The following is a 45047-nucleotide window of genomic DNA, read 5'->3' on the forward strand; positions in this document are numbered from 1 at the left end:
ATTTAACCGTTAAGTTTTTTTAACTACATCGTTCTGTTTTGTTTTAAATCNTTAAAAAAAATGGAAATTTTAGTAAGTATGACGCTTTTCAAAAACAAGCATAAATAACTTACATTTAAATATTTACACTGCTCAAATCTGCATTATTTCTAAATTTCGCGGTGAGTTCTTTATTGATATACCCTTACGTAATCTATATAAAACTTTTGCGGAAAAATCGCATCGTCTACTTCTGGACCTCCAAAATTTCCACCAACTGCCAAATTCAAAATAATATAAAATGGTTTGTCAAAAGGCCAAGTATCTTCGTTTTTCACAGAAGGATTAAAGGTATAAACTAAAGTTTTGTCTACAAAAAATTCAATTTTATCTTTATCCCACTCAATAGCATACACATGATAACCTTCTTCAATATTTAAAAACTCAGTTCTTTTTGTGTTGATTGTATTCCCATGACTGTCTTGCGTATGAAGCGTCGTGTAAACCATGTGAGGATCTCTCCCTATATATTCCAGAATATCAATTTCACCGCTTTTTGGCCATTGCACCTCGTCAATATTAGCGCCAAGCATCCAGAAAGCAGGCCATATACCTTGTCCGACAGGTAATTTTGCCCTTGCTTCTATCCTGCCGTATTTAAACTCTTTCTTACCTTTAGTTGTAATTTTTGTCGAAGTATATTTATTTCCTTCTTTTCTCGCTTCTATTACCAAATTACCATCTTTTACTTCGTGATTAATTTTGGTATAAATCTGCCTTTCATTATTACCAAAACCACACGAATTCGGACAGCCGTCTCCAAGTTCAAAATTCCAAAACTTTTCATTTATCTCTTTCTTATTGAAGTTTTCTTCCCATACCAGTTTTCTCTTTACTTCTTGTGCGTATGAAAAACTACAAATGAGCATTAATAGAACTACTTTATTCATAACTATTACTTTAGAAATTATTAAAACTGTTCTAAAATAGAATATTTCCTAAACACTAGCCGCTTTTTAATCAAAAAATTTGGCATTCGAAATTGGAGCTAACAATGTGATTCTGTTAAAATTTGGAACAATATCCTTAACTAAACTCAATTCAAAATTGATTACTTTTGTAAAAATTGACATTTTTTATGCAAATCGATCTTTCTACACTCGACCCAAAACAAAATATTATAATAAAAGGAGCACAAGTACATAATTTAAAAAATGTAGATGTTGCTATTCCGCGAAATAAACTGGTTGTAATTACAGGTCTTTCGGGATCAGGAAAATCAAGTTTAGCATTTGATACTTTATATGCCGAAGGACAACGTCGTTATGTAGAAAGTTTATCTTCATACGCACGTCAGTTTTTGGGGCGTTTAGACAAACCTAAAGTAGAATATATTAAAGGTATTGCGCCGGCAATTGCAATTGAGCAAAAAGTGAATACTACAAATGCTCGTTCTACTGTAGGAACTTCTACAGAAATCTACGATTATATTAAACTTTTGTTTGCCAGAATCGGACGCACTTATTCTCCTGTTTCTGGTCAAGAAGTTAAAAAAAACACTGTTTCTGATGTGGTTTCTGATGTAAAAACATTGGAAATCGATAGTAAATGGCTGCTTCTTGCTCCTATTCATCTGGAAGAAGGGCGACAGCTCGAAGATAAACTTAAAGTATTATTACAACAAGGTTTTGCTCGTATTCTCGTCGAAAATGAAATGGTACGTTTAGATGAATTTTCAGCAGAAAACCTACATCAATTAGACAATAAAGATATTTTATTAATTATCGATCGTATTGTTGTAAAGGAAGAGGAAGAGTTTTTCAATCGTCTTGCTGATGCTGTTCAAACAGCTTTTTTTTGAAGGAAAAGGAATTTGTTATCTTCAGGAATTGGGCTCAGATAAACGATTTTCTTATTCTAATAATTTCGAATTAGACGGTATTACTTTTCTAGAACCAAATGTTCACTTATTCAGCTTTAATAATCCGTATGGCGCTTGTCCTGTTTGTGAAGGTTACGGAAATATAATTGGCATCGATGCTGATTTGGTTGTTCCTAATACATCACTCTCTATTTTTGAAAGTGCTATTTATCCTTGGCGAGGCGAAAGTATGAGCTGGTACAAAGATGAATTAGTAAAACATGCCTATAAATTTGATTTCCCAATTCACAAACCTTATTTCGAACTTTCTGACAGTCAAAAAGACTTAATTTGGACAGGAAATCAATATTTTCAAGGTCTAAACAGCTTTTTTAAAGAACTTGAAGAGAAAAACTATAAAATACAAAATCGTGTAATGCTGTCGCGTTACCGCGGAAAAACGAAATGTCACGCTTGTCGCGGAAAACGTCTTCGCGAGGAAGCTTCATATGTAAAAATCAACGAAAAAACAGTTTCAGATTTAGTTGATTTACCAATTAAGCATTTAGTTACTTTTTTCAAAAATATCGATTTAAATACTTACGAGCAGCAAATTGCGAAACGTTTGATGGTCGAAATCAATAATCGTTTATCGTTTTTAACCGAAGTTGGTTTGGATTATCTTACCTTAAACCGAAACTCTTCGACACTTTCGGGAGGAGAATCGCAGCGTATTAATCTAGCTACTTCGTTAGGAAGCAGCTTGGTTGGTTCGATGTACATTCTAGACGAACCTAGTATTGGACTTCACCCAAAAGATTCTGAAAGGCTAATTAAGGTTTTACTTTCGCTGCGTGATTTAGGCAACACTGTAATTGTGGTAGAACACGATGAAGATATTATGAAAGCGGCTGATATGATTATTGATATTGGTCCTGAAGCAGGAACTTTTGGTGGAAAACTAGTAGCACAGGGAACTTATGAAGAAATCCTAAAATCAGATTCGCTTACTTCTAAGTATTTGAATGGAGATTTAGAGATTTCAGTTCCACAGAGAAGAAGAAAATTCAAAAATCATATTGATATTATTGGTGCAAGAGAGAATAACTTAAAGAATATCAATGTTACTTTTCCTTTGGATATTTTAACTGTTGTAACTGGAGTTTCTGGAAGTGGAAAAAGTACTTTGATTAAGAAAATTCTATTTCCTGCTATGCAGAAAAAACTGGAAAATGCTGCTGAAAAAGCAGGACAGTTTAGTGAAATTAAAGGCTCTTTCTCGCAAATAAAACACATTGAATATGTAGATCAAAACCCGATTGGAAGAAGTTCCAGATCAAATCCTGTAACTTACATTAAGGCTTATGACGATATTCGTGATTTGTATGCTAAAGAAAAATTATCAAAAATAAGAGGTTATCAGGCGAAACATTTCTCTTTTAATGTTGACGGAGGACGCTGTGAAACGTGTAAAGGAGAAGGTTCTATAAATGTTGAAATGGTATTTATGGCTGATGTTTCTCTGCCTTGTGAAACCTGCGGCGGAAAACGATTCAAAAAAGAAATCTTAGAGATTAATTTTGACGATAAAAACATCAACGATATTCTTACGATGACTATTGATGATGCTATTGCTTTCTTTGAAAAAAACAAACAGACAAAAATCACGCAAAAATTACAGCCTTTACAAGATGTTGGTTTAGGCTATGTTCAATTAGGACAATCATCCTCTACTCTTTCGGGCGGTGAAGCACAACGTATTAAACTGGCTTCATTTTTAGTAAAAGGGGCAACAAAAGATAAAGCTCTATTTGTTTTTGATGAACCTACAACCGGGCTTCATTTTCATGACATTAAAAAGCTGATGGCTTCATTTGATGCTTTAATCGAAAAAGGACATTCGATAATTGTGATTGAACATAATCTTGATTTAATTAAATGTGCCGACTGGATTATCGATTTGGGACCTGAAGGCGGAGAAAACGGCGGTCATTTATTGGCTGCAGGAACTCCTGAAGAAATTGTTAAAGTAAAAGAATCTGTTACTGGAATTTATTTGAAAGATAAACTGTAGCTTCCTGCACTTCAAAAAAAAGCCATAAATTATATCAGCTTATGATATTAATTTATGGCTTTATTATTTTAAAATTAGGAATGTTTATGCCAATAAACATTTTTCTTCAAAAGGAAAACCATCTTCATCGATGGCAACTAGTACTTTTTTTTGTTTTGAAGCCTCAATTGTAAGATACAGCCATGCAAATGACCATAATCCGAGGGTTAAACAAAAAATAATAAAATTCAAACCGTGGTTAACTGCTTTACCGCCCTTTGAAAGAACTGCGAAAAGTAATTCATCATTTCTCTCTTCTAATACAAATCCGTTATGAACTTTGTTTGAAATCATATTCGAAAACACCTGTACACTTTGTTCCGGACTGAGCTGATTGTTTTTCATAATCCTTCATTTTGGTTTAGTCTGTATGCGAAATTTTCTAAATTCTCAACAATTCCCAATTAAGTACTGCATTCAAAAACAAACATCAGCAGAGCCTTTTTATATTCTATTAAACCATTTAGTTTTTTTTCAATAAAATGGAACGTTAAAAATTTAACCTAAAATTATATTTTAAAATTAAAACTACAAAATAAACAACTGTTAAAATTGACTCTTTAAAACAGTATATCAATACATTAACAATAACTTAATCTTTATTTCCAATGTTAAATGATGAAGGTTTATAATCACTTTTTAAATAATTTTCAGGTATAGTAGTCATATTGCCGTCTCTTAAAGCACTATAATGCGGCGACATAATTTCGATTCCGGCTTCATTAAAGGAATCTTGAATATTTTGATGCAATGAAGAATAAATTAAAGGCTGTTTTGTAGGTTGTTTTGTATAAACGTTTATTTGATACGATACATAAAAGTCGTCTAAACTAGTTTGCAAAACAAAAGGCGGCGGTGTCTGTTCGATCATTTGTGTCTTTAATGCTGCATCTATTAAAGCCTTATGAATGTCTTTCCACGGAACGTCATATCCAATAGTAACTGTAGTATGAATTAATAAACCATTATTAACCTGTTTCGTATTTGATGAATAATTGGTTGACGTACTTGATAAAACTGTTGAGTTGGGAATAGTTATATCTTCAAATTTAGGCGTTCTAATTCTGGTAACTAAAGCAGTTTTTTCGATTACTTCACCGCTTACATCTCCAATTTTTATAAAATCACCTATTTTAAACGGACGCATATACGTAATTACTAAACCTGCAACCATATTCGCAATTGCATTTGAAGAACCTAATGAGAATAAAACCCCGACAAATACAGACACTCCTTTGAAAATTGGTGATTCTGAACCAGGTAAATACGGAAAAATTATAACTACCATAAAGGCAAGCAATAGAAATCTAACAATATTAAATGTCGGCATTGCCCAATCGTTGTAGAAACCGTCAATTTTAATATTCTCTTTTTTAATTTCTTCAAAAAAGAACTTAATCACTTTTATGGTATATCTAAAAATAACAACGATAACTATAATGGTGACTAAACTTGGCAGAAAGTCGACAAACCCCATAACGGCAGATTTTGCCGGCGTAAGAATCCAACGCAGTAATGTTGTCGTGTAAGCTTCTGTAGCAGGAAAAATGCTGAACAAGAGCGGAAGTGAAAGGTAAACTATTAAAACTAGAATAATTCCTTTTACAAAACTATACAGCTGCATTGCGAGCGCCTGCTGCTTTTGAGGCGATAAAATTTTAATATTATTATAATTAAAGCCTTTAAAATACTTGTCGCTGTTTTTTAGAATATAGAGTTTTACTCTGTTAAAAAGTTTACCAACAAAATACAAGATACTGCCAATAATCAAAATCAACAAAGCTGTGTACCCAAGTCTTTTTGGCAGCATTGAATAGTTTTCATTTTGATAAACTATTGCTTTCTTTATTAAAGACAAATTGCGTTTTGCAATAAATTCTTGTGTCTGATTTTCAGCTTTTGCATCAACTTCAAGGATTGACATAATAATAAAATCATCTTTATAAACTATGTCTTGTGAAATATCTGAAGGACTAATTACAAGCGAATCTGAATCAAAAAGTGAATCCTCATAAAGTTTTCTAATTTTTTCGGTAATCGCTTTCGCCCTGTTTTCGGCAGAAAAAGACCCTACTTTGTTATAAACAAAGAATAATGTATCCTTAAAAGGATTTATAGGATATTTTACTTGTTTTAGTTCAACAGCGGCATTTTTTGATGAATGCAGGCTGTCTTTTTGAGTAAAAGCAAATGATGAAAATAAAACAATGAAAAGCGCTAAAAAACAAAGTAATTTCTTTTTCATATGATGTTAGCTGTAAATGGTCCTTTCTAACAAATATAAAAACAAAATAGCTTCAAATTTAAATTACTTTGTTGTTTCGCAATAAAATCGTATTAAATTTTAATTCCAATTTTCTTTAAAATGGTATCTATTACTTTATTAATATCTGGCGAAATATTAAATTTATAATTCAGATAAACATATAAAATGGTTACCAAAACTGATTTCAAAGCAATACTAATCAATTGATAAAATGGAAATTCCCAGAAATAAAACAATAGAAACAAAACAAAAGTTAATACCATTGATGAAATTGTCTCTTTTGTAAAAGGGTACAAATGAAGTTTTTTCACCACAAAAAGAAGTTTTGCTAAACTGTACAGGGTAATTGATAGTAAAGTTGCAAAAGCCGAACCGAAAATTCCGAAAATTGGAATAAAAATCATGTTTAAAATGACAGTAAGAACAACTAACATTAAACCAAGGTACAAAACCATTCGGTAGTATTTTGTGTTAAAAATAATGGCATTATTGTTTCCTAAAATCAAGTCAAAATATTTTGATAAACCAATCATAAATACAACCGAAATTCCGCCGCTGTATTCTTTAGGCACCAATTCGTAAAGCTGATTAATATTGACAAAAATACACAGCATTACAAATCCGCCTACCATTTGTAAATTGATAGAAGTCTTTTTGTAAAGTATATTCAATTCGTCATACTTATTTTCATGCATTAATTTTGCCGTTATCGGATAAACAATTTGATGCATCGCACGACTTGGCACAGAAATCACCAAAGCAATGTAAGTTGCCACAGAATAGAAAGCAATATTCTCAATCTGCATATATTGGTTCAGCATCATCTTATCACCATCTAAAAGCAAATTAGCAACGCTTCCAGATAAAATAATATAAAAGGTATATATTAATATTTCCTTTGTATTTGCTGGTATTGTAAACTGAAAAGTTGGTTTCTGAATACTGAATGCATATAACATTGTTATCAAGAATGCCAAAAAATATAAACCTGCTGTTGCGTACACAAAACCTTCTACGCTAAGCCAATCATAATAAACGCCTATTAATAGGAATAATGAAAATAATCGCAATCCAACTTCTTTTACAAAGTTTCCAAAAACGGAATGCATATTTACTCGCAGCCAGGCATAAAAAATTTCAAAATATGCCATACATAACCCTATAAATGGTATTAACCAAATATAACTTTTTACAATTGCATTCTTTTTTGATACGAAGAATAAAATTTCGTCATAAAACACAAGGCCAATCAATAAAATTGGAATTATTAACAACAGAGGAAATAAAACAGTAAAGGATAAAAAACGGGATTTTTCTTCTTCGGTTTTATACTGCGAATAAAATTTTACTAGTGTATTTTGCATTCCAATCGCAAACAAAGGCATGATAACATTTGCGCAAGATGTCACATAATTAGTTAAACCATAAAAGGTTGCCCCTAAAAAAACAGGATATAAATAAAGTGTATTAATGGCTCCAATTCCGAAACCTATATAGGTAATAATAGTATTTTTGAAAGACTGATTTAAGACAATACCCATTTGCGGATTTATGAATTTAGATTTTAAATTTAGCGTACTATGATTCTTTAATCAACTGTGCTAATTGTTTGGTAAGGTTTTTTCTTGAATATTGCTGTAAACCAACACCATAAGATTGTAATTTTCCTTCCAAAAATTGATTATAAAAGTTCAAAATTACACTTTTTAGTTTCACTTTTTCAGAATAATCAAAAAATACTCCTGTATTAGTTTCTGTAATAATATCGGCAAAATCAGAACCTTGTGGACCAATCGCAATTATTGGTCGATTGGAGACCATGTATTCAAACAATTTTCCTGGTATAATACTTTTAGTATCCTCTGAGTTTATTTCGATTAAAAGTAAAACCTGTGACTTTTTTTGATGCGAGATTGCTTCATTATGCGAAACATATCCCAAAAGATTCAAATAATCATTCAGTTTAAATTCTTCAATCGAATCTAAAACTTCCTGACTTACGGCACCAATTAATTTAATTTCTAAATGCTTTTTAAAATCTGGAATTTCGTTAAATAGTTCAACAAGACATTCCCATAAAAATTTTGGGTTTCTCTCTGATAAAAATGAACCAATGTGTGCTAGAGTAAACTTCGTGTCTAGTGGTTCTTTCTCTACTTTTTCAAGATCATAACCATTTGTAATTACCGATATTGGTTTATTGGTAATAGCCTGAAATTCTGTTTTTGTAGTTTTACTTGTTACAATAATAGTGTCTGCGGTATTAAGCACTTTATGTTCTAAATTTTTATGCTTTTTTGCTGCATAATTTGACAAACGAAGTGATTTGTGATAACCAATCGTTGTCCAAGGATCACGAAAATCTGCAAACCATTTTACATTTAGTTTTTCTTTTAATTCTAAACCAATTAAATGCAGACTATGCGGCGGTCCAGATGTTACGATCGTATCAATATTATTTTCTTTAATATATTTTTCCAGATAAGAAACTGAAGGTTTTACCCAAAAAACACGCGCATCAGGAATAAAAAGATTCCCACGAACCCAAAGAAAAGTCTTATCTAAAAATGTCTGCTTTTTTTTATGCGGAAAAATTCCCGAACTAATCTTCTTCGTTTTATTTTTTGAAAAAATAGAAGCCAATTGATAAGGTTCCCAAATTTTATTTTTTAGTACAATGACTTTATCAGATATTTCACTTACCAAACCTTCATCTACAATTGGATAAGTAGGGTTCTCTGGAACATAAACAATAGGTTGAACATCAAATTCTGGAAGATATTTTACAAATTTCAACCAACGCTGTACTCCCGGTCCTCCTGCTGGTGGAAAATAGTACGTGATAATTAAGAGCTTCTTTTGTTCCAAGGAAAATTGTTTATTGTTTAAAAGTGTAAATATTTAGACGTTATTTCAAAGCTAATTTCTTAAATACTCTATAAATGATATAAAGGAAAAGCAAACAATTTAAAACGATCCAAAAGTTATAAAATGTCCAGACAATTTTATATTCCGTTTTCATACTTGAAATACTAAAATATTTCCCTTGACTTTCATCATAAAAGTCATCATAACCCATCATATAAATTCCGCAAAAAATATATATTACTAAATCAAAAATGAGAAAAAGAACAATTTTAAGAATTTTAGAGAGTTTCATTTTAAAACTAAAGCCTATTACTTAGACTGTTCACTAGATTTCTTACGTTCAAAATAAATCCCGCCAATTAAAAGCAACACCATTCCTATTGAACTAGCCAGATTAATCATTCCTCCAGTTTTTATAACTTGAGGTTCAAACTTAAACTCAATAGTATGTTTTCCTGCAGGAACTTCCATAGCTCTTAAAACATAATCAACAGGAAAATGATCTGTCAACTGACCATCAACATAAGCATTCCAGCCATTTTTATAATACATTTCAGAGAAAACAGCCAAAGCATCGCCTTTACTTTCTGATTGATATTTAATATAGTTTGGCTTATATTTTACCACTTTAATTGTTCCAGTTGTATCCCATTGTTTTTTTAATCGGGCGTTTCTAAATTTACCTTCATGCTCACGAACATTGAATACTGCAACTTTTTTAGTATCGATATAATTCAAAGCTTTCATTACATCATCTGGTTTATTTACAAGTTTTACTGAACTTACAAACCATGCGTTTCCATTTGCATCAGGGTTTTGAGTTGGAATATCTTTACCCTGCTTATCTGTTTGAATAACATACTTAACATTTAACATATTAAGTATTTCCAAATTCATGTTTTTATTTTTATTCGCTAATTGGTAATCAAATAACTGTTGTATTCTTCTTGGTTTTGCAGCATGGTAACCACCAATAGAATGATGAAAATAAGAAGCTCTTGCACTTGACATATTTCCGCTCATTTCAAAAACTCTATAATGTGTAGTATCCTTTAATATTTCAATATCTGAAGGTGTTTCCTGAAATGGAGCAGCAATCTGTACAGGGCTCACAAAATCTTTAGCTGAAACATATTTTTTATCGACAAAAAACAAATCAAAAATCATCAGCACAGCAACAATTATTAAAGCTGTAGTCTGAGAAAATTTATTTTTAATAAATAACCATAAAACTCCAAAAGTTACAACTATAAAAAATCCAGATCGAAGTAAATCTGCAGAGTATAATGACATTCTATCTTCCTTCAAAGCATCAACAAAAGCTGGTCCGTAACTTTCTAAAAAGTACTGATCATTCATTCCTGTAAAGTGAAAAGAACTTTTTGCAATTACTAAAATAGCTATGATTCCCAAACCAAAAACACCTGTCTGAATTAAAGCTTTTTGTTGCAGTTTTGGTTCTTCTTTAGCTTTAAAGAACGATTGTAATCCCATTACTGCAAGTACAGGGAAACATAATTCTAAAATTACCTGAATAGAAGATACTGCTCTAAACTTATCATACATGGGAACATAATCTATAAAAAAGTCTGTCAGAAAAGAGACATTTTTTCCCCATGAAAGAACTAATGAAACCAATGCTCCTGAAAGAAATACGTATTTTATTTTTCTATCATCAATAAACAATGCTAAAACTGCCAAGAAAAAAACAACAACTCCAATATAAGCTGGCGCTGCAACAATAGGCTGGTCTCCCCAATATGCAGGCATACCCGATACAAAATCTTCAGCTTGGCTTGCCGGCACGCCCTGCTCTATCATAAACGAATACATACGACTGTCAACACCAACATTTTCATGGTTTGAACCTCCAAAAAGTCTCGGCGCAATTAAATTAAAACTTTCTGCAATTCCGTAACTATATTCGGTAATATATTCTCTACTTAAAGCATTTTCGTTTGTCTTTTTAGTTCCATCAGGATTAAAAGTTAATTCGCTGTTACTACGAGTACTAAATTTAGCATATTCGCTGGTAGCCATTAAATTAGCTGCATTGGCACCAATAGCAAAAATTCCCGCTACAGCCAGAGTACCTATCGCAGTTAAAAGCGGTTTGTATTCTTTATTCTTTATAAAAGTGAAAGCAAAATAACCTGAAAGTATCAATAAGAAAATCAATAAATAATAGGTCATTTGAAAGTGATTCGCATTAACTTCTAATGCAACCGCAAACATGGTGAGCAGACCTCCCCAAATATATTTTTTTTGAAAAACGAGTATAAATCCAGCAATAACAAGGGGCATATAGGCAATTGCATGCGCTTTTGCATTATGACCAACTCCAAGAATTATAATTAAATAGGTCGAAAACCCGAATGCAAGTGCACCGATAAAAGCTTTTAATGGATCTGTTTTTAAAACCAATAACAATCCATAAAACCCAAAGAAATATAGAAAAAGATAATCTGCAGGACGTGGTAAAAAACGTAAAAGATCGTCAATTTTACCAACAAAATCATTAGGATAATTTGCTCCTAACTGATAAGTAGGCATTCCGCCAAAAGCAGAATTTGTCCAATAAGGTTCTGTATGTTCAGCAGCCCTGAAGTCATTCTGCTCTTTTGCCATTCCGGTATATTGAGCAATATCTGACTGAAAAATCTGTTTTCCTTGCAGAACAGGATAAAAATAAACTAATGATACAAGAATAAAACCCAGAATTACAAGGGCATGCGGATAGAACTTATTTACTATTTTCAATTTTGGCAGGTTTGGTTAAATGATGAATCCTATTTTTTAGGATACAAACTTAATCTATTTCTTCGTAATCAACATAGTCCCCAACCTTTTTGGTTTCGCGAGGATTTTTTGCATTAGCGGTATCGATGATTATCTCATCTTTTGTAGTATTACGAGTTTGCTGCCAAGAATTATCTTGACTATATTGTTGTTGTCTCTGAAAATTTTCTCCTGCCTTTTCAACTGCTTTTTTTACCAATACCGGCAAAAAGATTCTAGCTAAAAATTTAAAAATATAATAAAATGCTATTATATAACATATAGCTTTTATTAAACCTGAAAAAGATGCTTCTTGCATAATTGTATAATTTTTGTCAAAATTAATAAATCCATTGTTTAAAATTAAAATATCAATCTTAAATAAATAATAAAATATAGTACATTTGAAATGCGTTATAGCTTTTTAATCAAAAAAATACATTTATGTTGAAAATTAAAAACTTACTTTCTACATCTCTTCTTTTAATACCACAATTTTTCTTTGCTCAATACACTGATGTAATAAACTCAAACAGACCTGGCGAAACTATGTCTGCTTATGCTGTTGGAAAATCTGTTATTCAAGCAGAAATTGGTGTTTATGGTATTCAAGAAAAACACGATTTATTAAACTACGACGCAAGTGGTTTTGGCACCGATTTTACACTAAGATATGGTGCTTTTTTAGAGCAATTAGAATTTATTGTTGATTTACAATATCAAATGGAAAACTTTGATACTCCTTATACCAGCTATAAAAAAAACAATTTCAGACAAACTGTTTTAGGGGCTAAATATTTAATTTACGATCCTTACAAAAATTATAAAGACGAAGTAAACATCTACAGCTATAAAGCCAATCGAAGTTTTAAATGGCGTGAGCTAATTCCTGCGGTTTCGATATTTGCAGGAGCAAATTTTGTTGGTGCCGACAATCCTTACTATTTCTCTCCTAATGGCGAGATTTCTCCAAAAGTTGCCTTGGTTACACAAAACTTATTTGGAGGCGGAAGATGGGTTTTTGTAACCAATATTATTGCTGATTATATTGGCACTGATTATCCAAGTTATGGTTACATATTAACTTTAACACACGGGTTTAATGCTAAATGGTCCGGGTTTGTTGAAAATCAAGGATACAAAAGTGATTTCTACAGCGATGCAATCGTTCGCGGCGGTGCTGCATATCTTTTATCACCAAATATGCAGATTGATGCTTCGATAAGCACTAATTTTAAAAATACTCCATCTGTTTTATATGGTGGTGTTGGTTTTTCTTGGCGTTACGACGGCTGGTATAAAGAAAAACAAATCGAGGTTAAAAACAATGAAAGAGCTAAAAAGAATCCAGAAAATGAAAAAGAGATAGATTATCAGGCAAGAGAAAGAAAACGCAAGGCTAAGTACGAGTAAATTTTAATAACCAAACTCTCTGCACTAAGAGATTTTTTATAATACCACCTTAATGATTACAATTAAAGAAGCTAAAACTAAAAAAGAACTAACCGAATATATCAAATTTCCGTTTTCGTTATACAAAGACAATCCATATTGGGTGCCGCCTATTATTGCTGATGAACTAGAGTCTTTTGATAAAACAAAAAATCCTGCATTTGATAATGCCGAAGCTTACTTTTATCTTGCTTATAAAGACAATGAAATTGTGGGAAGAATTACAGCAATTATCAATTGGGCTGAAGTAAACAATCAGCACAAAAGAAAAGTTCGTTTTGGATGGTTTGATGTAATTGATGATATTGAGGTTACAAAAGCGCTACTCGAAAAAGTATATGAATTAGGAAGAAAACATAACCTTGAACATGCCGAAGGCCCAATGGGTTTTTCTAATTTAGACAAAGTTGGTGTTCTAACTGAAGGTTTTGATCAAGTTGGAACTATGATTACTTGGTACAATAATCCGTATTATGTAACTCATTTTGAAAAACTAGGTTTTCAGGTTGAAAAAGAATACATCGAAAGCATATTTCCTTTTTCGAATGTAAAACCAGAATTTTTCCTTAAAGCACAGGCTTTAATCAAAAAACGTTATGAACTTAGGGCTTTAAATTTCACTAAAACAAAGGATATTATGCCGCATGTCGACAAAATGTTTGATTTGTTTAATGAAAGTTATGCCAAATTAGCTTCGTTTGTGGCAATTTCAGATGTTCAAAAAGAGTATTTCAAAAAGAAATATATCAGTTTTATCAATCCTGAATATATAAAATTCGTGGTTGATAAAGATGATAATTTAGTCGCATTTAGTATTGTTATGCCAAGTTTTACTGAAGCGCTGCAGAAGGCAAAAGGAAAACTTTTCCCATTTGGTTTTCTTCATCTTTTAAAAGCTAGAAAAAAGAGTAAAGACGTGGTTTTCTACCTTATTGGTGTTCACCCAGATTATCAAAACAAAGGAGTTACCGCAATTATTTTTGATGAATATTTTAAAACTTTCTCTGAAAAAGGAATTGTAAATTGTATCAGAACTCCAGAATTAGCAGAAAATACTGCCATTCATTTACTATGGAAAAACTTTGACCCAAAAATTCATTGTCAAAGAAAAACATATTTAAAATACCTTTAAAAGTATTTAGTTATAAAAATCAATATTTGATTTGAAAACATAAAAAAATCCATTCGCAATAAACGAATGGATTTTTTGTATCAATAACATTTTACTATTCTACTTTACAATCTGTCTTAGTCAATATGTTTTTTTGATCAAACTTCAATTTGGTTTTATCCTTAAAAGTTACTTTATCGTTAGCTTGAATAACATCTCCAAACCCTTCTATTAGCGCTCCGTCTTTTTGTAGAAATGCAACTTCTCTCACAGATGAAACTCCTTCTGAGGTAAAAGTATAATCAGCGATAAGCGTATCGCCTTTCATGTTCCCTATCAAAGTTCCTTCATTTTTATCTTTTCCAGATATACTATAATTTAATTTTCCGTTTACCTCTTGGTGCGAGTTTACATTAAAACTCAATTCAATCACATTGCCATTTGCTCTTAAAGCATAACATTGATCACCTGCAGGTTCTTCTATTTGAACCTCTTTTGGAGCGTTTGGAGCAATTTCAACCGGTTCTGTATCTGCCGTTTTTTTACAAGAAACTAAAACAGTCAAAATTAGAGTCGTTAGTATAAGTAGCTTTTTCATAATTATTCATTTTATTTTCTGATTACAAATTTAAAGTTACTTCAAATAAAAAAAATCCATTCGTATAACGGAATGGATTTTTTTACATAATTTCCATTTAAGGAAACATTATTTTTTAAATTAACTACGAAACGTCAACAGTTGTACGCTCTGCAATTTCTTTATAAGTTCCGCTAACTAATTTTTCACGAATCGCTTCAAATGCAGTTAATGTTTCTTCGATATCAGCTAAAGTATGTGAAGCTGTTGGAATCATTCTTAACAAAATAATTCCTTTTGGAATAACTGGATAAACAACAATAGAAAGGAAAATACCATAATTCTCTCTTAAATCGTTTACCATTACCATTGCTTCAGGAATACTTCCTTCTAAATAAACTGGTGTAATACAAGTGTTTGTGTCACCAATATTAAACCCTTTATCTTTAAGTCCGTTTTGCAATGCATTTACATTTTCCCAAAGTTTATCTTTGATTGAAGATGAATTACGCAATAATTCTAAACGTTTCAATGAACCAATTGTTTGGATCATTGGAAGCGCTTTAGCAAACATTTGCGAACGTAAGTTGTATTTTAAATAATCAATAATATTTTTATCTGCTGCAACAAAAGCACCAATATTAGCCATTGATTTTGCAAAAGTAGAGAAGTAAACATCAATATCGTCTTGAACTCCCTGCTCCTCACCTGCTCCAGCACCTGTTTTACCAAGAGTACCAAAACCGTGTGCATCATCAACTAATAAACGGAAATTGTATTTTTGCTTCATTGCAACAATTTCTTTCAATTTACCTTGTTGTCCGCGCATTCCAAAAACACCTTCAGTAATAAATAAAATACCTCCGCCAGTTTCTTCGGCCATTTTTGTAGCACGCTGCAGATTTTTCTCCATACTTTCAAGATCATTGTGCTTGTAAGTAAAACGTTTACCCATATGCAAACGAACACCATCAATGATACAAGCATGCGAATCAACATCATAAACAATGATGTCATTTTTAGTTACCAATGCATCAATGATAGAAACCATTCCTTGGTAACCAAAATTTAATAAATAAGCTGATTCTTTCATTACAAAAGAAGCCAATTCATTTTCTAATTGCTCGTGGTAAGTTGTGTGTCCAGACATCATACGAGCTCCCATTGGATAAGCTGCTCCAAATTGAATTGCTGCATCAGTATCTGCCTTACGAACTTCTGGGTGATTTGCTAAACCTAAATAATCATTTAAACTCCAGTTTAGGATATTTTTTCCGTGAAATGTCATTCTAGGACCTAACTCTCCTTCTAACTTTGGGAAAACATAATAACCTTCTGCTTGAGAAGCCCATTTTCCTAAAGGTCCTTTATTTTCTTGAATTCTTTCGAATAAATCTTTTACCATAATATAGTGTAGTAATATTTTTAACTTAATCAGCGAGCAAAAATAATCATTATTATTCTAAAATTCAGACAGTCATTTATTTTTATTTAAAAAAAAAGCCTTGATTCATAAATAAATTTGCTCCCATTTGAATTCTGCAAATCAAGAAAAAAAAACTCAAAAACCAAAGTTATCAATGTTGTAGTTTTTGGTATTTTTTTTATATTTGATACACAAAGCATTCTTTTTATATTTTTTTAACAGTCTGATTTAGTTTTAGTGCTGTTTTTTATTTCTGTTTTTTTATCCCCGAATAGTTGCCTTTTTTTTGAATAGTATAACCATTTTGAGTTAATATAATTTTACCAAAAAATGATAATTCTACAATTAATTAAGCGAAATATTAGTAACCGTTCTATGACTTTTATCATAATAAAAGACAAAATAGTCTTTTATTTTTGATTAAAATTTAAAATGAAAACAAAACCAATTACTTATGGAAAAGAAACATACCATTCAGATTAAAATGAGTCTCTTTTTAAGCGTACTTTTTATTGCTCTCTTTTTTGGAAGCTGTAAAAAAGAAGAAGCTAAAAACTATGCAGATATCATGACCGAAGGAGAAATGAATGCAGAACTTACTGCCCCTCCTATGGTTCCAAAACCAGTTGGAAACAGAAGTGCTATGAAGCTAAAACTTAACATGGAAATTAAAGAACAAGAAGGTACAATGACCGATGGCGTAAAATATACGTATTGGACTTTTGGAGGATCTGTACCGGGAAGTTTTATTAGAACACGTGTTGGAGATGAAGTCGAATTTCACTTAAAAAATCATCCTGACAACAAACTGCCTCATAATATAGACTTACATGCCGTAACTGGTCCGGGTGGTGGCGCAACCTCATCACTTGTGGCTCCGGGACATGAAAAAGTTTTTAGTTTTAAAGTAATTAATCCAGGCTTATATGTTTACCATTGTGCTACTGCTCCAGTAGGAATGCATATTGCAAATGGTATGTATGGTTTAATTCTAGTGGAACCTGAAGGCGGACTTCCTCCTGTTGACAAAGAATACTACGTTATGCAGGGAGATTTTTACACTCAAGGAGAATATGGCGCAAAAGGATTGCAAGCATTTGATATGAACAAGGCTGTAAAAGAAACTCCAGATTATGTAGTATTTAATGGAAAAGTAGGAGCTTTAACAAATGGCGGCGAATTGACTGCTAAAGTAGGCGAAACTGTTCGTTTATATGTTGGTAATGGAGGTCCTAACTTAGTTTCTTCTTTCCACGTTATTGGTGAAATATTCGACAGTGTTCATGTTGAAGGCGGAAGTACAATCAATAAAAATGTACAAACAACCTTAATTCCAGCGGGAGGAGCTGCCATTGTCGATTTTAAAGTCGAAACTCCGGGAACTTTTATATTAGTTGACCACTCTATTTTTAGAGCCTTTAACAAAGGTGCTTTAGGAATGCTGAAAGTGGAAGGAAAAGAAAATAAAAACATTTATTCAGGAACTATTCAAGAAGGTATTTATTTACCTGAAGGCGGAACTATTCAGAAAATGCCGGGAAGCTCAGCTGCAAAAACAGCAATTCCAAAACGTACCGTTGCTGAAAAAATTAATATTGGAAAAGAAATTTTTGGAACGACTTGTTTTGCCTGTCATCAATCTGAAGGACAAGGAATTCCTGGAACGTTCCCTCCTCTAGCAAAATCAGATTATTTAAATGCCGATCCAAAACGTTCGATCAATACTATTTTACACGGTTTAACGGGTGAGGTAACTGTGAATGGCAAAAAATACAACAATGTAATGCCGGCTCAGAATTTATCTGATGATGAAATAGCAAATGTTCTTACTTACATCTATAACAGCTGGGGTAATAATAAAACCGAAGTAACGCCAGAAATGGTAAAAGCGCTAAGATAACAGCAACATTTTTCGCATGAAAAAAAACATTTTCATTCTTATTCTTTTCTTGATGCTTACAGGATTAAAAGCGCAAGAATCTGGAATGGTTCCGATAAAAGAGGGTTCATTTGTCCCTCTTTACGGAGCCACCTCCAAAAAACCTGTAGTTGTAAAATCGTTCTACATGGATATTTATCCTGTTACAAATAGTGAGTTTTTAAACTTCGTCAAAAAAAATCCTTCGTATGCAAAATCTAAAATAAAAGGGATTTTTGCCGACAAAAGTTATTTGTCGTATTGGACTAATGATTTTGATTTTGGAAGTGCAAATCCTAAATCACCTGTAACAAGTGTTTCTTGGTTTGCTGCCAAAAAATACTGCGAATGCCAAGGAAAACGATTACCTACAATGGATGAATGGGAATATGTGGCTATGGCCGATGAAAAAAAAGTTGATGCCAGAACTAAAAAACAATTCAATGAATACATCTTATCTTGGTATGAGAAATCGAGAACTTACGAAAATCAAATTGGAAAAACTTTCAAAAATTATTGGGGAGTTTACGATATGCATGGTTTAGTTTGGGAATGGACATCCGATTTTAACAGCATTTTTTTATCTGGGGAATCGAGAAAAGACAAAAGCAGCGACAAGAATTTATTCTGCGGAAGCGGTTCTGTAAATGCAACAGATTTAATGGATTATGCGGCATTTATGCGTTACGCTTTTAGAGGAAGTCTTAAAGCACAGTATTCTACTCGAAATCTAGGTTTTAGATGTGCCAGCGATACAAACCCAAAACGATAACTTAAATTACTTTCAAATGAAAAAAACAATTATCGCTGTATTTATTCTCTTATTCTCTTTGCAAAGCTGTAAAGAGTCAGACAAGAAAAAGGATTCAGCACCTGTAAACAAAGAGATTAGTGATTTATCAATTTACAATTTGCCATCAAAATGGACAACTCAAGACGGAAAAGATATTGAATTGAAAAGTCTAAAAGGAAATGTTCTTGTTATGGTTATGATTTACACCAGTTGTAAAGCTGCCTGCCCAAGATTAGTGGCAGATATGAGAGATATTGAATCGAAACTTAATAAAAGTACAAAACAGCATGTAAAACTTATTTTAGTGAGTATTGATCCCAAAACTGACACTCCAAAAAAACTAAAAGATTTCGCAATTGCTAATAAAATGAATCAAGATCCCTGGTTGTTTTTACGATCATCAGAAGAAAACACTCGTGAGTTTGCCGCAGTTTTGGCCGTTAATTACAAGCAGATCTCTCCAATAGATTTTTCGCATTCCAATATTATAAGCGTTTTTAATCCAGATGGAGAATTAATATTTCAGCAGGAAGGTTTGGGCGTAAACAATGACAAAACCATAACAACAATAAATCAAGAAGCAGAAAAAATTTAGAAATAGTAAATAGGTTGATTAGTAGAAAAACAAGAGTAGATTTTAGGAATGGATCGGCTCTTGTTTTTTGTTTATAAGCCTTTTGTTAAATGTCGCCCCGCTGGGGCTTTAACATGTCGCAGACGAACATTCTATAAATATACCGTCCCTCTGGGACTTCTCATCTGAATGTTTTTTTATTATTGAAATTATCGTTAAAATATATCTGTCTGATCAATAGCTTCGGAGAAGCTAAATATTTATAGACAATATTATATTCAGGTTTTAAAGCTCCAGCGGAGCGATATATCCTATTCAATACAATTCCAAAATGTATTGCTCCGCAGAGGCTTTTACATGTCGCAGACGAACATTCTATAAATATATCGTCCCTCTGGGATTTTTTTATTTTACGAATGATCTTTTCTTATTGAGGTCATCATTAAAACTAATCCCAAAACAAGAAGCAAGCTGAATATCAAGACACTTTGATAATAAAATGTAATCGTCCCTTTTCCAAAAAAGAAAAACCCACCTTGAAAAAACAACAAAACTTCGGTAGCAATATATCCTAAAATAAAACACTTTGCTCCATTTTTCATTACAGAAGAATCACCTGAAAGCATTTTATTTTGGACTAATATTCCAAACAAAAAACCGGTTATAATTCCTAAAGTTGTTAAGTGAATAAAACCAATTACAAAATTTCTAATTTGGTGTGAAACTTCGGCAATATTTGGAAAAACTGTCAATAATTGAATCCCTATTTTCAGGAATAAAGAACACAAAGCTAAACTATAAAATAACATTGCAGTTCGATTCAAATTGGCTTTAAAATCGATTATTTGAGGTTTAAGCATTTTGTAGAAGTAAATAAAAGCGAGCAATTGCAATACAACTCCAAGAGTATTAATCCAATTCAAAATGTTATTTTCTACAAACCATCGAATAGGAAATGCAACTGTTAAAAAGATAGAAATAATCAAAAGAGAGTAAAACATCTTGAACTTTCGTTTATCAATTGTATGTTGAAATTGTTTTAAAAACAAAGCTAAAACGGCAAACAAAAACCAGCCGTTAAACTGAAAATGAAGAAAAAACTGAATAGCTATTTGATAAAATGCACTTTGTTTGCCAAGCGTGCTAACTGCAGGACCTAAACACCAAACTCCAAAAGTAGACAAAATCATAAACAAAACAGACGATTTTAAAAATCTGACGGCAGGAGTTTTATCTTTAAAACTATCTTTCCAAACCAATCTGCAAAAAAGATAACTCAATAAAATATGCATGGTTGAAAAAATGATCGAAAACAAGGCATACCCCTGAACAGGAAAAGTAACCATCATTCCGATAACCGCAATTTCGGTACACCAAAACAAACGGCCATAAATAGGCTTCTCACTTTTTTCTTTCGGAATAAAAAAGTGCACAATTAAAACATAAACCATCATATAAACCCAGCCCAGCATCGCCACATGAGAATGTGCATGCAACAGAAAACTATAGTTTATAAAGTCTAAAGGAAAAAGATACACATACCGCATTAACAACCCGAAAACACAAGCAATCAAGAAATTAAAAAAGCAGCAAATAATCCAGTTTTTTTGAGAATACATTTTAAAAAATTCCATTTTAAGAATATTAAAAGTAGTAAATAGTTGCCATAAAAAACACCGATAATACTCAATACTTTGACATTTATCGGTGTTTTCGACTATTAAAATTTAATCGTTATTCTACTTCAACAAATTCTTTCTCCAGAGCAACAGCTTTGGGAAACAAGATATTATTCTCTAAATGAATATGTTTATGTAAATCTTCCTCAAACTCTTTAAGCATTGCAAAAGTTACTCTGTACGTTGTACAAGCATCTGCAGGAGGTGTATAATTATTTGTCAGACTCGCAATTTCTCTAAAACGTTCTCCTTCATTGTCATGTTCATGCATCATCATTGCAATTGGGTTTGATACAGTACCAAACGAAGGCTGTGATAAAACTCCGTCAGATTCTTTTGTTTTCACCATTCTTTTTACAAAAGGAAATAAAACCAACTCCTCTTTTTTCATATGCTGAGACAATTCTCCTGCACAACCTATAAACAACTCATTTATTCTAAATAACTCTGGATGGTTTGCTCCGTGTACTTTGCATAATTTATCTAAAAATGCAAGAAGAGTCTGCGATTTTTCCTCTACATAACGATGATGCGTTTTCTCTATATAATCTGCCAATAAATCTAAAGGCCAAGAATTAAAGTCTATCGAACCATTATTTTCTGATTGTAAAACCTCATAAACACTTTGCAGTAAAGCATCAGAATCTATTTTTTGTTTTTCACATACTTCAGTTACTGTTCTGTTTCCTTTACAGCAAAAATCAATTCTATATTTTGAAAATACTGCAGCTGTTCTAAAATCCTGAGCTACAAAAGATCCGATTGTTTTATTTTTTAAATTTTCCATGATAATCAATTTTTAATTTTTATTTGTTTTTATTTTTTAAGGTCAGGTCAAATACAAACCAAGCCATTGTTATAAATCCGATTCCGAATATAGAATCTCCTATTGCACGAAGCCATTTTAAGGTAATCATTGCCGGCTGCTGCATTAACTCAGAAGAACGAGCATACCACATACCGTGATCAATACTTTCGATTGCCTGCCATACTCCAATTGGAAGTAAACTCAATATTGCCATCAAAAACAAACCAATATTTAAGCTCCAAAAAGTAATTTTAAGCAGTTTAGTATTCCAGTTTACATTTCTATATAAACTTCTCAATACAAATAATACTAAACCTATTCCTAGCATTCCATAAACCCCAAACAAAGCGGTATGTCCGTGTAATGGCGTAGTATTTAAACCTTGTACATAATAAAGTGCGATTGGAGGATTGATAATAAATCCGAAAATTCCAGCTCCGAGAAAATTCCAAAATGCTACAGAAATCATAAAATAAATCGGCCATTTGTAATCAGCAATCCATTGTGTTGATTTTGAAATTTTATAGTTTTGATACGCTTCAAATCCAATTAAAGTTAAAGGCACAACTTCTAATGCACTGAAAGTAGCTCCTAATGCCATAATTGCTGTTGGAGTTCCTGAGAAATACAAATGGTGAAAAGTTCCCAAAATACCTCCTGACATGAAAATAATCGTTGCAAACAAAACATTCAATGTTGCAGTTTTAGTTTTCAATAATCCTAGGCGAACAAACAAGAAAGCAATAACCACCGTCGCAAATACTTCAAAGAATCCTTCAACCCAAAGGTGAACAACCCACCATCTCCAATATTCAGCAATAGCCAGATTGGTTTGTCTTCCCCACATTAAACCAGCTCCATAAAACATTGCAATTGCAGTACAAGAAACTAGGAATAAAATGATTAGATTTTTTTCTTCTGTTTTTTTCTTTAAAACTGGTATTAATGGACGAATCATTAAAGCAAGCCATAAAAACAATCCAACCAAAAGGAAAATCTGCCAAAAACGACCTAAATCAACATATTCATAACCTTGGTGACCAAACCAGAAGTTTTGTACTAAATTCAATTTCTGCATTACACCAAACCATTGTCCAGCCATTGAACCCAAAACAATTATCAATAAAGCAACGAATAAGAAGTTTACTCCAAAACATTGAAATTTAGGATCTTTACCTGAAACTGCTGGCGCAATATACAGTCCAGTTGCCAGCCAAGCTGTTGCGATCCAGAAAATAGCCAATTGTGTATGCCATGTTCTTGTTACGGCATAAGGTAAAATTTGATCGATTGGAATACCGTACAAACCATTTCCTTCAACACCATAATGAGCCGTTATTATCCCGAACACCATTTGCAAAATCATTAACAAACTAACGATCCAGAAATATTTTGTAACCAACCCCATTGATGGAGTTTTACCTTGTTTAATGATTGGATCTTCTTTTGGAAGTGGAAATTCTTCCTCTTCACCTGATTTTGCATGATAAAACACTAAAATACCAACACTTAAAATCAATAAGATGATACTAACACCAGACCAAGCTAAAAGTTCTTTTGTTGCTTTATTGCCTACTAATTCATCTGCCGGCCAATTGTGCGTATACGAAATATCCGAATCAGGACGATTTGTAACCGTTGCCCATGTTGCCCAGAAGAAAAACGCATTCATTTTATGCATTTTCTCTTCATCTTTAATAGAGTTTTTAGGAATTGCATATTCCTCTCTCAGTTTATCGAATTTTGGATCATTGGTAAAAAGACCTTTATAATATTCACTCAAACCTTCAATTGCCGCAACACGGTTTTCAGATATAGTAAGAACTCCTGTATTGGGATCATATCGATTAGTTCGTACATCTTTTTGCAAACGAACTTTTAAGGCCGATTGTTTTTCCTCATCAAGTTCATCAAACTTTTTATTAAAGTCTTGTTGGGCAAATTTATCCAGTATAAAAACTGCCTCGCGATGCAGCCAATCTGCCGTCCAATCTGGCGCAACATAAGCACCGTGCCCCCAAATTGAGCCAACTTCTTGTCCGCCTATACTCTGCCATATATTTTGTCCGTCCTTAATTTCTTCTTCAGAAAAAATAACTTTACCGCCATCAGAAACAATCTCTTTTGGTACCGGTGGAGCTTGTTGATAAATTTCGTAGCCGTAATAACCTAATACAGAAAATGATATAGCCATTACTAAAATAAAGACTATCCACAATTTTTTTTCTCTTTTCATTTCTTTTTAATTCAATAAAAGACATTTTTATCTTTTATTTGTTTTTAAAAAAACTCCAAATCTTGTTTAATGGATTCGGAGTTTTGGTTATTTACTCAACAATCAATACACCTTTCATCATAGCCACGTGACCAGGGAAAGAGCAGATAAATGGATATGATCCTTTTTTATCAATTGTAAACTCGATTGTATCCTCTTCTCCTCCTCCTAATAATTTAGTGTGAGCAATAATTGAAGCTTTTTCAGATTCTGGAATAAAATCAGTTGCTTTAGCATCATTCGCTTTCAAAGCAAAAGCCGCTTGATCTGTACCTTCTTGAAGAACTACTAAATTATGTCCCATCGCTTCTTTTGGGATTTTACCAACATGTTTTAAAGTAAGCGTGATTGGTTTTCCTGCAACTGCTTTCAATTCATTGGTGCTAAACTGCATTTGGTCGTTTCCTTCAATAACTAATACATTTTCTGCAGTTGAAGTTACTGGAGCAGCTTCTCCTTCTGTTGAAGTTTCTGTTTGCTCTTCAACTGGTGCAGTTTCTTTTTTACCGCAAGAAGTTATTGTTAAAAATCCCATTAGGATCAATAGTGAAATTTTGGTTTTTGTATTCATTTTTTAGGTATTTATTTAATATTAATCATTTATATTTAATGTCTTTAAAAAAAAGTCTCCTGATTTTACTCCTAATGCCAGCTGTTCGAGAGTAGTTTTAGTCAACATCTCTAAAAGTAAGCCTCTAATCTTTTTAAAATCATGATGAACTGGACACGGATGCTCTTCAGAACATTCTTTTAATCCAATACCGCAGCCTCTATAAATTTTATCCCCATCAATGGCATCTACAATCTGAATTAATTTTATTGTTTTTAATGCCCCATTCGAAACTTCAAATCCTCCCCCAACTCCTTTAGCCGAATGAATTATTCCGCTTTTAGTCAAAATCTGCATAATCTTAGCCGTAAACGGTTCCGGCGAATCAATTTCCTTTGCCACATCCTTTATTCCAACCCTTATTCCCTTTGTAGATTTCGTTGCAATAAAAATAGAAGCCCTAATTCCGTACTCACACGCTTTTGAAAACATATCTCATTAATTAATTCCATACAAAATTATCTAATTTTATTATAAAAGACAAATTTATCTTTAATTAATTTTCTAAAACAAAAACTTATTTATAACCAAAATAATTTAGAACCGCTAAAACACTTATTTGACCTAAAATTCATATAAAAACCAATTTTAATTTTAACTTTGAGAATACTAATTTTTCTAATATTGAAATAATGGCTTTAAGCAACTCAAAAGATCTAAAATTAGCTGTTCTTATCGATGCAGATAATGTTCCTTACAGCAATGTAAAAGGCATGATGGAAGAGATCGCAAAGTTTGGCACACCAACTACAAAACGTATTTATGCTGATTGGACGAAGCCAAATGCAAACGGATGGAAATCTGTATTATTGGAGCATGCCATTACTCCTATTCAACAATATAGTTATACGGTTGGAAAAAATTCATCGGATTCTGCTTTAATTATAGATGCCATGGATTTACTTTACTCAGGAAAACTTGACGGCTTTTGCATCGTATCAAGCGACAGCGATTTTACCCGTTTAGCAGTACGACTTCGAGAATCCGGTATGAAAGTAATTGGTATAGGCGAAAAGAAAACACCAAGTTCTTTTATTGCTGCCTGCGATAGATTTATCTATATTGAAGTTTTAGACGGTGCAATTCAGAAAAAGAAACCGAAAACGGTTGTTGCTGCTGATACTAAAAAACTGGTTGAAAAACCTGCAGAAAAAGCATTGCATAAAATTGATAAACAAACTATCGAACTTATTGAAGCTACTATTGAAGATATTGAAGATGATGACGGCTGGGCATTTTTGGGAGATGTTGGAAATCTGATCGTAAAAAAGAAACCTGAATTTGACCCAAGGAATTACGGATTTTCTAAGCTTACACCAATGCTGAAATCACTTACGGATATTCTAGAAATCGATGAAAGAGAATCTGACAAAAAAGGCATTAAACATGTCTATGTTAGATTACGATTCAACTAATTAAATTTTACCTTATTAATACTTTAAAAACATGAGAAAAAAATTCTTTATCTACGGATTCTTATTGTTTCTAATTGTTGCAGCAATTTACTATTATACTGGACGCGGTTTTTTATTAGTAATAATTCTTCCAATATTATTACTTGTTGGTGCTTACAATGCATCTCAAGAAAAACATGCTATTTTAAGAAATTTCCCGGTTTTGGGATATTTCAGATATTTATTTGAAATGATCGCACCCGAAATTCAGCAATATTTTATTGAAAGATCGACTGACGGAAAACCTTTTTCCAGAAACCAGCGCTCATTAGTTTACCAAAGAGCCAAAAATATCGATTCTAGTACTCCTTTTGGAACACAGCAAAATTTAAACACTGAAAGCTATGAAGGAATAAAACATTCTATTTTCCCTGCTAAAGTTAACGAAGAATTACCTCGTGTTTTAGTTGGTGGAAAAGACTGTAAACAACCTTACTCCGCTTCTTTATTTAATGTTTCTGCAATGAGTTTTGGTTCGCTTAGCGAAAACGCCGTTCGTGCTATAAATATTGGCGCTCAAAAAGGGAATTTTTATCAAAATACTGGAGAAGGCGGATTAACTGAATTTCATCTTGCCGGCGGAGGCGATATTACTTGGCAAATTGGTACAGGCTATTTTGGCTGTCGTGATGCCGAAGGAAACTTCAGCCCGGAAAATTTCTCTGAAAAGGCAAATCTTCCAAACGTAAAAATGATTGAAATTAAACTTTCTCAAGGCGCAAAACCAGGACATGGAGGTGTGCTTCCAGCAAAAAAAAATACGGAACAAATTGCGAAAATTAGAGGAGTTCAACCGCATACAATGATTCTTTCACCTCCGGGTCATCATGCTTTTTCTGATTCTAAAGGTTTGATTCACTTTATTGCACAGTTACGAGAATTATCAAACGGAAAACCTATTGGTTTTAAATTATGTATTGGTAACACAGCTGAATTTGAGGCAATCTGCCACGAAATGATTGCGGAAGATATTTATCCTGATTTTATAACTATTGATGGTGCCGAAGGAGGAACTGGCGCTGCTCCTTTAGAATTTGCTGATGGTGTAGGAATGCCATTTGAGCCTGCTTTAATATTCGTAAACAAAACATTGATTGGATTAAATATTCGTGACAAAATACGCATTATTGGAAGCGGGAAAATTATTTCTGGGTATTCTATTCTGCACGCCATTGCTTTAGGTGCAGATATGTGTAATAGTGCTCGTGGTTTTATGTTTTCTTTAGGCTGTATTCAAGCTTTACGTTGTCATAATAACGAATGCCCAACAGGAGTTGCTACACAAAACAAAATGCTGATGAAAGGTTTGGTTGTTACAGATAAATCAGATCGTGTGTATCATTTTCATAAAAATACACTTCATTCTGCAAACGAACTTTTGGCTGCAGCAGGAAAAACTTCTTTTGCCGATGTGGATATTAATATATTTATGCGTGGTGATGAGTTTACCAATTTATCAGAACTCTATTTTCCAGATAATCTGACAAATGTTACCAAAATAAATTAAACAAAAATGCCTCTTTAATATTAAAGAGGCATTTTTATTATAACTCAAACTTTACCAAAATGACTATTGAGTACACTCAATAATTATTTTATAAAACGCATCGAATAAGTTTAATTCAGTAGTTCTGGCAACGTTTCTTTATTTATAATCTGTTTTACAAAAACGGTATTATCATCTGCCAAAAAATAGGCATCAAACTGAATCCCTTCTTCTACCAGATCTTTAGGAATTTGATTTTTCTTTATCATTTCCTTCAATAATTTATCAAACGCAATACCAGCCGCTAATTTATTAGGAGCGTTTTGTTCTAAATTAGTTTCAAATCGCAGTTCAATTTTATCATCATTAATATATCCTCGAGCTGTTGTCAGTGTAACATTTTCAGCTTTAAAATCTGGTGCCGCAGCATTATAAGAAGTAACAAACTCCTGAAGTTTTTGTTTCGCATTTTTACAGCTTACAACCATTAACACCATAATAACCGCAAGCGAAATTTGAGTGATTTTCTTTAGCATAATCTATTTTATTTAATTTTTTGAAGTCTTAAAAGTGCTTCAAGATAATAATAATCTGTGTAATTTATCGAATTTGTAAATTCATAAAATAAAGCAGACCTGTTTATAGTTTCATTTATTTCTAACTCCTTTTCATTATAATTTAAAATTTTGTAAAGAGAGACAACTTAAAAGATTAATCGTAATTTTGCTTGAAGCAAAAAAATAAACTTGAACAAAACCCGAATACAATATTCCGTTTTATTTCTGACCATTATTCTTTTGGGAATTCTTTCAAGGAAAATCTCATTTATTCCGTTATGGATTGGTGATTTTCTATATGCGATTATGATTTATTTTCTGGTTCGAATCTTATTTCCCCATAAAAAAACCATTTTTATAATAATCTATTCTCTACTAATATGTTACAGCATTGAGTTCTTGCAGCTTTATCAAAGCGGCTGGATCACAGCACTCAGAAAAACACTTTTCGGAAGATACGTTTTAGGACAAGGTTTTCTTTGGAGTGATATTCTTGCTTATACATTTGGAATTGCTTTTATCTTTTTAATCGAAAAATTCACTTTAAAATATAACACTCATGAAACTCGTTTTCGCTTCAAATAATTTAAATAAAATCAAAGAAATTCAAAGTATTCTTAACGGATCTATTCAGCTTTTAAGCTTAGAAGATATTGGCTGTCATGAAGAAATTCCAGAAACAGCAGATACAATTGAAGGCAACGCGATTTTAAAGGCTGATTATGTAACTGAAAAGTATGGTTACGACTGTTTTGCAGATGATACTGGATTAGAAGTAAAAGCTTTAAATGGAGAACCAGGCGTTTATTCGGCAAGATATGCAGGTGAGCAGAAAAATGCTGATGATAACATGAATAAACTTTTGGATTCTCTGAAAAACGAAGAAGATCGCAGTGCACAGTTCAAGACCGTTATTGCCTTAAATTTAAATGGTGCTCAGCATCTTTTTACCGGCTTGGCAAAAGGAACTATTACTTTGAATAAAACTGGAAATCATGGTTTTGGGTACGATCCTATTTTTCAACCCGAAAATTACAGTGAGACTTTTGCTGAATTATCAGCTGAAGTTAAAAATAAAATCAGCCATCGTGCAAAGGCAACCGAGCAACTTATTGATTTCCTGAACAGAACAAAATAATTGTTTAAAATACAACATTTTAAGGAACAAAATTGATATTTCAAGACGTTTTTTTTTCGATTTCTTTCAAAAAATCATTTTACACTAAACATAACTTTTTGATAATCAAATCATAACAAATACATAATTCTTAAAATTGCATTAGTTTATCTGAATAATTAACAGTAATTTTGCACCCTATTTTAAAAACACATATGAATAAATTTGAACAATTAGGATTGAATGAATCGTTACTGAAGGCGATTTTAGATCTAGGATTTGAAAATCCGTCAGAGGTACAGGAAAAGGCGATTCCCCTATTATTGGAAAAAGACACGGATATGGTTGCGTTGGCTCAAACAGGGACAGGGAAAACGGCAGCTTTCGGTTTTCCGCTAATTCAAAAAATTGATGCCGACAACAGAAATACACAAGCATTAGTTTTATCGCCAACACGCGAACTTTGTTTACAGATTACTAACGAACTTAAAAACTACTCTAAATACGAAAAAGGTATTAATGTGGTAGCAGTTTACGGAGGAGCTAGTATTACAGAGCAGGCAAGAGAAATAAAAAGAGGAGCACAAATTATTGTGGCTACTCCAGGAAGAATGCAAGACATGATTAACAGAGGTTTAGTTAACATTAAAAACATAGATTACTGTGTTCTTGATGAGGCTGACGAAATGTTAAACATGGGATTCTACGAAGATATCGTATCTATTTTATCAGATACTCCAGACGAAAAAAGCACATGGTTGTTCTCTGCAACAATGCCGCAAGAGGTTGCTAGAATTGCAAAACAATTCATGAGCGAGCCTGTAGAAATTACTGTTGGAGCTAAAAACTCTGGTTCATCTACAGTTTCTCACGAATTTTACTTAGTAAATGCTCGTGATCGTTACGAAGCTTTAAAACGTTTGGCAGATGCTAACCCAGATATTTTCTCTGTGGTTTTCTGTCGTACAAAAAGAGATACTCAGGCTATTGCCGAAAAACTTATCGAAGATGGATACAGCGCGGCTGCATTGCACGGAGATTTATCTCAAGCGCAGCGTGATGGTGTAATGAAATCTTTCCGTGGAAGACAAATTCAGATGCTTGTTGCTACTGACGTTGCTGCACGTGGTATTGATGTTGATAACGTAACTCACGTTGTAAACTACCAATTACCTGATGAGATCGAAACGTACAACCACCGTTCAGGACGTACTGGTAGAGCTGGAAAATTAGGAACTTCTATTGTAATCGTTACAAAAAGTGAGTTACGTAAAATTTCTTCTATCGAAAGAATCATCAAACAAAAATTCGAAGAAAAACAATTCCATCTGGAATTGAAATCTGCGAAATTCAATTATTACACTTAGCTAATAAAATTAAAGATACTGAAGTTGATCACGAAATTGACAACTATTTACCAGCAATCAACAATGTTCTTGAAGATTTATCTAAAGAAGAATTAATTAAGAAAATGGTTTCAGTAGAGTTTAATCGTTTTATTGCTTACTACAAAAAGAACAGAGACATTTCATCTCAATCTTCAGGAGAAAGACGCGAAAGAAACGATTCTGAACCAAGAGAATTCAATAATAATGGAGCAGTTCGTTATTTTGTAAACATTGGATCAAGAGACAATTTCGATTGGATGTCACTTAAAGATTACCTGAAAGAAACATTAGATTTAGGTCGTGATGACGTTTTCAAGGTAGATGTAAAAGAAGGTTTCTCTTTCTTCAACACAGATCCTGAGCATACTGATAAAGTAATGGAAGTATTAAACAACGTTCAATTAGAAGGACGTCGTATTAATGTTGAAATCTCTAAAAATGACGGAGGCGGAAGACGCGACCACAATAACCGTGGCGGCGGAAGAAGTTCTGGACCAAGAAGAGAAGGGAACTTTGCTCCAAGACGCGAAGGTTCTGGCGGAGGATTTAGAAGCGACAGAAACTCTGCTCCTAGAGAAAGTGGTTTTAGAAGCGACAGAAACTCGTCTGCTCCTCGTAGAGAAGGTGGCTTCAAAAGAAACGAAGGTGGTTCTGATAGAGCTCCAAGACGTTCTGAAAGCTTTGGTGATTCACCAAGACCAAGAAGACCAAGAAGAGATTAATTCTTTAATATCTTAAAATATAAAATCCCAAATTCCAGACATAATTGGAATTTGGGATTTTTTTTACTTTTAGGAATCTAATCACTAAAAATGACTTTTGTAATCCAAAACAATGTAATTTAAACTTCCTTATCCTTTTTTATTTAAATACTAAAAGCAACGCTGCTGTCTTTGTTAATTTTCTTATAATTATATTCGAAGACTGCGAAATATTTAATCTCTATTTACTACTTTTAGTGCTTTAAATCAGGATATGAAATATTTCGCAGTTTTCTTTTTTATGCTATTCTCTACCGTTAGTTTTGCGCAGGACATCGAGCCTACAACCCCGCAAAGAGTTTCGGGCTATATTATAAACGACGATAGTAAACAACCTCTTCCAAACGTAAACATCATCAACACCAACAAGGTACGCGGCGCAAAATCTGACGCAAAAGGGTATTTTGAAATTGATGTGCAGCCTAATGACACTATTCACTTTTCTTTACTAGGATTTCAATCTCTTAGAATTAGAGTAACAAATGACTGGATAAAAAATAAAGTTACCCGCATTCAGCTTACTGAAAAAGCGATCGCGCTTGAAGAAGTTATTATCGCTCCTTTTACTTTAACTGGATATCTCGAGGTTGACTCAAAATTAATTCCTACAAAAGAAAATTATCGTTACAGTATTTCTGGTCTTACGCAAGGTTATGAAGCGGGTGAATATTCTCCAAATGCTTTCGGAAAAGTATTAGGTTCTATTTTCAATCCAGCCGATATGCTTTATAATTTCTTTGGGAAAAATGGAAAAGAACTCAAGAAACTGAAGGACATGAAGAAAGATGACACGATTAGAAACTTGCTAGAGACCAAATATGACCGCGAAACCATTGCTGTACTTTTAGGAATAAGCAAGGATGAAATCCCTGAAATTATGCACCGTTGTAACTATTCAGATGCTTTTATTCAAACAGCAAATGACCTTCAAATTTTAGACGCTATCAGCGGTTGTTATGAACAATATAAAGTACTTAAAAGGAATTAAAATTTTACTCTTACCATAAATACAGAAATCCTCAATTTTTAATTGAGGATTTTTTTTATGCTCTTTAGGATTTTAAAAAGCTATATTTACTTATTAATCAATTAAAAAACAACTACGAATGGCAAAAGGTCAGGATGCTAAAAAAACAGCAAAAAAAGAACCGTTAAAAACGGCTAAAGAAAAGAAAGAGGAAAAAAGAGAAAAGAAAAATTCTCCTAAAAGAGACTAGAAACTAGTGTTCAGTGGGCAGTTTTTTTAGTGTACAGATTTATTGGCACTAAAAAGTGTTCAGTGATCCGTTTTTTTTAAGTGTACAGAATTTAAAAAGTGTTCAGCTTTTAAGATATCAGAAAACTGATTACTAAAAAACTGAACACTAAATTACTATTATTTAACTGGAATATTAGAAAGAATTTCTAATACAAATTTCCAATATTTTTGAGCAGATGAAATACTAGCTCTTTCATCTGGTGAGTGTGCACCATGAATTGTTGGTCCAAAAGAAATCATATCCATTTCAGGGTAATTTGTTCCTAAAATTCCACATTCTAAACCAGCGTGACAAGCGACAACTTTTGGCTGTTCACCATTTTGCTTTTCGTAAATTTCTTTTAAAACTTCTAAAATTTCTGAATTCACGTTTGGCGTCCATCCAGGATAAGATCCAGAAAGATCTACCTCGCATCCAACCAATTCAAATGCTGAACGTAAAGAATTAGCCAAATCAAATTTAGAAGATTCAACAGAAGAACGAGTTAAACATCCTACCAATATCTCACCGTCTTTTATGATTACACGAGCAATATTATTTGATGTTTCAACCAAATCAGCCATATCAGCGCTCATTCTATAAACACCATTATGAGCCGCGTAAATCGCTCTAATAATTCCTTCCTGAACACCTAAATCCATTACTTTTTCAGGTAAATCTGTCTTAACGATTTCTATCGATAAGTTTGGTTCAGTTGTTTTATATTCTGCTTTAATATCATTAATGATTTCCTGCATATCAAAAAGATATGCTTCATCAAACATTTCAGAAATAATCACTTTTGCAACACTTTCTCTAGGAATTGCATTTCGAAGACTTCCTCCGTTGATTTCTGCAATTTGTAAACCAAAGTTTTCAAAAGCATCAAATAACAAACGATTCATAATCTTATTAGCATTCCCTAATCCTTTATGAATATCCATTCCTGAGTGACCTCCATTTAATCCTTTTACAGTAATAGAATACCCCACAGAACCTTCTGGAACTTCTTCATCGTGATATGTTCTTGTAGCTGTTACATCAATTCCTCCAGCGCATCCTATATCAATTTCGTCGTCTTCTTCAGTATCCAAATTCAATAAAATCTGCCCTTGAAGAATTCCTCCTTTTAAGTTTAATGCTCCAGTCATACCCGTTTCTTCATCGATTGTAAACAAAGCTTCTATTGCAGGATGTGCAATTGTTTTGCTTTCTAAAACTGCCATGATTGTAGCAACTCCAAGTCCATTATCTGCACCAAGCGTTGTACCGCGAGCACGAACCCAGTCACCATCTACATACATATCAATTCCCTGCTTATCGAAATCAAAAACAGTATCTGCATTTTTTTGGTGCACCATATCAAGATGCCCCTGCATTACGATTGCTTTTCGATTCTCCATTCCCGGAGTTGCAGGTTTTCTAATGATTACGTTTCTAATTTCGTCTTCAAAAGTTTCTAAACCTAAGCTGTTTCCAAAGTTTTTCATGAACTCGATTACACGCTCTTCTTTTTTTGATGGACGTGGAACTGCATTTAAATCTGCAAATTTGTTCCAAAGTTCTTTTGGTTCCAGATTTCTTATTTCCTGACTCATTATATTTTGTTTGATGTTTAACAATTAAGATTGTCAAAGTTACAAAGTTTATACTTTTTTTCGCCACGAATTTCACGAATTAGAACTAATTGTATTGAATTAAAATACAATTTCAAGAACACTAAAGACTCTTGCGTAATTTGAAAAACATTAATTAATGAAAATTATAGGAATTCGCATTTAACTTTTTTATCAATCGATATTGTATTTATATTTACATATTCAAAATTTAAACTGTGAGATCAAAATACATTCTGCCATTATTTTTACTTGTACAAATTATTGTTTTAAAAATTCTGCCTTATTTTTCAGATTATGTCGAAGGTTTTTACAGCAACAATTTATTTGTTAGAATTTCGCACTTCTCAAGAACACTTTTAGGAAAAATTCCCTTTTCTGTAGGTGATTGTATTTATGCAGTCCTTATACTTTCCGCAATAATTTGGTTTTGGAAAATACGTAAAACATGGAGAACAGATTGGAAAGATCATATTTTAACGATTTTGGGTAAAATTTCAATCTTTTATTTTTTCTTTCATCTTTTATGGGCTTTCAATTATTATCGTGAGCCTCTTTTCGTAAAAATGGAAATCAAAAGAGAATATACTGATGCTGATCTTTTAGCTTTCACAAAACGATTAATCGCTAAAACCAATGAAGTTCAGTTTGAAATCACAAAAAATAAAAATGAAAAAATTGTATTTCCGTATTCGCAAAAAGAATCTTTTAAAATGATTTTAAACGGCTATAACAATCTAGCACAAGAACATCCTTACTTTAAATACGAAATTCTAAGCGTTAAAAAATCACTTTTCAGTACACCATTAACTTATATGGGTTTTGGCGGTTATTTAAATCCTTTTACTAACGAAGCTCAAATTAATGATTTACTGCCAATGTATAATTTTCCGCAAACCACAGCTCACGAAATGGCACATCAGATTGGTTTTGCTAGTGAAAATGAATGTAATTTTATTGGCGTTTTAGCATCTGTTAAAAACAACAATCCTTATTACCAATATGCAGGTTATAGCTTTACATTACATTACTGCTTAAGTATTTGGAAATATAAAAACGAAAAAATATTTAATACTCTAAAGAAACAAGTAAATTCTGGAATTTTAAAAAACTATCAGGAAAGTCAGGATTTCTGGAAACAATATGATACTTTTATTGATGAAGGTTTCCATTTTATTTATGATAGTTTCTTAAAATCAAACAATCAAAAAGACGGAATGGAAAGCTACAGCAAGTTTATAGATTTGACCATTAATTATTACAAAACACGACAACTGTAGGAAGCTGCCACGAATTGCATGAATTAGCACGGATTTTTAAAAACTAAAACTCAACTTTATCTTTATCATTTTGATATGTAATTCGATAAATTTGTGAAATTCGTGGCAAAAAAATAGTCAAGTCTTGTAACAAAATAGATTTCAACACTACTAATACTTTTATGACCGAAAACCTAGAACAATCATTTGTTACGCAATTGCAGGCAAATCAGAATATAATCCACAAAATTTGTCGATTATATACTGCCGGCGAAGATGCACACAAAGATTTGTTTCAGGAAATCACCATTCAGCTCTGGAAAGCGTATCCAAAATTTAGAGGCGACAGTAAATTTTCGACTTGGACTTATCGCGTTGCTTTAAATACAGCAATTACTCTCTATCGCAAAACCAAAAGGACTATATCTACCGTAGATTACGAAAGTCATCAGCATTTTGTAAAAGATGTTGACTACAACTATGAAGAAGAAGAGCAGATTAAATTAATGTACAAAGCTGTTTATCAGCTAAACGATATCGAAAAAGCATTGGTCTTTATGTATTTAGAAGATAAAGACTATCAAGAAATAGCTGAAACTCTAGGAATCAGCGAAGTGAATGCGCGCGTGAAAATGAACAGAATTAAAGGGAAACTTAAAAAAATATTAAATCCTTAAAAATTATTATGAAAGAACTGGATTTACTAAAAAAAGACTGGAAAAAGAACTCGGATTCTTTTGAGCAAATTTCTGAACAAGAAATCTACAAAATGATTCATAAAAAATCATCTTCTATTGTGAAGTGGATTTTAATTATAAGCATTCTCGAAATTTCCTTTTGGACTTTCTCCAATTTATTTATCAATACTGATGATGTTTTACAAAAAATGAATCATCCGGAAATTGTGGCTGCACTTGAATACTTGACTTATATGAATTATTTAGTGGGATTAATTTTTGTATACATTTTCTATAAAAACTATACAACAATTTCGACTACAGTGGCTACCAAATCTTTAATGAGTACCATTTTAAGAACTAGAAAAACAGTTCAATATTATGTTTGGTACAATTTAGGAATGATTGTAGTTTCCTCTATTTTCAGCTTTTTTATAGGATATGTCTATAATCCAGATATGGCTTTTTTCCAAGAAAAACTTGCCCAAGATGGTAAAGCGATGCTTTTTACAGTTGGAATTTTAATTTTTGTAATACTTGGCTTCTTTGGATTATTCTGGTGTTTCTATAGATTACTGTACGGAACTCTTTTACGAAGATTATACGCAAACTACAAGGAGTTGAAGAAAATTGATTTTTAGTTTAGTGGCAAAGGTGCAGAGAGGCAAAGGCTCAAAGGTTTTTCTTTAAACAACTGGATTAAGACACCAAGCTATTTTTTAAACCTGAAACGACACGAGGTTCTAGCCGAATTAGCGAAGCAAACAAAAAAATTAAAATTTAATATCCATTTTCTGGAGCTTTATAACTCCATCTTCTCATTTCATTAAGTTCTTCCTCAACTTTAATCTCTTCAGCAGGAATTACTTTTAAAAATGATGGATGCTGTTCGATTGCATATTCGACTTTTTCTACAATTTGTTCAATTGTATCGTTTTCATAATCAATCTCAAGCGGTTCTTTTATGATAAAAGACTGCAGAATGTTTTTCTTTTTTAAACGAAGTCCTTTTTTATCAAACGAACGACGAAATCCATCTATAACAATAGGAACTACAATAGGTTTATGCTGTTTTATAATGTGCGCTGTTCCTTTACGAACGGGCTTAAATGACTTAGTTGTTCCTTGCGGAAATGTTATAACCCATCCGTCCTCGAGAGCAATACGAATATTTTCGGTATCGTTTGGATTAACATCACGTTTTTCAGTAACATCGACACCTTTTGAGCGCCAAGTTCTTTCAACTGTAATTGCTCCAACATAAGCTAAAATTCTTGGCAGTAAACCAGCCTGCATTGTCTCTTTGGCAGCGACATAATACAAATTCATTTTAGGCTGCCACAAATAACCAATGTTCTTAATAGTGTCTTGACGTCCGCTTAAACTTGCGTTAAACACATGAAACATTGCTACAACATCGGCAAAATAAGTTTGGTGATTAGAAATAAACAATACATTATTATCTGGCAATGTTTTAATGATTTCAGATCCTTCAATCTGCAATTCATTAAAACCTCTGTATCTTCGGTGCGTCATAGCTCCCAAGATTCGGATTAACCATTTCTTGATAAATAATATATGTCCGAAAGGATTTCGTTTAAACAATCCCATAACTTTATTTTCTGTTTTTGAGGTTAGGACGCAAACATACAAAAATAAATCGTTTAGCAGTACTTTTAGGCAATTTCAAAAATAAACTACTATAAACATGAATATCAAATTGTTAAATTAAAAACTTCATAATTTATTTTCAAAACTAGTTTTTAAGACATCTCTCAATTCACTTAAAATCATTGCTGTTGCTCCCCAAACAATATGATTTTGAATATTAAATGCAGGAACTAAAACATCATTTGCATAAGAAGTTGATAATGTGGCCTCGATTATAATTTCGTCGCTTAAAAAAACAGACAATGGCAGTTCTATAATTGCAGCGACTTCGCGAATATCTGGATAAAATGACAATTCTTCATTTGAAATTCCTAAAAACGGATGCACCAAAAAATTACTTGGCGGAATATACATTGGTGTAAAATCCTTGATAACTTCTATTTTTTCTGGAGCTACACCAATTTCTTCATGTGTTTCTCTTAATGCGGTTTCTCTAAAATCTAAATCTGTGTTTTCATATTTCCCGCCAGGAAAAGCAATTTGCGATGAATGTACACCATTATAGGCGTTTCTAACAATCAAAACCAAATGTGTTTTATCCTTCTTTGGATACAACAGCATCATAACAGCTGCTATTCTAGGATTCTTTGCCTCTAGATTAATATTTTTTAAAGCTTCAAGACGTTCTTTTGGAGCCATTTTCATGTGTGCTAATTCTGCCGGCAGTTCAATCGGAATTAAATTAGGAACAAATTTCAAAAAGTCTTGAAAATCCATATTCAAAGTTTATTTTTGTATTATTAGATTCTGTTTAGATTTTATCTCTCCTTTTTTTACTGATTATTTCTCGCTATATTTCGTTAAATTAATAAAAAATAAATTCATTATTCTTTCTAAATTTGCCTCATCTATCAAGAAATAATCTCATAAAAATTCTGATATATAAAATCTAAACAGAATCTCAAATTAAAATATAAATATACTCTAGAAAATGCGGTTCTACAAGTTTTCTAAAGCAAAGCCATAAAAATAAAATGTATAGTAAAGAAGAATCACAAAGAATAAAAAGAGAATTTTGGGTTGCTTTTGCCGAAAAATACCCAAGAAAATGGGTTCTTTATGATACCAAGATAAAAGATTTCTCTTTTAAATTTTATGTCGATAATAAAAAAGCTCAAGTTTTAATTGACATCGAGCAACGAAGTGATGAAAAACGAAATGCTTACTTTGAAAAATTAGAAGCTTTAAAAAATATTCTTGATGAAGAATTCATCAAAGATTTAGTTTTTGAAAAAAATCACACTTTAGAAAGCGGTAAAACGATTAGTAGAATCTGGGTCGAGAAAACTGGAGTAGGTTTCAGTAATCGCAATAATTGGGATGCCATTTTTGATTTCTTCAACGAAAAAATGCATGCTCTCGAAATGTTTTATCTAGAATATGATGAATTTATTAAGGATGTTGATGCTTAAGGAAGGCGCTAAGGTTCTGAGATACTAAGGTTCTAAGGTTTTATTATCAAACCTAAGAGGTTTTTTTTATACATTAAAAATATTGTAAACAATAATATGATCGTCATAATTGATGTAAAGCTGTTTGCGATAATCTTGCTTTTTACGTGTTATAATTGAAAGTTTGCACTCCTTTCCGTCATTGTCTTTGCACATAAAGGAATACACAATATCAGTATCATTTTCTTCGCGTTCGATATAATCTAATATCTTAAAAAGCTGAATTTCTTGCGAGTACACCACAATTCTGTGTTTGTCTGTATCTAAAACAACCGAAAGATTTACTAAATCAAGATTGGACCACTCGCCCCATTTTCCTTTTTCTGTTTTTTCTAACACACTAAAACCCGAAGTTTTAAAATGATACGATTGACCTTGAGCATAATGCATTCCAAAACCTAAAAACAATAATAATACTAAATAAGTGCGTATAGAATTCATATAAATTTCTTGCGGATAATTAAAACTCAAATGTAGCTTTTTCTTTGCGGGCAGATTCAAAATCGGCTATCATTTCTTGAATAATTTGCTCTACGGGCAAAATTTCGTGAATTAATCCTGCGACCTGTCCAATCTCTAATTCGCCTTCTTCAAGATCTCCTTCAAACATTCCTCTTTTTGCTCTGGCTCTTCCTAATAACTGAACTAATTCTTCTTTAGACGGACATTTTTCATACAAATCCTGAACATCTTGATAGAATTTATTTTTCACTAATCGAACAGGAGCTAATTCCTTCAATGTCAATTGAGTTCCTCCCTCTTTTATATTAACTATCGCTTGCTTAAAATTATTGTGAGCAGAAGATTCTATTGAAGCTGCAAAACGGCTTCCTACCTGAACACCATCGGCACCCAAAATCATTGCCGCAAGCATTCCTCTTCCTGTTGCAATTCCACCCGCAGCGATAATAGGAATCTGTACTTTTTCTTTCACCATTGGAATCAAAGTCAACGTTGTCGTTTCTTCACGTCCATTATGACCTCCGGCTTCAAAACCTTCAGCAACAATAGCATCAACACCGGCTTCTTGGGCTTTTAAGGCAAAAACACTACTGCTTACTACGTGAACTACCGTAATTCCTTTTTCTTTTAAAAATGAAGTCCATGTTTTAGGATTTCCAGCAGAAGTAAAAACGATTTTAACGCCTTCTTCGACCACAATATTCATTATATCTTCAATATTTGGATATAACATAGGAATATTAACTCCAAAAGGTTTATCTGTCGCTTTTTTACATTTCTGAATATGTTCTCTTAAAACTTCGGGATACATTGATCCAGCGCCTATTAGACCTAAACCGCCAGAATTACTAACAGCCGAAGCCAGTTTGTAACCGCTGTTCCAGATCATGCCGCCTTGTATTATTGGATATTTTATATTGAAGAGTTTGGTAATTTTGTTCATGCAGATTGGGCTGTTATTGTTTAATTATTTTTCCTGTTTTATGCAGACCTTCACTATCAAAAGTATAAAAGTAAAGTCCGCTGGTTAGAGTTTCTACAGAAAGTAATGGATTTTGATTGGTGATTTCTTTTTCGATCAATTTTTGTCCTAAAACAGAGTAAATTGACACTGACGCTTTAGGATTAGTAAATGAGAAAGAAATAGTTGTTTGAACTGGATTTGGATAAACCAAAAAATCAGTCGTAGATTGAAACGCTTCTAAACCCAAAGTTGAGCCAAAGTTTGGAATTCCGTACCCATAATTATTATCAGGACTTGTATAGCGATCTGCAGACTGCAGTATCATTTGTCTAATTTCTTTGTTATTTTTTGATGGAAAAGCCTGCCATAAACAAGCTGCCATTCCTGCCATTATTGGACAAGCAAAAGAAGTTCCGTTTGCTGTTCCAATATTTCCTGCTGCATTAGAAACAACTGCCGCAACACCTTGCGCCATAACATCCGGCTTAATTCGATTATCAAAACTTGGCCCGATAGAACTTGAACCGGCTTTTGTTTTTGAAGCATTAACTGAACCTACGGTAATAACTGAAACTGCATCTGCGGGGCCGCCAATATGCGGTTCTGCAGTTGTTCCTTCGTTTCCGGCTGCAGCCAAAACAATTATTCCCTTACTAAAAGCTATTTCTGCACCTCTTGAAATAAAATTTGTTGTGCCATTCATATCGCTGTAGGTATGACTATAACTTGGCTCGTCATATCCAAAATACCCTAATGAGGTTGTAATAATATCAGCTCCAAAAGCATCTGCCTGCTCAGCCGCTTCAACCCAATACGATTCTTCAACAGGATTCTCGCTGGCATTATCTTCTGTAATAAACAAATAATAAGAAGCATCTGGCGCGGTTCCTACCAAAGAATTTTCAGTATAACCGCCCATTGTAGATAAAACTGAGGTTCCATGACTATTCCCAGAATAAAAATCAGCACTTCGATTTACATAGTCGTAACCGCCTAAAATCAAATTATTATCCCTTAATCTCTTAAAAGGCTGTGTTGTATTTACTCCCGGAAAACCTCCGTCTAAAACAGCAATTATTTTACCTGAACCTGTATAGTTTTGTTGATGCAGTACTTGCCCATTCAACATTTGAATTTGATTTACCGAATTCCCGTAAGCGTAATCAATTGTAGTATTTAGCTTTTCTTTTGTTTTTGCCGCAGCATGAGCCGCCGCAGGTTTTGCTGTTTTGTTCAAAGCTTTATTAGAAAAAACTATTTTATCAATAAAGATAAATGATTTTAGCGCCGTTATATTTACCTGCGTTCCTCTAACGTGAATTGCATTGAGCCATTTTGACTGTGCCATTACAGAAATTCCCGTGCTTGCTTTAACCTGATTTACATAGGTTATCTCAATAGGAACATCTGAAATATTTAAGGCAATATTTTGTTTTGTACGACGGTCTAAAGCTCGTTGTGATAATGTTTGCGATGGATTATTAAAAAAGTCCTGAGCGTTTGGCTTTCCAGTAAAATATACCCATGCATCTTCCCCTTGAGCAAATGCCAAAGTGGAAACGAATATTAAAAGAAAAACAAAATAATGTCGCATAAATACTTTTTTAAAAGGAAAACCCCGTAAAAAAGTATAAAGCTAAGAAATTACTCCCGAACCAACTAATTCATTTTCTAAATACCAAGCTACAAACTGACCTTCGGTAATGGCAGATTGAGGCTCTTCAAAACGAACATACATTCCATCTTCAAATTGATGCAAAGTGGCTTTTTGCAAAGGCTGACGGTAACGAATTCTAGCCATTACTTCCATCGTTTCGCCAGTTTTCAAAGTCAAATCTGTGCGAATCCAATGTATTTCAGATTTCCCAACAAACAAGGCTTTTTTAAATAAACCTGGATGATTGCTCGTTAATCCTGTATAAATAGTATTGGTATCAACATCAGTCGCAATAACAAACAAAGGATCTGTGGTGCCTCCAACATTTAAACCTTTTCGTTGTCCGTTAGTAAAATAATGTGCTCCTTGATGATTACCCATTATTTTTCCCATTGTTGGAATATATTGCGGTTTTTGAGCTTCTAATTTTAATTCCTCTTCAAGTGATAAACCAGTTGGTTTTTCGATATTGTAAATTGGATCATTTTTATCAATTTGAACAATTTTACCTTCTTTTGGCTGTAATTTTTGTTGTAAAAACTCAGGCAGGCGTACTTTTCCAATAAAGCATAATCCTTGCGAATCTTTCTTTTCGGCTGTAACCAATTCCATTTCAGCAGCTATTTCACGAACTTCTGGTTTAGTTAAAGCTCCAATTGGGAACAAAGCTTTTGATAATTGTTCTTGCGATAATTGACATAAAAAGTAAGATTGATCTTTGTTAACATCATTTCCAGCAACTAATTGATATACCGTTTTTCCATTAACTTCAATTTCGCTTTTTTGGCAATAATGTCCAGTTGCAACATAATCTGCACCAAGACTTAATGCAATTTTCATAAAAACATCAAATTTGATTTCGCGATTACAAAGAACATCAGGATTTGGAGTTCTTCCTTTTTCATATTCATTGAACATATAGTCAACGATTTTTTCTTTGTATTGTTCGCTTAAATCAACAGTTTGAAACGGTATGCCAAGTTTTTCAGCTACTAATAAAGCATCATTACTATCTTCTAACCAAGGACATTCGTTAGAAATAGTAACTGAGTCATCGTGCCAATTTTTCATAAAAAGCCCAATAACTTCGTATCCTTGCTGCTGTAATAAATAAGCTGCAACACTAGAATCTACTCCACCTGAAAGACCAACAACTACACGTTTCATTTTAAAATGTTTATATTTTACAAGGGTGCAAAGGTAAGCCAAATTATAGATAATTGCAGTAGTTTTAATTGGTTTATATAATCCTGCGGTAGATAAAACTTATTGTTTAATTAATTACTTTTATTATTCAATAAAATCGTCATGCAAAAATACATTTACACTCTGTTATTCTATTTTGTTTTGATGTCTTTAAGTGCTCAAAAGCACTCGTCAACGCTATCAGATTATGAAGCTTTTAAGGCATTTAGAGGAAAACCTTTGTCTGATAAATTTTCGAATATAGAATCTGTAAAAGTAATCTATGATTTACGAAAACAGAAAATGTATTATTTCAACAGTACGTTGATTCCTCTTCATTATGATTTCGCACTAAATTATCTGCATTACAATCAAGATTTAGAAGTTTTTAATAATGAAAATTACAGCAATACTCAAAAAGACCGTGATTTTTTACTAGGAAATTTAAATCACATTAAAGAAACTGATAAGTGGATTTTTGAATTGGCAGCTTCAGATCATATGCCGATTCCGCTTATAGAACGTTTTTTTAATCTTGTAACAAACTCGACTTTTATTGGAAAAAATTTAAAATTCTATTTGAACAATCCCGAGCAAATGGAATGGTTTCAGCAGAATAAGTTTAAAATTCCCTGCGTAAAATCAGATTATATTTTTAATGAACTTACCTACCAAGAAGTGGTTTCTGGGAATAATGTCGGCATTTTAAAACAATACAAAATCAAAGATTTAGAAAGCCGAAAACCAAACTCAAACGAAATTGTAATTTTAGACGGTACACCTGATGTTTTACCCAACGTAAGAGGGATTATTGTAAATGAGCTGCAAACACCGCTGAGCCATTTAGTTCTATTAGGCAAAAACCGAAAGATTCCTATTATGGCTTATACAAAGGTTTTTTAAAGATGAAAACATCAATAAACTGCTTTCAAAAAAAGTGGAATTAAAAATTGAGGTTGATACTTTTTTTCATCAAAGAAACCGATAAAAAGATAGTAGAAAAGGTAAATTCAAAA

Annotated in this window: 37 protein-coding genes and 2 pseudogenes; 17 read left to right on the forward strand and 22 right to left on the reverse strand. The window is 32.7% G+C overall.

Annotated elements, in window-relative coordinates:
* Positions 1 to 170: 170 nt before the first annotated feature.
* The gene (locus BOW55_RS13935; RefSeq protein ID WP_129024611.1) at positions 171 to 929 is read right to left on the reverse strand and encodes a family 16 glycosylhydrolase; all 759 of its coding nucleotides are present in this window, start codon (positions 927 to 929) and stop codon (positions 171 to 173) included.
* A gap of 188 nt (positions 930 to 1117) precedes the next feature.
* On the opposite strand from BOW55_RS13935, the pseudogene uvrA reads away from it, so the two are divergent.
* A pseudogene (gene uvrA / locus BOW55_RS13940) lies at positions 1118 to 3914 on the forward strand (excinuclease ABC subunit UvrA).
* Positions 3915 to 3998: 84 nt separating this feature from the next.
* Here uvrA and BOW55_RS13945 read toward each other — a convergent pair.
* The 6 genes from BOW55_RS13945 to BOW55_RS13970 all read right to left on the reverse strand — a co-directional run bounded on the left by BOW55_RS13945 (position 3999) and on the right by BOW55_RS13970 (position 12184).
* A complete protein-coding gene (locus BOW55_RS13945) occupies positions 3999 to 4298 on the reverse strand; it encodes a hypothetical protein (protein ID WP_089055078.1) in 300 nt (99 codons plus the stop codon).
* Positions 4299 to 4545: 247 nt separating this feature from the next.
* Positions 4546 to 6198, reverse strand: coding sequence for a mechanosensitive ion channel family protein (locus BOW55_RS13950; protein ID WP_129024612.1), 1653 nt, complete (start codon positions 6196 to 6198; stop codon positions 4546 to 4548).
* Between the two features lie 92 nt (positions 6199 to 6290).
* Positions 6291 to 7760 (reverse strand): oligosaccharide flippase family protein, encoded by a 1470-nt coding sequence (locus BOW55_RS13955; RefSeq protein ID WP_129024613.1) that lies wholly within the window; start codon positions 7758 to 7760, stop codon positions 6291 to 6293.
* Between the two features lie 37 nt (positions 7761 to 7797).
* Positions 7798 to 9087 (reverse strand): glycosyltransferase family 4 protein, encoded by a 1290-nt coding sequence (locus BOW55_RS13960; protein WP_129024614.1) that lies wholly within the window; start codon positions 9085 to 9087, stop codon positions 7798 to 7800.
* 309 nt (positions 9088 to 9396) lie between these two features.
* Positions 9397 to 11847 carry a YfhO family protein gene (locus BOW55_RS13965; RefSeq protein WP_129024615.1) on the reverse strand — a complete coding sequence of 817 codons (2451 nt, stop codon included), beginning with the start codon at positions 11845 to 11847 and terminating at the stop codon, positions 9397 to 9399.
* A 49-nt stretch (positions 11848 to 11896) separates the two neighbouring features.
* Positions 11897 to 12184, reverse strand: coding sequence for a DUF4834 family protein (locus tag BOW55_RS13970; RefSeq protein WP_089055084.1), 288 nt, complete (start codon positions 12182 to 12184; stop codon positions 11897 to 11899).
* 125 nt (positions 12185 to 12309) lie between these two features.
* On the opposite strand from BOW55_RS13970, the gene BOW55_RS13975 reads away from it, so the two are divergent.
* Together BOW55_RS13975 and BOW55_RS13980 are read left to right on the forward strand one after the other, a co-directional pair.
* The gene (locus BOW55_RS13975; protein WP_129024616.1) at positions 12310 to 13278 is read left to right on the forward strand and encodes a transporter; all 969 of its coding nucleotides are present in this window, start codon (positions 12310 to 12312) and stop codon (positions 13276 to 13278) included.
* Positions 13279 to 13330: 52 nt separating this feature from the next.
* A complete protein-coding gene (locus BOW55_RS13980; RefSeq protein ID WP_129024617.1) occupies positions 13331 to 14449 on the forward strand; it encodes a GTP cyclohydrolase in 1119 nt (372 codons plus the stop codon).
* 94 nt (positions 14450 to 14543) lie between these two features.
* On the opposite strand, the gene BOW55_RS13985 is transcribed toward BOW55_RS13980, so the two are convergent.
* Positions 14544 to 15026, reverse strand: coding sequence for a hypothetical protein (locus BOW55_RS13985; RefSeq protein WP_129024618.1), 483 nt, complete (start codon positions 15024 to 15026; stop codon positions 14544 to 14546).
* A gap of 124 nt (positions 15027 to 15150) precedes the next feature.
* On the reverse strand, positions 15151 to 16410 hold the full coding sequence (locus BOW55_RS13990) for an aminotransferase class I/II-fold pyridoxal phosphate-dependent enzyme (RefSeq protein ID WP_089056606.1): 1260 nt from the start codon (positions 16408 to 16410) through the stop codon (positions 15151 to 15153).
* Between the two features lie 505 nt (positions 16411 to 16915).
* Here BOW55_RS13990 and nirK point away from each other — a divergent pair.
* From nirK to BOW55_RS14005, 3 genes are read left to right on the forward strand one after another with little or no spacing between them, the layout of a single operon-like run.
* Positions 16916 to 18331, forward strand: a complete 1416-nt coding sequence (nirK, locus tag BOW55_RS13995) for a copper-containing nitrite reductase (protein ID WP_371414525.1) — start codon at positions 16916 to 16918, stop codon at positions 18329 to 18331.
* A gap of 16 nt (positions 18332 to 18347) precedes the next feature.
* Positions 18348 to 19121, forward strand: a complete 774-nt coding sequence (locus BOW55_RS14000) for a formylglycine-generating enzyme family protein (protein WP_129024620.1) — start codon at positions 18348 to 18350, stop codon at positions 19119 to 19121.
* A 16-nt stretch (positions 19122 to 19137) separates the two neighbouring features.
* Positions 19138 to 19737, forward strand: a complete 600-nt coding sequence (locus BOW55_RS14005; RefSeq protein ID WP_129024621.1) for an SCO family protein — start codon at positions 19138 to 19140, stop codon at positions 19735 to 19737.
* A 389-nt stretch (positions 19738 to 20126) separates the two neighbouring features.
* Here the strand turns inward: BOW55_RS14005 and BOW55_RS14010 are convergent, their stop codons facing one another.
* The 5 genes from BOW55_RS14010 to BOW55_RS14030 all read right to left on the reverse strand — a co-directional run bounded on the left by BOW55_RS14010 (position 20127) and on the right by BOW55_RS14030 (position 25520).
* Positions 20127 to 21350, reverse strand: a complete 1224-nt coding sequence (locus BOW55_RS14010) for a cbb3-type cytochrome c oxidase subunit I (protein WP_241686568.1) — start codon at positions 21348 to 21350, stop codon at positions 20127 to 20129.
* 100 nt (positions 21351 to 21450) lie between these two features.
* Positions 21451 to 22182, reverse strand: coding sequence for an iron-sulfur cluster repair di-iron protein (gene ric, locus BOW55_RS14015; protein WP_089056602.1), 732 nt, complete (start codon positions 22180 to 22182; stop codon positions 21451 to 21453).
* Positions 22183 to 22201: 19 nt separating this feature from the next.
* Positions 22202 to 24439: a nitric-oxide reductase large subunit gene (locus tag BOW55_RS14020; RefSeq protein WP_129024622.1), complete on the reverse strand. Its 2238-nt coding sequence runs from the start codon at positions 24437 to 24439 to the stop codon at positions 22202 to 22204.
* Positions 24440 to 24530: 91 nt separating this feature from the next.
* Entirely contained in the window at positions 24531 to 25049 is a 519-nt protein-coding gene (azu, locus tag BOW55_RS14025) for an azurin (RefSeq protein WP_129024623.1), read from the reverse strand.
* 21 nt (positions 25050 to 25070) lie between these two features.
* Positions 25071 to 25520 (reverse strand): Rrf2 family transcriptional regulator, encoded by a 450-nt coding sequence (locus BOW55_RS14030; protein WP_129024624.1) that lies wholly within the window; start codon positions 25518 to 25520, stop codon positions 25071 to 25073.
* A gap of 200 nt (positions 25521 to 25720) precedes the next feature.
* Here BOW55_RS14030 and BOW55_RS14035 point away from each other — a divergent pair, with 200 nt between their 5' ends.
* Complete coding sequence (locus BOW55_RS14035) at positions 25721 to 26503, forward strand: NYN domain-containing protein (protein WP_089055097.1); 783 nt, start codon at positions 25721 to 25723, stop codon at positions 26501 to 26503.
* A gap of 31 nt (positions 26504 to 26534) precedes the next feature.
* Positions 26535 to 28049: an FMN-binding glutamate synthase family protein gene (locus BOW55_RS14040; protein ID WP_129024625.1), complete on the forward strand. Its 1515-nt coding sequence runs from the start codon at positions 26535 to 26537 to the stop codon at positions 28047 to 28049.
* A 110-nt stretch (positions 28050 to 28159) separates the two neighbouring features.
* Here BOW55_RS14040 and BOW55_RS14045 read toward each other — a convergent pair whose 3' ends face one another.
* Positions 28160 to 28564 carry a hypothetical protein gene (locus BOW55_RS14045; RefSeq protein WP_129024626.1) on the reverse strand — a complete coding sequence of 135 codons (405 nt, stop codon included), beginning with the start codon at positions 28562 to 28564 and terminating at the stop codon, positions 28160 to 28162.
* A gap of 261 nt (positions 28565 to 28825) precedes the next feature.
* On the opposite strand from BOW55_RS14045, the gene BOW55_RS14050 reads away from it, so the two are divergent.
* The 4 genes and pseudogenes from BOW55_RS14050 to BOW55_RS14065 all read left to right on the forward strand — a co-directional run bounded on the left by BOW55_RS14050 (position 28826) and on the right by BOW55_RS14065 (position 32839).
* Positions 28826 to 29170 carry a DUF2809 domain-containing protein gene (locus BOW55_RS14050; RefSeq protein ID WP_256371700.1) on the forward strand — a complete coding sequence of 115 codons (345 nt, stop codon included), beginning with the start codon at positions 28826 to 28828 and terminating at the stop codon, positions 29168 to 29170.
* On the forward strand, positions 29145 to 29723 hold the full coding sequence (locus BOW55_RS14055) for a non-canonical purine NTP diphosphatase (protein WP_129024628.1): 579 nt from the start codon (positions 29145 to 29147) through the stop codon (positions 29721 to 29723). The genes BOW55_RS14050 and BOW55_RS14055 overlap by 26 nt, the downstream gene beginning before the upstream one ends.
* Before the next feature lie 194 nt (positions 29724 to 29917).
* A pseudogene (locus tag BOW55_RS14060) lies at positions 29918 to 31812 on the forward strand (DEAD/DEAH box helicase).
* 253 nt (positions 31813 to 32065) lie between these two features.
* Entirely contained in the window at positions 32066 to 32839 is a 774-nt protein-coding gene (locus tag BOW55_RS14065; protein ID WP_089055103.1) for a carboxypeptidase-like regulatory domain-containing protein, read from the forward strand.
* Positions 32840 to 33226: 387 nt separating this feature from the next.
* On the opposite strand, the gene BOW55_RS14075 is transcribed toward BOW55_RS14065, so the two are convergent.
* On the reverse strand, positions 33227 to 34687 hold the full coding sequence (locus tag BOW55_RS14075; protein WP_129024629.1) for an aminoacyl-histidine dipeptidase: 1461 nt from the start codon (positions 34685 to 34687) through the stop codon (positions 33227 to 33229).
* 236 nt (positions 34688 to 34923) lie between these two features.
* Between BOW55_RS14075 and BOW55_RS14080 the strand changes: the two genes are divergently transcribed.
* The 3 genes from BOW55_RS14080 to BOW55_RS14090 all read left to right on the forward strand — a co-directional run bounded on the left by BOW55_RS14080 (position 34924) and on the right by BOW55_RS14090 (position 37282).
* A complete protein-coding gene (locus tag BOW55_RS14080; RefSeq protein ID WP_129024630.1) occupies positions 34924 to 35985 on the forward strand; it encodes a DUF3810 domain-containing protein in 1062 nt (353 codons plus the stop codon).
* A 161-nt stretch (positions 35986 to 36146) separates the two neighbouring features.
* Complete coding sequence (locus tag BOW55_RS14085; RefSeq protein WP_129024631.1) at positions 36147 to 36641, forward strand: RNA polymerase sigma factor; 495 nt, start codon at positions 36147 to 36149, stop codon at positions 36639 to 36641.
* Between the two features lie 8 nt (positions 36642 to 36649).
* Positions 36650 to 37282 carry a hypothetical protein gene (locus tag BOW55_RS14090; RefSeq protein WP_129024632.1) on the forward strand — a complete coding sequence of 211 codons (633 nt, stop codon included), beginning with the start codon at positions 36650 to 36652 and terminating at the stop codon, positions 37280 to 37282.
* Positions 37283 to 37421: 139 nt separating this feature from the next.
* Here the strand turns inward: BOW55_RS14090 and BOW55_RS14095 are convergent, their stop codons facing one another.
* Entirely contained in the window at positions 37422 to 38252 is an 831-nt protein-coding gene (locus BOW55_RS14095) for a 1-acyl-sn-glycerol-3-phosphate acyltransferase (protein WP_089055109.1), read from the reverse strand.
* 126 nt (positions 38253 to 38378) lie between these two features.
* Positions 38379 to 39029 carry a CoA pyrophosphatase gene (locus BOW55_RS14100; RefSeq protein ID WP_129024633.1) on the reverse strand — a complete coding sequence of 217 codons (651 nt, stop codon included), beginning with the start codon at positions 39027 to 39029 and terminating at the stop codon, positions 38379 to 38381.
* A gap of 257 nt (positions 39030 to 39286) precedes the next feature.
* On the opposite strand from BOW55_RS14100, the gene BOW55_RS14105 reads away from it, so the two are divergent.
* Complete coding sequence (locus tag BOW55_RS14105) at positions 39287 to 39724, forward strand: DUF4268 domain-containing protein (protein WP_129024634.1); 438 nt, start codon at positions 39287 to 39289, stop codon at positions 39722 to 39724.
* A gap of 66 nt (positions 39725 to 39790) precedes the next feature.
* Here the strand turns inward: BOW55_RS14105 and BOW55_RS14110 are convergent, their stop codons facing one another.
* Genes BOW55_RS14110 through mnmA form a run of 4 tightly spaced genes read right to left on the reverse strand, consistent with a single transcriptional unit; the run spans position 39791 to position 44013 of the window.
* Positions 39791 to 40204, reverse strand: coding sequence for a hypothetical protein (locus tag BOW55_RS14110; protein WP_129024635.1), 414 nt, complete (start codon positions 40202 to 40204; stop codon positions 39791 to 39793).
* Positions 40205 to 40223: 19 nt separating this feature from the next.
* A complete protein-coding gene (locus BOW55_RS14115) occupies positions 40224 to 41168 on the reverse strand; it encodes a nitronate monooxygenase family protein (RefSeq protein ID WP_129024636.1) in 945 nt (314 codons plus the stop codon).
* 13 nt (positions 41169 to 41181) lie between these two features.
* A complete protein-coding gene (locus BOW55_RS14120) occupies positions 41182 to 42783 on the reverse strand; it encodes a S8 family serine peptidase (RefSeq protein ID WP_129024637.1) in 1602 nt (533 codons plus the stop codon).
* Positions 42784 to 42825: 42 nt separating this feature from the next.
* Positions 42826 to 44013 (reverse strand): tRNA 2-thiouridine(34) synthase MnmA, encoded by a 1188-nt coding sequence (gene mnmA, locus BOW55_RS14125; RefSeq protein ID WP_129024638.1) that lies wholly within the window; start codon positions 44011 to 44013, stop codon positions 42826 to 42828.
* A 141-nt stretch (positions 44014 to 44154) separates the two neighbouring features.
* Between mnmA and BOW55_RS14130 the strand changes: the two genes are divergently transcribed.
* Positions 44155 to 44934 (forward strand): hypothetical protein, encoded by a 780-nt coding sequence (locus tag BOW55_RS14130; RefSeq protein ID WP_241686569.1) that lies wholly within the window; start codon positions 44155 to 44157, stop codon positions 44932 to 44934.
* The last annotated feature ends 113 nt before the right edge of the window (positions 44935 to 45047 follow it).

The organism is Flavobacterium sp. YO12, assembly GCF_004119495.1.
In the GTDB taxonomy this organism is placed as follows: Bacteria; Bacteroidota; Bacteroidia; order Flavobacteriales; family Flavobacteriaceae; genus Flavobacterium.

What these genes read in the sequence shown, in the direction of transcription:
- BOW55_RS14065 (WP_089055103.1), top strand. Translation starts at nt 32,066, where the DNA reads ATGAAATATTTCGCAGTTTTCTTTTTTATGCTATTCTCTACCGTTAGT.
- BOW55_RS13935 (WP_129024611.1), bottom strand. Translation starts at nt 929, where the DNA reads ATGAATAAAGTAGTTCTATTAATGCTCATTTGTAGTTTTTCATACGCA.
- BOW55_RS13970 (WP_089055084.1), bottom strand. Translation starts at nt 12,184, where the DNA reads ATGCAAGAAGCATCTTTTTCAGGTTTAATAAAAGCTATATGTTATATA.
- BOW55_RS14090 (WP_129024632.1), top strand. Translation starts at nt 36,650, where the DNA reads ATGAAAGAACTGGATTTACTAAAAAAAGACTGGAAAAAGAACTCGGAT.
- BOW55_RS14010 (WP_241686568.1), bottom strand. Translation starts at nt 21,350, where the DNA reads ATGGAATTTTTTAAAATGTATTCTCAAAAAAACTGGATTATTTGCTGC.
- BOW55_RS13945 (WP_089055078.1), bottom strand. Translation starts at nt 4,298, where the DNA reads ATGAAAAACAATCAGCTCAGTCCGGAACAAAGTGTACAGGTGTTTTCG.
- BOW55_RS14005 (WP_129024621.1), top strand. Translation starts at nt 19,138, where the DNA reads ATGAAAAAAACAATTATCGCTGTATTTATTCTCTTATTCTCTTTGCAA.
- BOW55_RS13980 (WP_129024617.1), top strand. Translation starts at nt 13,331, where the DNA reads ATGATTACAATTAAAGAAGCTAAAACTAAAAAAGAACTAACCGAATAT.
- ric (WP_089056602.1), bottom strand. Translation starts at nt 22,182, where the DNA reads ATGGAAAATTTAAAAAATAAAACAATCGGATCTTTTGTAGCTCAGGAT.
- BOW55_RS14085 (WP_129024631.1), top strand. Translation starts at nt 36,147, where the DNA reads ATGACCGAAAACCTAGAACAATCATTTGTTACGCAATTGCAGGCAAAT.
- BOW55_RS14120 (WP_129024637.1), bottom strand. Translation starts at nt 42,783, where the DNA reads ATGCGACATTATTTTGTTTTTCTTTTAATATTCGTTTCCACTTTGGCA.
- BOW55_RS14030 (WP_129024624.1), bottom strand. Translation starts at nt 25,520, where the DNA reads ATGTTTTCAAAAGCGTGTGAGTACGGAATTAGGGCTTCTATTTTTATT.
- BOW55_RS14040 (WP_129024625.1), top strand. Translation starts at nt 26,535, where the DNA reads ATGAGAAAAAAATTCTTTATCTACGGATTCTTATTGTTTCTAATTGTT.
- BOW55_RS13985 (WP_129024618.1), bottom strand. Translation starts at nt 15,026, where the DNA reads ATGAAAAAGCTACTTATACTAACGACTCTAATTTTGACTGTTTTAGTT.
- BOW55_RS14110 (WP_129024635.1), bottom strand. Translation starts at nt 40,204, where the DNA reads ATGAATTCTATACGCACTTATTTAGTATTATTATTGTTTTTAGGTTTT.
- BOW55_RS14045 (WP_129024626.1), bottom strand. Translation starts at nt 28,564, where the DNA reads ATGCTAAAGAAAATCACTCAAATTTCGCTTGCGGTTATTATGGTGTTA.
- BOW55_RS14020 (WP_129024622.1), bottom strand. Translation starts at nt 24,439, where the DNA reads ATGAAAAGAGAAAAAAAATTGTGGATAGTCTTTATTTTAGTAATGGCT.
- BOW55_RS13955 (WP_129024613.1), bottom strand. Translation starts at nt 7,760, where the DNA reads ATGGGTATTGTCTTAAATCAGTCTTTCAAAAATACTATTATTACCTAT.
- BOW55_RS14095 (WP_089055109.1), bottom strand. Translation starts at nt 38,252, where the DNA reads ATGGGATTGTTTAAACGAAATCCTTTCGGACATATATTATTTATCAAG.
- BOW55_RS14105 (WP_129024634.1), top strand. Translation starts at nt 39,287, where the DNA reads ATGTATAGTAAAGAAGAATCACAAAGAATAAAAAGAGAATTTTGGGTT.
- mnmA (WP_129024638.1), bottom strand. Translation starts at nt 44,013, where the DNA reads ATGAAACGTGTAGTTGTTGGTCTTTCAGGTGGAGTAGATTCTAGTGTT.
- BOW55_RS13990 (WP_089056606.1), bottom strand. Translation starts at nt 16,410, where the DNA reads ATGGTAAAAGATTTATTCGAAAGAATTCAAGAAAATAAAGGACCTTTA.
- BOW55_RS14055 (WP_129024628.1), top strand. Translation starts at nt 29,145, where the DNA reads ATGAAACTCGTTTTCGCTTCAAATAATTTAAATAAAATCAAAGAAATT.
- nirK (WP_371414525.1), top strand. Translation starts at nt 16,916, where the DNA reads ATGAGTCTCTTTTTAAGCGTACTTTTTATTGCTCTCTTTTTTGGAAGC.
- BOW55_RS14035 (WP_089055097.1), top strand. Translation starts at nt 25,721, where the DNA reads ATGGCTTTAAGCAACTCAAAAGATCTAAAATTAGCTGTTCTTATCGAT.
- BOW55_RS14075 (WP_129024629.1), bottom strand. Translation starts at nt 34,687, where the DNA reads ATGAGTCAGGAAATAAGAAATCTGGAACCAAAAGAACTTTGGAACAAA.
- BOW55_RS13950 (WP_129024612.1), bottom strand. Translation starts at nt 6,198, where the DNA reads ATGAAAAAGAAATTACTTTGTTTTTTAGCGCTTTTCATTGTTTTATTT.
- BOW55_RS14115 (WP_129024636.1), bottom strand. Translation starts at nt 41,168, where the DNA reads ATGAACAAAATTACCAAACTCTTCAATATAAAATATCCAATAATACAA.
- azu (WP_129024623.1), bottom strand. Translation starts at nt 25,049, where the DNA reads ATGAATACAAAAACCAAAATTTCACTATTGATCCTAATGGGATTTTTA.
- BOW55_RS14130 (WP_241686569.1), top strand. Translation starts at nt 44,155, where the DNA reads ATGCAAAAATACATTTACACTCTGTTATTCTATTTTGTTTTGATGTCT.
- BOW55_RS14100 (WP_129024633.1), bottom strand. Translation starts at nt 39,029, where the DNA reads ATGGATTTTCAAGACTTTTTGAAATTTGTTCCTAATTTAATTCCGATT.
- BOW55_RS13975 (WP_129024616.1), top strand. Translation starts at nt 12,310, where the DNA reads ATGTTGAAAATTAAAAACTTACTTTCTACATCTCTTCTTTTAATACCA.
- BOW55_RS14000 (WP_129024620.1), top strand. Translation starts at nt 18,348, where the DNA reads ATGAAAAAAAACATTTTCATTCTTATTCTTTTCTTGATGCTTACAGGA.